Genomic DNA, 57,671 nt, shown 5'->3' on the forward strand with positions numbered 1-57,671 from the left:
CTGTTGCTGTTGCTGTTGCTGTTGCTGTTGCTGTTGCTGTTGCTGTTGCTGTTGCTGTTGCTGTTGCTGTTGCTGTTGCTGTTGCTGTTGCTGTTGCTGTTGCTGTTGCTGTTGCTGTTGCTGTTGCCCAAACATTTCAGGCGCTGGCGATTGTGATGTCAACTGCTCAGCTTGTGCAAGTACGTCATCCATTTGCTGATTTACTTGCTGCTCTAATTGTTCTTGAGATGGTTGTTCCTGTGAATGTTGTTCCTGAGATTGCGCTGGTGCAGTCTGTACCTGTGGCGCGGGAACTTCTGTTGCAGGAGCAAGCGGTGCTGGTTTTTCTACTACAGGTTGAACAGGCTCAGGTTGTGGCTGCGTTACCTGTTTATTATCGAGTGCTTCTTTTTGTTTTTTTAATTGTTCTTTAAGAGAAACACGCGCGCTTGGCGTTGCTTGTTGAGCTTGTGGCTGTGTTTGCGCTGATTGGTTTTGCTGCGCCGGTGCTTGTGCCTGCATTTGTGCAGGTTCAAACGCCAGTAACTTTAACATCACCATTTCAAAGCCAAGTTGCTCGGTTGGCGCAAGCATTAAATCTTTTTTACCGTTTAGCAGCAGCTGATAGTACACCTGTATTTCTCGGGTATCTGCTTCATTTGCCAGTTCACTAATAAAATCAGTATATTGGTCGCTCAGTTGCGCAGCACTTGGCACCAACTTAGACACGAGTATTAAATGACATAGCTTAATTAAGTCATCGAGTACTGCACCATAGTTGCCATTTTGTAAGCCCAATTTTGCGCTTAGCTCTAATAAGCTATCTCCACGGCTGGCCATGGCCGCAATCAATAAACTTTGTGCCCAAGTAATATCCATTAAACCAAGCATTTGTTTGGTTGCTTGATGGCTAATATTACCGTTAGTTTGAGCGATGGCTTGGTCAGTTAAACTCAGTGCATCGCGCATACTGCCTTTGGCACTTTGTGCCAATTGCTTAAGCGCTTCTGGTTCAAAACCCAGTTGCTCTTGCTGCAAAATATGCGTTAGTTGTGTTTCGATTTCATTTTCCGACAATGCGGCCAAATTAAATTGCAAACAACGCGATAAAATAGTGACGGGTAATTTTTGCGGATCGGTCGTAGCTAGTAAAAACTTAACGTGCTCTGGTGGCTCTTCTAGTGTTTTTAACAGTGCATTAAAACTGTGTTTAGAGAGCATGTGCACTTCATCGATGAGGTACACTTTATAACGGCCACGCGTGGGCGCGTATTGCACGTTATCGAGAATTTCGCGCGTATCTTCTACTTTGGTACGCGACGCTGCATCGATTTCAATTAGGTCGATAAAACGGCCCTGCTCGATATCAACACAGGCATTACAGCTGCCACAAGGCTGACTTGTAATGCCTGATTCGCAGTTTAAGCTTTTTGCAAAAATTCTGGCAATAGTGGTTTTACCTACACCACGTGTACCGGTAAATAAGTAAGCATGGTGCAAACGGTTTTGATCAAGCGCGTTTACTAATGCTTGTTTAACGTGTTGCTGTCCAACTAACTGATGAAAGTTTTGTGGACGCCACTTTCTTGCCAGAACTTGATAGCTCATTTACTCGCCTTCAAACTCAACTAATTTAAGTATGTTTAAACCAAGGCCGTCTAGGCGCGCTTCACCGCCAAGTTCTGGCAATGAAATAACAAATGCTGCGTCGGTTGCGTTACCACCGAGTTTCTCAACCAATTTAACGGTTGCTTCAATAGTGCCGCCAGTTGCTAATAAGTCGTCTACTAGCAATACTTTATCGCCCGCTTTAATTGCGTCTTTATGAATTTCAAGGGTATCTTCACCGTATTCAAGTTGATACGACTGCGATACCGTTTCGCGTGGCAGTTTGCCTGGCTTACGCACCGGGACAAATGGAATGCCTAATTCTAGTGCAAGCGGTGCACCAAAAATAAAGCCGCGAGATTCAGTACCAATAATTACATCAAATTCTTGGTTTTTGTATTTTTCTACCAGTGCTTTTTGCACGGTTTGGAACGCTTTAGGCTCAGCTAATAAACTAGTAATATCGCGGAACATAATGCCTGGTTTTGGATAATCTGGCACAGTCGCAATGCTGTTTTTTACTAGTTCTAGGTCTGAAACTGACAAAGTCATGGTTTTCCCCAATATTTTAATTACAGGTCATTATACAAAGTTTGAAACAAAAAACCTCCGCTTCGCATAATTAATCGAGTCCTTTCGATTATCTATTGCACAACAGGGTATTGCAGAAACAACAAAGGCCGATAAATCGGCCTAAAATCACAAAATATGTGGAAGGTATGGTATTAAGCGCTTAGTAGCGTCGCCCAACCTAGAATTGCATTTAAACAACCAATGCCTGCAAATACAACTAGGAAACCAATAAAGTATTTTGCATTGAACGGGTCTTTAAAATCACCTTTGTGCGCCATCATTACCTCTACATCTTAAGCACGAAAAATCGCCGCATATAATAGTAGAAGTTGATCTAGATCAAAAGTGTTATTTTGTGACCAATACTGCTTTTTGCGCTAAATAGTTAAGTGTAGTGATTAAACCTGTTTCTAGCGTAGCTGGATCAAACTGGGGTAACAGTTGCTGCATTGTGTCGCGTACTGCACTAAATTTAATGGCTGGCGTTGACTCAATTAACTGTACTAAGTGCGCGGTTATCGCATTAATGGCAACAAACTGAATATCATCATCACCGTCGCGATAAATAACCAAATGATTACCTTCTTCAAGTGTCGATAGCTCGGAATTCTCGCTTGATGCGAATTGCACAGGGTAAGCATAACTTACACGCCACGCAAGCGATGAAAAATAAAGTGGTTGCGTTTGGATATCGGATACAGCCTTTTCATTTGGATCTTGATCTGCGATTGAAAGTGCCAATTCAACCCATTCGTAGTGCGCAAGTTCCAACATGTACTCTGGGTCGGCCGCTGTGCGCGTATATTCATTAGATATAAAGGCCAAAAACTCTTCAGAAATTTGCAAAAAGTAAGGTGATTTACAATCATGTTGGCTAAAAAACTTACGTACTAATACCAGCCAATCTTGTTCGCTATAAAGCGACTGAAGTACCGGAAACGCAGAACTGACAAAGCCTTCAATATTGTTAAAGAAAAGCTCTCGGTAAATTGCTAAGCGACGATCTTCAATATCGGGGAACTGGTGATTTTCAGGATCGCGAATATGCTGCATAAAGGCATTTTGGGTAGCTTGAAAACTCATTAAGCTGTTTCTCGCTTAATATTCTCTGCCTGAATTGCGGCAATAGTATCAACTTCACCTAATAATTCGGGCATCGCTGGAATGTTAAAATCACGCTCTAACAAGGTCGGGAATACGCCATGAATTTGATACGCCTCGCGTAGCAATTGCCAAACAGGGTCTATTACATCTGCGCCATGGGTATCAACAATTAAATCATCCGCTTCATTATAATGCCCGGCGATATGGCCGTAGCTAATGCGTTTGGTAGGAAGCCCTTTTAAAAATTCGCTGGCACTGTAACCATGATTTACGGCATTAACATAAATATTATTTACATCGAGTAATAACTCGCAGTTGGCTTCTTCTAAAACCAAGTTAGTGAAGTCTAATTCAGACATTTGCTGCCCGGGCGCTGCGTAATACGATACGTTTTCCATCGCGATAGGCATTTCAAGAATATCTTGCACCGTGCGAATGCGCTCTGCGACATAGCAGGCTGCCTCTTCACTAAATGGAATTGGCATCAGATCATACATATGCCCTGTACCCGAGCAATAACTTAAGTGTTCGCTGTAGGCTTTAATATTATGTTGTTTAAAGAAGACTTTAAGATCTTTAACAAAATCAATATCAAGTGGTTCAGGTGAACCGATTGAAAGGGATAACCCGTGGCACACAAAATTATGTTGTTCGGTTAATTGCTTAAACTTTTTGCCTAATGCGCCACCTAAGATCAACCAATTTTCAGGCGCAACTTCTAAAAAATCGATTTGTTTTGGGTAGTCTTCGATTAATGGATCAAGCATTTCACGTCGTAGACCAAGCCCTACCATTCCAAAATTGTGTTTATTCACCGCCCCTCCAAACATATTTATTCTTTAATTAACTAAAAGGCCAGCTAAGCTGGCCTTTTGACTAGTTAGCCTGAAATAGGGTTAACTAATTACTTGTGACCGCCACACTTGCCTTCGCCACACTTACCTTCTTTTTTAGCTTTTTTGTCGCCGCCACATTTGCCTTCGCCGCACTTACCTTCTTTTTTAGCTTTTTTGTCGCCGCCGCATTTACCTTCGCCGCACTTGCCTTCTTTTTTAGCTTTGTGGTCGCCACCGCATTTACCTTCGCCGCACTTGCCTTCTTTTTTAGCTTTTTTGTCGCCGCCGCATTTACCCTCGCCACACTTGCCTTCTTTTTTAGCTTTGTGGTCGCCGCCGCATTTGCCTTCGCCGCACTTACCTTCTTTTTTAGCTTTTTTGTCGCCGCCGCATTTACCTTCGCCACACTTGCCTTCTTTTTCAGCTTTTTTGTCGCCGCCGCATTTTCCTTCACCACATTTGCCTTCGCCAGCATCAAGCATATAGCCAGATTGCATTGCGGTAACTTGGAAAGGGTTAGCGTTTGCCGCTGTAGAAACTAGGCTTGATGCACCGATTACTGCTGCACCTACTGTTAAAGCTACTGAATTTTTATTAAGTGTTTTCATAGTTGTCTCGTTTTACGTTTACTTGATTGTTTAAAATGACCTAGCTTTTAAAAATATTCTTTCAAATAAATTTAAATTTTTTTGATCAATTCGTTTTGTAAATCTCATTATGGTACAGCTAACCCATTGAGCAATATCAGTTTAGCCTTGTAGTAAAAAAAATAATAGTGTTTCGCTCATAAGCTCGTTAAAATCGCCGCCGAGATAGCTATTACACGGGTTACAATGAAACTGATTTTGGCACCGATGGAAGGTGTTGTTGACTTCCATATGCGACAATTACTCACCGATATTGGTGGATTTGACCTGTGTGTTACTGAATTTATCCGTGTTGTTGATGCATTATTACCTGCTCGTGTGTTTCATCGATACTGCCCTGAGTTAAACAATCAGGGAAAAACCCAATCTGGAACCCCTGTGCGCATTCAATTACTGGGACAACACGCAAATGTGCTTGCAGAAAATGCACAGCGTGCAGTTGAACTTGGTTCTCACGGTGTTGATTTGAATTTTGGCTGTCCTGCAAAAACCGTCAATAAAAGTAAAGGCGGCGCAGTACTACTCAAAGAACCAGAGCAAATTTATCAAATTGTAAAAGCTGTGCGAGATGCGGTGCCTGTGGATGATGAGGTATCAGCTAAGGTTCGCCTTGGTTTTGATGACTGCTCTCAAAGCCAAGAAATTTTTGATGCTGTTTGCAGTGCCGGCGCCTCAAGTATAGCTATTCATGCAAGAACAAAACGTGACGGCTACCGCCCTCCTGCGTATTGGGAAAAAATAAAACCACTCAAAACCACCTCTGATATCAATGTGGTTGCCAACGGTGAGGTGTGGAATTTTGACCATTATAGATTGTGCCAACAACGCAGTGGCTGTGATGATGTGATGCTAGGTCGTGGTGCGTTAGCAAAGCCCGATTTAGCAGCTGAAATTGTCAGCAAGCGCAATGGCGAACATTACACTGCATTATCGTGGCAGCAAATACTACACCATATAATTGACTCATCAATGCATTGTGATGGCGGTAACAGTGAACGTTACTTCGCCAGTCGCACAAAACAGTGGCTTGGCTATTTAAAACTGCAATACACCGATGCAAACCTCTTTTTTGAAGAAATAAAACGACTTAAATCGAGTCAAGAAGTGCTCGATAAAATTTTACAGGCGAGTAACAAAGTTACTACTTGTTGATTCATATCATATCGCGCGTGTATCAAGTCCCTATAATTCAATATTGCACCCTTAGGTGCTAGGAATAAAAAGGGGAATGAGAATGACCGTGTCACTTGAGTTATTCAAACGTAGGCTTGAAGTAGAATTGGAAGCGTTACGCAAAGAGGTAATTGAACATTATGGACAAGTTCAGCCCGCAATTGTTAATGACTTACATGCTATTAACTATAGCGATTGGCCAGACTTTCTGGAACAGCACTTTCTATTAAATCATGAACCTAAACTGAGTCGTTTAATTCAGTTGGAAGCGGCAATTGCGCAATTTGAAATTGGCCAATATGGCTATTGTGCAGACTGTGAAGAACCTATTGAATTAGAGTTACTCGATAACGACCCAGCAACACAACGCTGTAAAGCATGTTCCCATTAGGCATTAGCCTAATGGGATATTTACCATCGCAAGCGCTGGCTCTTGTAATATTTTTGCTAATACACGATTGGCGCGTTCTTCATCAATCTCTAACTGCTTGGTTAGCACTGTAAGTGCATGCTCACTACTCCATGCCTGCGCATGAATACCGAAATCAACTTCTGCAATTACCGCTTGTTCTTTACCAAACGGCACAGCTGCAAATTCCGCGCGGCGATCACTGTATTTTGTACGCCAGTCTAAACCTGAGTTATTAGCGCATTTTGCGCTTGTAAAACAAATCAAAAATTGTGGTTCACTGTCTACACTTTGCTTAATAATTAACAGACGATTTAACACATCCGCAGGTTTTTGAGCCGCATCGGTAAAGTAATTTAAACGTGCTTGATACCAATCTTTACCATTAGGTAAGGCCCCAACGCCTGGGCTTCTACGTGGTGAGTAATCTTTTAAATAACTCTCAAATTCAGCTAATACGGCTTTTGCTGCTGGGAATGGTTCTAGCTGTTGTTCCGCGTTAGCTAGTTGGCGTAACAGCGCGTTTAGCTCAAAGCGACTGAGACGAACTTTGTCTTGATAGGCATTGCTCATTTTTTGCTGACTAAAGGCAATAAAGTCTGCGACGTCGGCATCTTCAACATGAGACGCGCTCTGTAAATAATTTAATACCGGATTGGCATTGTACGGCCAAGGAAAGAAACGTTCGGTAAAGCGCTGCTCTATCGCCAGCAACTGGGCTTCTGGGTGAGGTTTTTCGGATGCTCGCAATAATTGTTTAAATAGACTATCTCTTTGCGTTAAATAACGGTCGCTCATAGGCCACAAAACATCGTTAGGTTCGCTCTGTGACGGGTAAAGCAACGTATTAAGCTGCTTTAAAGACGTTACTAACTCGGGCTCTGAACGGCTGTTTGAGGCATCATCGCAGCCAAATAATAAAAAAGCGAAACAAATTGGTAGTAATAATTGCGTAAATTTAATCAATTTAATCTAACCTTAAAAGAGATGGTAATCTGGAGAGCGCTTATGATTTTTTCTTTTCAAAACGCCTCATTTCGCGATACGGAAACTGGATTATACAACCAAGCATACTTTATGGAAATTTTTAACCGCGAATGGCATAGGTTAATACGTGATAACGATAGTTTGTCTATTCTATTATTTAATCCACATATCAGAACCACTTCTGAGACTGAAAAAGCAAAACTAATTCAAGTCGGTAATATTCTGACCGAGCAAACTCTACGCAGCACCGATATTACGTGTCGCTTTAACGAGCATTGCTTTGCAATGGGGTTATTTGGACTCGATACCGAAGGTACTAAAGTGATTGTTTCCCGCATTCAAAACGCGTTATTAGAGCAAGAGAAGTTGGGCTTATTGCACTGTAACTTAAGCATTGGCGCCGTGAACGTGAAGCCAGAGCTTACTATTGAACCTGGTGCAATTTTTGAAAAGACAATTACCGCTCTTCATTATGCAGAGCAAAGTGGTATTAATGCGTATCAACTAGAAACATATACCATTCACTAGCATTTGAAACGGCTTCATGAATGGAAAATCGGCGCTGTTTTGTAGTGAGTAGATTTAGCGCTGCGTGCCGTGTTGTAGCGAACAAGTGGCATATTGATGTCGATATTCGACAAAAACCACTACAGCAGGTGCATTTTATGTGACGAGTATGTGAATTAATCCGATTGCGAGATTCGACATTTAATTGCCGAAAATAGACGATAAATTTTAGGCATTAAAAAAGCCCCAATTGGGGCTTTTTGTGCGCGTTCAGCTATTAAATTTTAACGCCCTTACGGATCGCTTTGTCTTTAATATACTGAGACCAGCTCTTAGCAAATTTTTTCGTTTGCGGATAATCTATCGCTTTACGAACATTTTGATAAGCCAGCTTATACTTTTCTTGCTGAAGGTATGCTTCTGCAAGGTCTAAGTGGATCTGACCTTTCTTTTTATTGCCAAGCTCAAGTGCTTTGCTAAGGTTTTTAACCGCTAGTGCATAGTCTTCGCTCGTTACGAACATTGAGCCTGCTTTACGATATAACTCAGAGTCATTATCGAAATCAGCTGCTTCAATGTAGAACTTAGCTGCTTTGTTATAATGCTTAGCATTATGGAAATATGCACCTAGTGTCGAAACCGTAGATTTGTCTTTCTTAACTTTCTTTGCTTTTACCGCTTTTTCAAGTGTAACACCTGCTTGGTAAGGCATTTCGTTAAGTGAATACAAACTTGCTAGGAATTTAAAATGGTTTGCTGTTTCTAGCGCACCATTACGCTCTGCAACCTTCGCAGCTGCCAGACCTTTTTTATAGTCTTCTTGCTGCATGTAGAACGATGCTAAACGTGTCCAAAGTTTATATTCATTTGGCCAAATCTTAACTTGCTCTTCACTTGTCTTAACCGCGTTATTGAACTGCTTAAGCTCAACATAAGCACCAACTTTTAGGTCGTAAGCACTTTTTATTGGCTCTTTTTTAGATAGCTCAATTGCACGGTCTGCCGGAGCAATGATATTCTTATACTCTTTGGTTTCGTAGTAAATTGATGCAATCGCTAAATACACTTTTGCGTCTTCTTCACCCGTAAAATCCATCCAAGCGTAGTAAGAATCACGAGCATCTTTATACTGTTTTTCTTGACGCTGTAAGTCTGCAATAAGCTTCATTACAGTTGCTTGGTCTTTAAAGTTAAGAACATCTGGCTTAGCTGCCGCTTTAGCAAGACGAATTGCGTCGTCAAACTTTTCAAGCTGGTAGCTCATTTGCGCCATGTAGTAGTTAACTTGTGCTCTATCAAACTCATCTGAAGGCTCAATTTCCTTCATCATTTGAAGCGCACCAGCTACATCGCCCTCGATTCCCTTTTCCTGGTCGCCGTTGTATACATCAAATGCTTTTACAACTTTTTTACCAGTACGTTCACCCATCACCTTGGTTTTGCGTTTCTTGCGTTCTTCAATCTTCGCAGGATCTGCTTTCGCCAAAGTTGGTGCAGAATAAACTGCACCACCAAGTGAAATTAATAAGGCAAGCGCGGTCACTTTAGATAAAGTTTTCATACTGCCTCCTAACCTTGGTCAAGTTTGAAATCAAGTTGAACTTCAATGCCTGCTTGACGTTGTGGTTTACCATCAACAATCTTAGGCTTGTATTTCCATTTACGTAAAGCACGTTTTGCTTCACGGTCGAAAATACGTTTCGGTTCAGCGTTAATTACTTCAATATCAGTTACACCACCTACTTCATCGATTGTAAAGCGAAGTTGTACCCAACCTTCTTTACCATCACGCGCAGCTTGTGGCGGATATTTAGGCTCAATTCGAACGATTGGTGTAGCATCACCATCTCGGCCAAATGCGCCTGGGCCATCTAGACCACCTGCCGTACCACCAACATCAATTGATGGCATATTAAACTGTAATCCTGAGTTGTTATTACTCGAATTATCAGGTTGTGGCGGCTGCGGTTTAGGCGGCTGCTTAGGTGGCGGCGGAGGCGGAGGCGGTACACGCTTCCTCTCCTGCACCTTTGATTCAGGCGGATTCGTCATAATTTCGACTACAATCTGCTCTTGGTCATTAGCGGCGCGTTTATCGCCGCCAGAAATCAAGAACGCCATGAAATAAAATAAGCCGAAAGTAACTGCCCCACCTGCAATCAGTGAAAACAGAAAACGAATCATTACTTTTCTCCAGCGATTGAAATCTTCAGGTAGTCACCAGTAGCCTTGATCTGGTCCATAACTTTCATAACCACACCGTGCTTCGCTTCTTTATCCGCTTGGATAATCACGACTTCAGTAGGTTGTTCAGCTAATAGACGCTCGATGTTCGCAGATACACGTTCTACATCTACTTGGCGCTTATCCATCCAAACTTCACCGTTACCACGAATTGCAATAAAGATATTTGCATTTTTCTTCTTGGTAGCTTGTGCTGCTTTTGGTTTGTTAACTTCAATACCGGCTTCTTTAACGAATGACGTTGTTACGATAAAGAAGATAAGCATGATGAAAACGATGTCTAGCATCGGTGTCATATCTACCGCTGCGTCATCTTCTTCACGAATACGTTTATTACGTGCCATATTCAAATCTCTCTCTAGTGATGCGGCAAGCTATCGATAAGTTTATTCTTAGCCATCTTCGCTTTCGCTTCTAGACGTGTGCTAAAGAATACACCTGATAGTGCTGCAACCATTCCAGCCATTGTTGGGATCGTCGCCATTGAAATACCTGATGCCATTAAGCGTGCGTTACCAGTACCTTGGGTAGCCATGGTTTCGAAAACCGCGATCATACCCGTTACAGTACCTAATAAGCCGATAAGTGGACATACAGCTACTAATGTTTTGATCAACAACATACGCTCATCTAATTTCTCAGACGCTTCAGAAATCCATGCTTCACGGATTCTGTGTGCATACCAAGACGTAGTGTCCTGGCGGGCGTCCCAGTTAGCGATGATTCCCTTTTTCATTTTAGGAAACACGCTGGTCAGGAACCAATAGCGCTCAATCATTAATACCCACATAAGAAAGAGTGCTATTGCGACCACATATAGTACCTGGCCGCCTGTAGCCACAAAATCCCTGACAGATTCCCAGATCTCCATCAGGACTAGCATTAGGCTTTCTCCTTCTCCGCGTGAGCAGCAATAATACCAGCGCTTTGCTCATCTAGGATGTGTAGTACAGACTTAGAACGGCTTGCAACGATAGCGTGAACTAGGATTAGCGGTAGTGCCGCAATTAGACCTAGAGCAGTAGTTACTAGTGCCATTGAGATTGAACCAGCCATGATCTTCGGATCACCTGTACCGAATAACGTGATTTGCTGGAATGTTTCGATCATACCTACAACAGTACCTAATAGACCCATTAGAGGTGCGATAGCTGCGAAGATCTTGATGATGTTAACACCAGCTTCGATGCGTGGCGTTTCACGTAGAATCGCTTCATCAAGCTTAAGCTCAAGGTTTTCAACATCTTCTGACTTGTTGTCTTGGTAAACTTTAAGAATACGACCAAGCGGGTTGTTTTCGTTTGGTGTGTTAAGATTCTTAAGCTGTGAACGGATCTTACCAGTAGTTAGTGTAAGGTCAGCAAGACGAATAATCGCGATGATGAAACCAATAACTAGTAGTACTGCGATTAGGTAACCAACTGTACCACCTTGGTGGAAACGCTCTTCGTGAGTCGCTTTCTGCGTGTTTAGACGTAGAATTGAACCACGGGTGATATCTGTATAGAAACCAGTGTAAGAACCAGCTGGAGTAGCACGTAGCGCTTCAGCAGAAGACAATACGTAACCATCAGGCTGACGGCCTAGCGGCTGGATTTGCTTAGTTTCTGGGTGGTAAATTAAGTAACCTTGATCAGAGATAAGGTTGAAGTTACCAATACGTGTAACTTTTGCGTTAACTTCTGAACCGTCTAACTGAGCAACTGTAGTTTCGAAAGATGATACTTTCGCAGACTCAGTCATTTCAGTTTGAAGACCAATCCAAAGCTCTTCTAGTTCGCGAGTAGTTGGTAGTTCTTTAGCAGCAGCTAGAGAACGAAGAACTTCTTCACGTCCTGGCTTTTCAGCAGAAACTAGTGACGCTTCGATTGAACCGATTGTTTCAGATGCAGCACGACGTACAACACCGAACATTTCACCAAGCGTACCTTTCGCAGTTTCTAGTTCTGCTTCTTTAGACGCTAGTGTCGCTTCGTTTTGTGCGTATTGCTTCTTAAGACGATCACCGCGAGCTTCTTCAGCCGCTAGTTCACGTTGAGCTTTCTTTAATAACGCTTGCTTGTCAGCACGAGCTGATAAGAACTCTTGCTCACGTTGCTTGTTAATTTTGCCAGACGAGATACGGTCTTGCTTAACTTGCTCAAGGATTTTATCTAGAGCAGCTGTATCTGCGTGTGCATTTAGCGCAGCACCTGCAGAAACAGAAAGAACAGTAGCAACTGCTAAACCTTTAAATAGTTTCTTCATCGTGATTACTCCGCGCCAAAGATTGGAAGGCTAACAATATCGTAAGCTTTTTGCTTACGCGCCATACGAATAAGATCAGTAATAGGGCTGATGTATTCGTCACCTAGCTTGTCCCACTGCTTCGTAGAGTTGTTCCAAACCCAAGCATTCTTAAGGTCTAGAGACTGAGCTACGTAAGCGATACGACCAACACGACCGAAGTCTACAGTGATATCACGACCATCTAGGTTGATAGCACCTTGAGTAGCAGTTACAACAGTGCTGTAATCTTTCTCTGTAAGGTAAGCTTCAAGAACCTGACGGTACTTTTCAGAAGTCGTTACTGATGAGTTAGTCATTAACTCACGTAACTTTTCAACACGGTCTAAACGCTTTTCAGTGTCAAAAGGAACGTCCGCTTTGATGAATTGCTCAAGCGTATCGATCATGCGATACATCAAAGGCACAACGTTACGTTTAGTTGTATCGATTTCTTTGATTTGTTTATTTAATGATTCGATACCAGCATTTTGGTCTGCAACCAAACGTGCTAGGTGATCATTATAAACTTTTAGGATCTCAGTTTGGTTAATCGTAGTGTCATACTCCGCTTTCAGTTCAACTGTTTGCTCGAATACGTTATCGATTTTGTTCTGAGACTTTTGTGCAGCCTTAATAGTCTGACCTTCAACATTGTGAATGTCTTTCAAAGGATCTGCCATCACATTGCTGCTTGTAAGTGCAACCGCGCCAACCAACGCTGAAGCTACAAGACTTTTTCTGATTTTAACAGACATAGTTCCCAACCAATTAAGTAATGTTACTTTTTTAGAATTTAAACTGATTAAAACTCAATCATGAATGGTGCACATAAAAAATGCACCAACTCACCAATAATGCTAAATGCATAGAAGAGTGTCAACAGCCAAACTTAGTAAAATACTGCTCTAAGATAAACAAATGCTTTAATGCAACAATTTAATAAACAAACTGTTTACATTCGAGCTTTTGTTAATCGCGCTATACCGTCCAAGAAAGAGAGTTTATAGCCATATCAGATTGGCTTTAGTAAAAAATTATTAACAATTAACGCAATTAATTTTTTTTTCAAAAAAAACGTCTAGGTAGAAAGTTATTGAAAGGTTTTTAGGCTGAATTGATAAAGATATTCTGTTTTTAAATGACTAAATATGCATTTGGGTACGCATAAGTATATAAAGAAGCATAAAAGTCATGCTTCTTTATATAAGCTTACTTTAATAGACTCGACAAAACGATTATAAATTCATTCAATATGACTGTGTTCGAAGACGACAAACCAAGCTAGTATTTCGCCAGACTCATTCAGAACTTCACTTTGTTCGGTAGCGGTCAATCCATTTAACTTCGCGTATTCAATAAGTGAAGATAATTTATCTGATGTTAAAGCCGCATCTACCAACTCAGACAAACGATTCTCTAATGTTTCGATCTGTGTCTTAAGATATTCGATAAATTGCTTTTTAACATGACGTTCTGAAATGACGCCAATTTTCATAAACTGAGATACATATTCAGGTAAGCTCGTATCCTTTACAGCCATTTCATCATATTCAAATAATTCTTTTAATAAGTAATTTAATTGATGTCGGTGATGCTCAGCATCTCCATTTAGTTTTAATAGCCTAAGTGATTCTTTGCTCGTTATATCAAAAGAGCATTCAACGAGGTTAATGAAATGTCCCATACAGGCTCTAAACGCCTCTGACCTCACTAACGTAAGCGTTCTTTCATTTCGCTGAATTATTACAGAATTAGAATGATGCATCATTAAGCCGATCTTACCATTAGCACTTAGACGCTTTTTAGATGCAATTATCGACTCACTTATATCAGAATATTCGATACCGAATTGAGAAATAATTAGCTCATAATTGTCATCCAATTTGTCTACATCTTCAGCTTTAAATAACTCTCTAAATAAAATATTGTTTTTAAACTTGTGTGCTATATCAATCGCATGGTTATTAATTTTAGCAAAATCAATCGCTGTTATACTGCCACTTATCTTATTAACGGATGCAAAATCATCCACTAAAATCGCTAACCCGCCATTTCCTGTTGCAATATCAAGGCATTTAAATCCGTCATTTAGAGTTGAAAATAAAGGGAACCATTGATCTTTTAACACCCCCGTATAAGTTTTTTTATAACTTTCACCAAATGACGTTAAATGACCTTGCTTCCAATATTCGCTCCAATGTGAAGTCATCAAAAAAACTCCTTTATAATTTATATATATTAGCTAAATCAATTCCATACAAATAAAAAAAGCCTGCAATTGCAGGCTTTAATACATCTTAAATCTTATTAGAATTTGTAGCGGAAACCTACAAAGTATAAACGACCAACGATGCTATATAAGTTTGAATCGTAACCTAAGTCACTATCTAAAACAGGATCTTCATCTGTTACATTATTAACACCAGCAGTAATGTCTAAATTCCAAGGTGTTGCATATGTATAGTTTAAGTCAACGATATTGTAATCGTCTAACTCGCCAACTGCAGTGAAGATGGTACCTGTTTCGTCTGTTTCAGTTTCTTCAGCCTGAGATGCAATATGGTTAAGATTCACATTAAGAGTGTGATCTTCGAATAACCATGTAGCACCTAGTGAGATACGACGCTCAGGAAGACCATTACGACCGATCTTGTTAACCTTAGGTAAACCAATGATATCTGGCTCTTCATAAGACAGAACTTCTGACCAAGCAAAGTTAGTCTTAATTTCACCTGCACCACCTAAATCGAATAATGCATTTGCTTTGAAATCAAAACCATCTGTCGAGAAACCAGGAATATTTGCCATAGGTGCCGTAACAAGAAGTGAACGCGCCGTTGGGTTACCACCACGATCTACAGCTGCACCTTCATAACCTGGCGCGTTATCATTTGGATCTTCTGGATCACCTAGTAAGCCAATGTTTTCTAAATCAAATACGTCTTGAGTTGATAAAGAAGAAACTTGGTTAGTGATGTCAATATTGTAGTAATCGAATGAAACGTCAACATTGTCCGTTACATTATATACAATACCAAAGTTAACACTTTCAGACTCTTCAGGTTTAAGGTTTTCAGTACCAATAAAGTAAGTCGTGTGCTGTTGCGAACGACAGTCTGAACGGTTAGTTCCTGCTGCTGAACAAAGTACCACGTCTTTCGCACTACTTGCCGATTCTTGAGGTGCTTTATATAAGTCTTCAAGTGTTGGAGCGCGGAAACCTTGACCCCATGATGCGCGTACAACAAGAGATTCAAACGGTTGGTAACGAAGTGAAGCCTTAGGCACAAACGATGAACCAACATCGCTAAAGTCATCATAACGACCTGCGAAGTTAAATTCTAAGCTATCAAGTACTGGTACTACTAATTCAGCAAATACTGCGTACTCTTCACGGTCACCTGATGCAGAACCACCTGCTGTACCAATGATGTTCTTAGCCTCATTTTGTGCTTCCGCTTGGTCATAATATGTTGTTTCTTTGTAGTTTGCGCCAACATAAAGAGCTACTGAACCAGCACCCAAGTCAGCTAGTTCATTGAACGTCATACCACCACTGATTTCGCGAAGTGTACTACCTGAGCGACGGTTACTGTTAGCAGCTAAGTCAGCAAGTTGCGCTGTATACTTCGACTGATCTGGGTCACGAGGATCCCAACCATCACGAATTGCTTGCTCAACGCTTGGGCGGTGAACGTAACCTTGGCCCCACTCGTTCATGTCATAACGGTTATAGTGAGCATCTACGTGCCAATCAAATAGATCTGTAAGACCTTCTAAAGAAGCGGCCCAATCTTGCATGTTACTTACTTGCCAAGTATCACGTGATGCGCCAACATTGTTGAAACGGTAGTAACCACGGTCACCTTCGTTAACTGCTGTTAGACCATTTTCAGCTGGCATGTCCATAGGGAATGTGAACCAACCTGCTGCAGGAGCGTAACGACCAAAGCTTTCGTTACGAGCATGTAGAGAACGGAAGTTAAAAGTTGTGTTATCACTTACTTCATAGTCGTAATCTACGAATACTGAATCACGTTTCGTTGAAGCAGCATCTGCTGATACCGCTGTATAATCGAAATGACAGCCGTCGTCTGCTGGATAATCTGGCGCATCATTGTGATAACTGAATAAGTCACCGTATTGTGAACAGTCTTGGCCACTAATCATCGGGTTGAATTCAAACGTAGTCATATCTAAGATATTACGGCCGTACCAGCTTAAACCAGTAGTACCACCGTAAGTGCCTGAACCATCGTCCGTAGAAGACGTAAACCAACGGTCGCGTGCGAAAATGATATCGCGTTCGTCGTGTTCATAGCTGAAAACAATGCTTGATTTGTCATTTGAAAGACCAGTGATGATTGAGAATGAAGACTCATCACCACCACCGTCACGGCTTGGGCTACCAGCTCGAGCTTGAACTTGAACACCTTCAAAGTCGTCACGAAGAATGATGTTTACAACACCTGCAATAGCATCTGAACCATAAACCGCAGACGCACCATCACTCATAACTTCGATTCTTTCAACCGCAGCGAAAGGAATTGTATTTAAGTCAGCTGCACCACCACCCATTACAGGTGAACCTGGCATTTTCTTACCGTTGATAAGTACCAATGTACGGCTTGAGCCTAAACCACGTAAATTTACAGTAGCTTGGCTTTGTGCAGTATTACCAGATGAAGGTTGGATTGAACCAAAAGAGTTAAACGTAGATCTGTTTAACACGTCAGAAACGCTTAATTGACCTGAATTGTCTAAAGACGCTCTGTCAATTACAACTACAGGGTTCGCACCTTCCATATCAGTACGCTTGATACGAGAACCTGTTACTTCGATACGTTCAACAGCTTCAGCTGCTTGTTCTTCAGCGGCATTAGCGTTTGCTGCAAACACAGCAGTGCTAGCACCACCGAAAGCGATCGCTAAACGAACCGCCTTCGCTAGTTTATTATTTAACATTTAGATTTCTCCCTGGACCACATTTGTGGATTTACTTTTATTCACAATCTAACAAATTGTTGATTGATTTTTTTGAGTCGAAACTCATTTATCCGAGGGCAATAATAATCATAAGGGCAAACACCGGTCAACATGTGTTTATAAAGTTTTAACATTTAAGACTTAGATGTTTCAGTTAGATCACATTTATACACACTTAGAAACACACCGCTTTTAGGTACACGAAAAATATAAAACTCTGATTTAAAACAAAAAAAACCCTGAAGCCTCGTAAGCTTTAATTGTAATCAAAAAATTACATTTTTTTTGAACTTTTTAGAAAAGGCTTTGTTGCTCATTAACTAACTGCTCAAAATTTAACATTAACGCCTTTTCAAGCGCCTCTACAATTGGCTTTAGTTGCTTATCTAAGTAATGTTGATAATCGATTCGATTTACGTCTGACACATCGCCTTCGGCTAAGTAAACGGGGCCGTCAAGTGTTACAAGATAATTCACCCAGTCGCCTCGTTTGATGAAAAAATCGGGGTGTTTTAGCTGGTAATCTAACACTGCTCTAACATGAGGTGGGATATTACGGCGATACATTTCAAGCTCTTGCCCCAAGCGCTTGCGATATACAAGTTTGTGATCAAAAGCGCCAGATTTAAGGGCACTAACCTGTTGTGTGATGTATTCATCGACAGCTTGATTGCTAAATAGTCTTTGGTACAACTCGGTCTGAAACTCTTTCGCTAGGCGAGTCCAATCGCCACGTGCCGCTTCAAGACCTTTAAATATTAGCTCTCCAGCTTGGTTAATACCGGCATAACGCTTCTTCGACCCGGTTGTTTCACCGCGCAATGTCGGCATAAAGAACGGCTGATAATGAGTTTCAAACTCAATTTCTAGTGCACTGTCTAAACCTTTTTCGCTCAATTCAGCCTGCCAGTATCTATTTATTTTGTTAACTAATTGCTTACCTATGTCGTTACATGTTGCTTTACAGGCTTCTCCGTCTATCGAGACAAAGGTTGAATCCGTATCACCATAGATCACTTGGTAACCAGCTTGTTCTATTAACTGCTTGGTTTTTTTCATAATTTCATGACCACGCATGGTAATCGAACTTGACAACCGCGGGTCATAAAACCGGCATCCAGTAGAACCCAATACGCCATAAAAACTGTTCATAATAATTTTTATGGCGTAAGACATAGTTTCATCTTTGGCTTTTTTTGCCGCTTCTCTTGCTTGCCATAGCTGACTGATAAGCGAAGGAATAAAATGTTCAGTGCGTGAAAACTGAGCGCCGTTAAATCCCTCGATCGCATCATCTTCCATTAACCCTTCAACTAACCCCATGGGATCAATCTTAAAAGTGCGAATAATTGATGGGTAAAGACTTTTATAATCGAGGACCAAGACATTCTGATAAAGCCCTGGAAGTGAGTCCATTACATAGCCACCTGGGCTTTCAAATTGTACTGGGGAGTCACCTAAATTAGGGGCGATATACCCAGCACGATGTAAATGCGGCAAATATAAATTGGTAAACGCCGCAACGGAACCACCTAGGCGGTTTAAATCAAGCCCTGTGAGTTTGGACCTTGCAATTGCAAAATCGATTAGCGATTTGTTCTGAAAAATATCCCATACCAGCTTACAGTCTTGCAGATTGTATTTGGCTAACGCTAGTTTTTCGTGTTTAAACTGGCGTTCGATTTCTGCAAGCGTATCGCCGCCTTGGATCAGCTTTTCTTCACCGAGTAATTCGTAGCTTACTTGCCCTAAACGAAAGCTAGAAAAATGGTAGCTTGCGTTTTTCAGCATATCGATACCATCGAGTACCATACGGCCGGGTAAATTAAGTTTATTGATTTTTGATTGCGTCACTCGAAGCTGACTTGCAAACCGTCCAAGCGACAACGTTACACCCAGTGCTTCTGCTCGCTTAGCTAACATCGAAAAGTCAAAATCAATAACATTCCAACCTATAAACACATCTGGGTCTAATTCTTGTGTAATGGCAACGAAGCGTTTGAGTAAGGCGGTTTCATCAGCAACCCACTCCAACCACTCATGACTTTCACCTTGCCCTATCATTACCACTTTTTGGTAATTCGCATTATAAAAGCCTATCGAATAGAGCACCCCTAACCCACTGCACTCTATATCGAGTGAGACACAAGTCAATTCGTGCGCGGCTAAACTCGCTTGTTCACTTTTAGCAAGTTTTGCTTGATACAAACAATGCACACCCTGGCTAAACTTATATTGCCCTTTTGCCCATGCTTGCCCTTGAATAAAACGCTCCATTAAATAGCGCTCGGCGTGGCGAATATCCTGTTCATACAGGATCACACCGGCTTCATTTGCTGTTTCTTTTGCAGCAAAAAAAGCTTTCAAGCTAGTGAAATAAAATCCGCTAACGTTACTTTGATTAAAATGTTTTAGCGGCAGCGACTTTTGCTCAAAAGCAATCCCCTCTCGATTAAGCGCATCGGCAAACCATTTGGCATCTTCTGATAAACAAAATACCACTGCCTGTTCGCCTGTAACTTCCACGCGTACAGGGCCTTCTTTAGACTTTAACCAAAACACTAAAATCAGCTTACCGTCACGGTCAAACTGTTGCTTGGTTAAAATTAACCCAGAAAAAGTACGCTCAATTACCATTATAACTATTATTAAACTTGATTATCGCGACAGTCTAACAAAAGAAAAAATGCCTGTATTGCATTGTTATTAATTACAAGCACCTTTAAAATCGCGAAAACGCCTTTTCTCGGACCTAACATGCTGGCTGACTCCCTAAAAAAAACTATCCGCACTATTCATACTAATATTGCAGCCAAATTACCTGATTACCGTTCACGTCCGAGTCAAAATTACTTAGTGGCAGAAATCGCTAAAACCTTAGCGGGAAACTACCACCGTACAGAGCGCATTGCAGTAATAGAAGCAGGCACAGGTACAGGCAAATCGTTAGCATATTGTATTGGTGCGATTCCCTACGCAAAGCAGCACAAAAAAAACCTGATCATTTCAACCGCCACAGTTGCGTTACAAGAGCAACTAATCAATAAAGAACTGCCATTTTTTGCAAAGAACTCAGGGATTGAAATTAGCTTTGAGCTCGCAAAGGGACGTCAGCGTTATGTTTGCGCTGAGCGTTTATACAACGCGCTCGTTGATGATCCATCACAGCTTAATTTTTTAGCGACCACCGATGCGCCACTGAATGAAAAAGAGCAAGATAGTTTAAAACAACTGCAAGCCGCCTATAAGAAAGGCACATGGCAAGGCGATAGAGATACTTGGCCGAAAGTCATCTCCGACAATGTATGGCGTTTAATTCAAAGTGATAAACACTCATGCCAACGTCAATTAGCTAGCCATGCACACTGTCCGTTTCATAGTGCTCGCGATCGTTTAGCCAAAGCTGATGTGATCATTGTAAACCACTCTTTATTGCTTGCTGATCTAGAACTCGGTGGTGGGGTTATTTTACCTGAACCGGCAGACAGTATTTACGTAATCGATGAAGCACATCATTTACCACAAGTGGCACGCGACTTTTCATCCGCATCAAGTACTTTAGTAGCTACTTTAGAGTGGTTAGATAAGCTAGCTAAATTTAACCAAAAAATGGCTAATGCGATTAGCTCAACACGGGCAACGGGTCTCAACTTTAAACTTGCAGACGCGATCAACGACAGTGCAAAAGACTTAAAAAATGTGAAAACGTTTTTTGCCGATAATTACTTTGAATTTAACGAAGATAATGTGCACCGTTTTGAGCAAGGGCAATTACCAAAAGGTATCAGCAATTGGGTGAAAGATTTAAAGCAATCATCAAACAACATGCTTAAATTTCTTACCAAAATGCACGACGCGCTTACCTTAGATTTGTCTGATGGCGACGTGAGTAAAAAAGTCGCCGAGCCACTGCTATCTGAAAGCGGGCATTACTTAACGCGCCTAGATGGCTTCGCTAAGTTATGGGGAAACTTATCTATTGAACAATCAAATCCTCCCCATGCACGCTGGCTTAAGCAACTTGAATACAAAAATCACGTTGATTATCTGTTGGCTGACTGCCCTATTCAAGTCGGCTATTATTTACACGATAAGCTATGGCAAGAATGTGCGGGAGCCGTACTTTGCTCCGCAACCTTATCGGCACTTGGTTCATTTGACCATTATGCCTTTGAAGCGGGCTTAAAGCCTATCGAAGGGGTTAAGTACATCAAAGCGCAATCGCCTTTTGATTATAAAGAAAATGCTGTGCTGACTATTCCTAACATCAGCAAAGAGCCAAATCATAAAGAATTCAGCGACGAGTTAATTAAAACCCTGCCCAATTACATTAAAAAAGATCAGGCAAACTTAGTGTTATTTGCCTCTTATTGGCAAATGAACCAAGTGGCAGAGGGTCTTAGAAAAAAAGGTTTCAGTTTATTACTGCAAGGAGAGGCCTCTCGCGATGCGTTACTTACGCTTCATCGCGACAAAGTTAAAAATGGAAAAGGGTCAATTTTGTTTGGCACCCAAAGTTTTTCAGAAGGGTTAGACCTACCAGGTGATTTACTTACAAACTTGATCATCACCAAAATCCCATTTGCAGTGCCCACCTCGCCGATAGAGCAAGCACAAAGTGAATATATCGAAACGAAAGGTGGTAATCCATTTTTGTCTATCACCGTACCCGAAGCGGCAAAGAAATTAGTGCAAAGCTGTGGTAGACTGCTTCGTAAAGAATCTGATCGTGGTGAAATAACCATTTTAGACAGACGCTTAGTTACCAAGCGCTACGGTAAAGCCATGTTGGATTCGCTACCCCCGTTCAAACGAAAAATCGAGTATTAATGATAGAACTAGCTTTAGAGCCAACAACTTGGCTTGTGCTTTGCTCCGCAGCATTGGCCGCAGGGTTTATAGACGCTGTTGCGGGTGGTGGCGGAATGTTAACCGTGCCTGCCCTTTTAACCGCTGGCCTGCCACCGCATTTAGCACTCGGCACCAACAAGTTAGCCGCTAGTTTTGGGTCATTTACAGCAAGTTTTACGTATTACAAAAAAAAGCTTTTTAACCCACGTTTTTGGCTGGTATCAGCCTGTGCAACTGCCCTAGGTGCAATCTTTGGTACATTAATTGTTGATTTTCTTACCCAAGAGTTTCTTAACTTATTGCTACCTGTGGTGATTATTGTGGTGGCAATATATAGCTTATTTAATAAAAGCCAATTTGCAGAAAATATGCAGCTGCCAAGTCAAAACTCACAGCTAAAAGTAAAGCAAAGTTGGCAAGGGCTTATTCTTGGCTTTTACGATGGTGTTGCAGGGCCTGGTGCGGGCACATTTTGGACCGCTTCAAACAGCTTTTTGTATAAAATGGGTATATTGCTTAATTGCGGTTTAGCACGCTCGATGAACTTCATTAGTAATGTGGTATCGCTAGCTACCTTTATTGCCCTTGGCCATGTGCATTTTATGTTAGGTTTAACCATGGGCGCGTTTATCATGCTCGGTGCATGGATAGGCGCACATTCGGCGATTAAATTCGGCAGCAAGTTAATTAAACCTGTGTTCAATACCGTTGTCATTGTGTTAGCCATAAAATTGATTTTAGATGTCTATGCTTAAAACAAGTGCACAAGTCGAAACGCTTAAAAACCAAGTTGAACGCTTAAAAGTTAGCTGCCAACAGTTTGACCAGCAAAATTTATTTAAAAATGAACGCTTTGTAAAAAACCAACACGGTTTATTTGAACACCACCTATTTCGCACTAAAAGCGTAAAGTTAAGTGATTACTTAAATGAAGTATTTGATAATATCGACGCACTTCCCTCAAGCGAACGAAGACATGCCCAGCGTTTTGCCCTTGAGTCAATTTCACAGCAAATTGACGCTATTATCACTGCCTTAAAAGCCACCAGCGTTTGGCAAAAAGAACAACAATTTAAGCCAGTTACTCGCTATAAAAAAGTAGTTAAAAAAATCATTCAATCATCGCAAGAGTTGTATCGTGAACTATCTCAAAACCATGAGTTTGAGCGTCGCTTACAAGAAATGATTGAACTTAGGCAAAACGAGAAAATAAACTCCAGTGCTGAGCGCGCCAAAGAGTTAAATAACGAAATCCTTGTGCTACATGGTAGGTTGGGCCGTTGCCGTAAGGCCATCACGGCCGTCGAGGAAAAAATTCAACTAGCGGAGAAATCAAACCGATAATGACCATACCGATTTTCTATCACCCTAGTTACTCATCTTTATCACTGCCCGAAAATCATCGCTTTCCGATTGAAAAATACCAATTGCTCTACCAGTTTATTGAGCAAGAATTGGCTGAGCAATTTCGCTTTATCACGCCAAAAAAAGCAAGTGTAGATGATATTAGCAAAGTACACTGCCCTATTTTTGTACAGCAGTTTGTAGCAGGCGCCCTTGAGCCAAAAGCGATACGTAAAATGGGATTTCCGTGGTCGCCACAACTTGTTGAACGCACGCTTTATTCAATTGGCGCATCAATTCAAGGAGCAAAGCTCGCGCTTGAAACACAAATCGCAAGTCAAATAAGCGGCGGGTATCACCATAGCTTCCCTAGCTTTGGTAGTGGCTTTTGCATTTTTAATGATTTGGTAATTGCCGCACGCCATTTACTTGATAACAACCTAGTAAGCAAAGTTGTTATTCTCGATCTTGATGTACACCAAGGTGATGGTTCAGCGGTATGCGCACAAGCGATGGACGATATCGTCACAATTTCATTGCACTGTGAGCAAAACTTCCCAACCAAAAAGCAACATTCAGATTACGATTTTACGCTCAATAAACACGCTAATGACCAAGAATACCAAACGATGTTACAGCAATGCTTGCTTACATTGCTTGTAGAGCAACCTGATATCGTGCTCTACAATGCCGGAGCCGATATTTATAGCGGCGACGAGCTCGGCTATTTCAACGTCAGTTTAGCGGGCGTAAAACAACGCGAACAAAGCGTGATCTCGTTTTGTATATCTCATGATCTCCCTCTTTTTACGGCGTCAGGTGGCGGTTACCAGCGAAATGTTGGCAACCTAGTAAATGTTCATAAACAACTTTATTTAAGCATGACAAATGGATAGACGATTCCTAAGATATAAGCAATACTAAGAACAGTCACATTAAGTAATCTTAAGGAATAGCATGAAATTACATGACGATATTCATAATTATTACGAAAAATTATTAATCGACGAAATTGAAAAGCAAAAAATTGAAGCTAAGTATGACAACGACACATTGGCTGATTTTTGTTGTACTGCATTGAATCAATTGCCATCACGATACATTCGCTTTGAAGTGGATATGGCGTTTTATTCATCTCAAAGTGAACGCTTAGAAATGGAACAGCGCGTAAGAGACGCGATTGAGTTTGCAACCGCTGCCGTTGCAAAACGCGGTAACAGTGATGACTGAAAGCAATACCCTAGCAAACGCGCCTAAACACGTTCAATTAGCGGTAGATTTAATAATGCTGCTAGAACAACATGAACTTGATGCTAAAACCGTACTGCAAGCGCTTGAAATTGTACAAAAAGACTTTAAGCAAAAATGCCAAGAGCAAGCGACTTAACCCCTATTTTGGTTAACTAGTGCGGAGCTAAAAACTCAGCAGTTACAAAGCGTGTGACGTCTTGATGAAAATCACTATGATAATATTTAAGATGAGCACGCAATAACGCCCCATCTTGATTTAATGCATCAATTTGCTTATTCACTTTTTCAATAAACTGCCTTGTTTCCGGGTTATTTACACACATTAAACGACCTAAAACATAAGGTTCAATGCCCGCCACCGTGTAACTTACCGTTGATTCTTGCCACTGCCTCGCACTCATTTCAAGTGGATAAAAAAGCGCGTATTCACCGCGTTTTTCACTAAACATATCCAGTATACCTTGCACATGAGATGCACCGCGTCGCACAATCTTGTTTTGCTCAGGCAATTTGGTAATTTGCTGATCTAATTTATCGCCGTATGAAATCTGGTCTGACACAATTAAGCGTCGTTGTGGATACTGCACAAACAATTCAGCCAAACTAATCGGCTCGTTAATACCTTGCGATGATAAATCTGAGAACTGATAGAGCCGTCTGCCCAAAAACAAATTAATGGGTTTACTAAAGATAAATTGCTGAGCGCGCTGATGCGTTTTGATTTTATTCGTAATGCAAATCGATTGGTCTTTTGCCATAAACTTTAACGAACGCTTAAGTGGCACAAACTCAAAATGTAATTTATGACCTTGCTGTGTTAAGGCTAAGATATTTGTTTCAGACGATAAGCTGCGCATGTCACTTTGTTTAAAGCTTGCTAAATCATGTGCATTATCAGTGTGCAATATTATTTTTGCTGTGGCTGGTAAACACCAACAAATAAAAACAAAAATGCTAAATTTAATGAACGGGAGTTTCAAAGGTAACCTGCTGGGGAAGTAATATTTAACGTGCTTATTGCTGTTTATCTAAACCAGTCATAAAAATTTAACAAAATTTTATAAAAGAAGCCATTGATTAGAGACACGCTGCATAATTTGGGGACAAACAACAGATTTTAGTTATTGTAACCTAGGTCAGTTTATATTTTGTTTAGCTTATGCTTTTGATACAAATAACAGCCTAAGTTATAAATCACCTTGATAACAGGAAATTAAAGGTGATTTAACACCTTCAGTGACTACCTATTTATTTTACATGAGGTAAAAATACGTTTACCACTAAGCCCGTTTTGCCACCTGAACGATTATGCAAACTGAGCTGACCATGATGAGCTTCGGCAATTTCACGACACAGCGCCAAACCTAAACCGCTGCCACTGGCTTTCGTTGAGTAAAATGGGATCAATGCACTTGCCATAACTGCTTCGCTCATGCCAGGGCCCGCATCAATCACGCTGATAACGGTGCCACTTTGTTTATTTTCAATACTAACCGCAATTTCTTGCGGCTTCGAACCGGATTCATGAGCGTTTTTAAGTAGGTTAATCAACAATTGTTCAAGTTGAATATGATCAGCAAAACACAGGTGCTTGGGTACTTCCCCATCTAGTTTGAAGGCATATTGCTGCTGCACATTACTCAGCATACTTTGCCAATCAAGCAACTCCAATTTTGGCAACGGTAGCTTGGCAAACTTACCATACCCCTGGACAAACTCATTGAGGTGACTGATCCGCTCCTGCAATGTTGAGAACACGCGTCCTAATCGCGGCTCATCCACATTTTGCGATAACAATTTGCCACTGTGCAACATCGATGACATTGGCCCTAGCGAGTTATTTAATTCATGGCTAATAATACGTATCACTTTCTTCCATACCGCGACTTCCTGACGACTTAATTCGCGCGTAAGCTGTTTAAAAATATACAATCTGTGTTGGTGATTGTTTAATAGAAATTGCCCTGTAGACAGATGCCATGTTTCACTTTCATCTTTTTCGTGCTGTAAATGGAACAAACCATCTCTGCCCGCTTCCATTGCTTGTTTTATTTGTTCATTGGCGGCGTTGTAGAGTTCTTCACGCTGTAAGCCTTCAAGTTTGTGTTCACTATTAAATAATCGATTAGCACTGTGGTTACTAAACACCACATAATCATTGCTATCAATCAGTACCAAGGCTTGAGGAGAAGATTGCAGTACTTTGTCCAACATTAATTCTCGCTGATAAATCCACTGCTTTTCTTGGCGTAAATGGTCTGCTGTTTGATTGTAAATGTGGCAAAGGCGGCCTAATTCATCTGGCGCATCGTATGCTAACAGGCTAGAAAATTCGCCATCTTTGAAATTTAACAATCCGGTTTCAAGGGCTTGAATCCCTGAGCTGACCGATTGCGTGAGTAAGCCGCTAATAAACCATGCCGCGCACAGAGTAATTAATATAACCACGACACTTTGTTTCAGCGAGACATCCAGTACCAGTAATAACGGGATCAGCACCAGAATAAGGCTTATTACAACCGCCAACTGCAATTTGGTTTGGGTACGATAGTGAGCAAAAACAGATTTCATAATATGTTATCAATACTCAATATCAAACTTTTGCAAACGACGATAAAGCGCTTGGCGAGATAAGCCAAAATGGCGAGCCACCTTTGCAATAACACCGTGATATTCGCGCATCGCCGCTTCGATTTCTATTTTATTTGGCTCGTGATTAAGCGCCGTTTTTACCTCGTTCGTTGCTGTCGCCAAGCCAAAATCCGTTAATGCTAATTGACCGCTTGGCTTTAGTACTGCAGCGCGTTTACAGGCATTTTCAAGCTCGCGTACATTGCCTGGCCAAGGGTAATTTACCAGCGCTTGTTCAGTCGCCAATCCACATTCTCGGTTTGGTAAAAAGTGTTTAACGAGCGGCATAATATCGTCTTTTCGCTCAGCCAACGGCGGCAGGCGTAACTCAATGACATTGAGGCGATAATAGAGATCTTCTCTAAAACGCCCTGCTTTAATATCGTGCTGTAAATCAGCATTGGTTGCCGAAATAACCCGTACTTTAACCTGCTTTGTTTGCACTGAACCCAAACGTTCAAACTCGCCGGTTTGCAGCACGCGTAATAGCTTCATTTGACCTGAAGGTGGTAAATTACCAATTTCATCTAAAAATAAAGTACCGCCATCGGCTGCCTCAAAGCGTCCAATACGCTGTTTATTAGCGCCAGTGTAGGCACCCGCTTCCGCGCCAAATAGTTCGGCTTCAATTAACTCGCCGGGTAATGCGCCTGCATTCACTTTAATAAATGGCTGATGGGCTAAATTTGAGTTAAGTTGAATAATTTCAGCGATGCGCTCTTTACCACTGCCATTGGGGCCTGTGATCAACACAGATACATCTGACTTAGCTAATTGCAGTGCCATGTCTACCACTCGTTCCATCGCGGTGCTTGCATAGATCAGCCCTGCTAAATTCGCTTGTTGATGTGGTAAGTGACGTTCATCGTGCTGCCGCGATAAGACTGCATTATCTTGCTGCGCTTTGCCTAACGCGACTAAATTTGCAATGGTGGTAAGTAACTTGTTGTCATCCCATGGTTTGGCAATGTAATCAGCAGCGCCTGCTTTAACTAACTCAATTGCGGTTTCAAGTTCAGTCCAGGCTGTAATGAGAATGATCGGTAGGTTGGCATTTAATTGGCGTAGCGTATAGAAAAGGCTAATTCCCTCTTCTCCAGAGGTGGTATCAGCGGCAAAGTTCATGTCTTGAATCGCCAACGCGATACGTTGATAACGTACCGTTTGCTCTGCCTCAAACGGCGTTTTGGCCGTTACAACATCATAGCCATGAATTTCCAAAAGCAGTGATAATGCATCAAGAACGGCTGGGTTATCATCAATGATTAGAATTTTATCCATTTGTTTTTCTTTTATTTATTCGTGCTACACCGACGGTTCTGAGTGTAGCACGAAGACATTGCAAATGGTTAAATCGTTCGTGTCGCAATACTTGGCGCAATATTGGCCGCGCGCTTAGCTGGGCCGATTACTGCAAGTAAGCTCATCACAAATACGCCTAACGCGGTGATTGCTACATACTCATACGATAGCGCTGGTACCGAGTATTGGGTCATTAATTGTTGGCCTAATACGACTGCACCACACACACCTAACACTAAGCCAGCCAAACAAATAATGCTATTTTCAACAACAAAAAACTTAACAATTGCGGATTTCCGCGCGCCCAGGGCACGTCGTATACCAATTTGCTTTGTGCGCTTGTTAATATTAAACAAGGTTAAACCAAAGATACCTAGCGCGGTCACTAATACCAGTACACTGATTAGAATCACCAACATACGCATCATTAATAAATCTTCCGCTACATAATTCGCTTTTTTCTTATCTAACCCTTTTAAGTCTTGAATAACGCGTTTGCCGTAGCTTTGATGCATAACGCTTTCAATTTGCTTCATGACTTCAGCACGTTGACCCGGTTCAGTGCGTACCAAAAATTGCTGTAACTTATGAGGGTATAGCAATGGCAAAATTACTGATTTATCTTTGCGTTCTTCTAGCTTTAACCATGGGCCTTTCATCATGCCGATAATGCCAACCACTTTTAGCGGTTGGTCGCCCATATAAATGATTTTACCTAGCCCGTCGCCATCGGGGAAAAGCTCATCCATCAATGCTTTTGTCGCTAATGCTACATTCGGGTGTTTGCTAAAATCTCGATTTATAACGACTTCGTCTTGGGTAAAATTGCGCCCTGCGATAAGCTCTACACCCAATGTATCTAACCCATGCTCATCGGTCTCGAAATAACTGGCGGTATCTGTTTTCGCTTTATCAGGCGCAGGCTTTAAACGAAATGTCGTTGAAGAACCGCCACCAGTTAAAGGTACGGCGTTAATATGTACGGCATTTACAACACCTGGCATTTGACGCAACGTCGCTTCATCAAGTTCAACCTGCTGGATTAAATCCACATCGGTACCAAACATCATCACATTAAATTTAAACATATTGTCTTCTTGGTAGCCGGTGGGTTGATTTAAATATTCGATACGGTCGTTAATAATAAACGCGGCATTACTGACGATTGCAGTGGTAATTGCAATTTGAATAAGCAATAACACGGCTCCCACTTTGGAGCGTAATAGCGCATTAAAAATAGGCTTAATTTCTAACATAATACAGTCCTTATTGGGTTTTCAAATACGTAGATGGATTAGTTTTGCACACCAGCCACGCGGGATATAATGCCGCTATTATGCACGCAGCAATCGCGATAACCGGCGCGGTTAGCAACATAATAAGGTCCATATTGGCAAGGCTGTCGTAATAACTATAACTTTGGCGAATTCCCAAAAGGCCAAGTTGTGCAATTAAAATCCCTACTACGCCGCCAAATAAACCAAGCATCGCCACCTCAACAATATGCTGATAAAACACCTGACGTTTGCTTGCTCCTAGCGCGCGCCTAACACCAACTTCAGGTGCACGACGTAAAAACTTAGCGAGCAGTAGCCCTAAAATATTGGCAATACACACCGCCAAAAACATAAAGCTCAGTGCGACCATTATTTTGTTGTCTTCGTTCACAACTTCCCAGTAAGCAATCCACTCATTTACATCTCTTAGTTTGTACTGGGCATCTTTACGGTTAAAGCGCCCTTGAGTTTGCTGCTGTGCAATATAGTTTGCCAAATATTCACTGTACGCTTGCTTTTCAGCAGCGTTATTAAGCTGCACCCAAAACTGTAACCATACCTTTTCTGAATTTAATTTATCTGAGAACGTTTTTACAACTTCGTACTTCCAACCATTGGTATTACCCCAGGTATTAATTTCATTCGCTTTGATTAACGAAAACGGAATAAAGATTTGTTCGGGGTCGTTAAATGAACCATTATTTAAATCATAATATTTAACGTGTAACTGCCAATCTTTAATCACACCGACAACGCGCATACTGAGATCATCAAGATAAAGTGTTTGGCCGACACTGTTGTCGCTGCCAAATAGCTTTTTACTCAAGCTTTGAGATATCACCACCACAGGTGCAGCACTTTCTTCTTGCTCAATACTCCATACACCGCCATGAATAAACGATAAATTAAACATTTCAAATGCATCACGCGAAAAAACGCGGGTAGTTTCAAAAAACGGTTTAACCTTATCTGAGTTTAAGTGTACCGAAAACCCCGTTTTCATCATGGCTGCGCGTTTGTACGGTAAATCTGCATTGAGCAGATTAGTTGTATCTTTATAGGTCAACTGATAAGGCAAATCATCTGATGAGAACCATGTTTCAACCTCATCCATAGTTTGCAATTGAACAGCAAACAACTTTTTACTTTTATTTGGAATTGGGTCCATCGACATCATGTGATACACAGATAGACTCGTCATAGTGACACCTATGCCAATAGCAATTGCCAGCACCATTAAAAAGCTGACAAGCGGCGTTCGCTTAAAGCTCCGCCAGCTTAAATCAATATAATGACTCAACATGGTTATGCTCCTACAGCCACATTAGGGTTACCTTGATACAAGGTAAAATCGGCAAGCTGACCGTCAACAACTTGAATATTGCGTGGTGCTCGACGTGCAAGCTCTGCATCATGAGTAACCATAATAATGGTTGCGCCATCACGATTAATTTGCTCAAGTAATTCCATTACTTGGCGTGCCATTAAACTGTCTAAGTTACCTGTTGGTTCATCAGCAAGTAAAAAACGAGGCTCACCGGCAAGGGCACGCGCGATTGCGACCCGCTGTTGTTGTCCACCAGAAAGTTGCTGCGGTAAATGCTTGGCGCGACTTGCAAGCCCCACTTGCTCTAAACATTGTTCAATACGGCGTTTTCGCTCTGCTGCTTTAATACCACGGTAGCGCAACGGCACTTCGATGTTTTCATATAAATTAAGGTCTGGAATTAAATTAAATCCTTGGAAAATAAACCCAATTTTTTGATTGCGCAGATCTGCACGTTGATTGTCATTTAACTTACCGACATCAATACCATCTAACAAATACTCGCCGCTGGTAAATGGCTCTAGCATGCCGGCGATATTTAAAAAAGTCGTTTTGCCTGAACCCGATGGCCCTGTAACGGCAATAAATTCCCCTTCTTCAACACTTAAATTAAAATCACGAAGTGCATGAGTTTGTACCATTTCTGTTTGATACACCTTGCTTATATTATTCATTTTTAACATTTTTTTGCCTTCTTTCCTGTTGATTAGCGTAGCAATAGCGCATCCGCGTTTTTGAATGTGTCGTAGTTTGAGATAATTATTTCGTCGCCAACGTCTAACCCAGCTAACACCTCTACATGATTAATACTGGTAACGCCCGTGGTAATTTCGATTTTTTGTGCAAGGTCGCCGTTAATCTTATATGCAACATAGCCCCCTGCATTTAAAAACCCACCGCGTCTTACCATTAAAATATCACTTCGGTTTTCAAGTAAAATGCGCCCTGACAATCGCTGATTTTGACGAATATTACTGATATCGCTGGTTTCAAAACGCACTCGAGTGGTCACTTCACGGTTATTCACTTCTGGCGAAATTGCCGAGAGTTGCCCTGTGATTTGCTCTGAACCAATTTTTAATTCAACCGTCATGCCTATGCCTAAGTCATTCGCGTAGCTTTCTGGCACTTGCAGCTCAGCTTCAAAGGCCGATAAATCGACCAGCGTTAACAAGGCTTGATTTTTTACCACCATCGCCTTTGGCTGTACCAATAAATTACCAACAATGCCCGATACACTTGCTTTTATTGCTAAATTTCCCACTTTACGCTGCAACTCATCAACCACCAGCTGCTGCCTTGCTACTTGGCTTTTTGATGATTGAAGTTCGAATGACAAGGTATCTTTTGCCAACTCAACTTCTTGTTGTGCATGCTTATAAGTAAGCTTGGCTTTTGCTAAATCATCAACCGCTTTTTCTAAATCGATTTGGCTGATCAAACGCTTTTCAATTGAAAGTTGAGCACGGCGATTTTCGCGCTCTGCTGCATTCAGCTCTACTTGGGCTAAATCAAGTGTTTTAGTAAGTGCTAAGGCGTGACGTCTGGCCGCCAGTTCACTTCGTGCAAGTTCGCCTTTGAGCCTAGCCAATTCTGACTCTTGTTGTTTTAAGCTATTGTTAAGTTCCGGGCTTTCAACCTCAGCAATCACTTGGCCTTTTTCAACTGTGTCGCCTGCTTTTACATTCAATGAGACAAAGCCTTGTTCAGGGCTATACGCTTTTGGTGCATTCGCCGCTACAATTTTACCGGTTGCAGCAACATCACGAACAAGGTTACCAAGCTCTACTTTTGCTAACTGCAGCTGCGCTTTATTTATCGACATACTGGCGTTATCGCTGTTAAACATGGCAAACCCCGTCCATGTAACAACAGATAGCATTAACGTAATCGCTAAAGCCGGTTTTAATCGTTTTGGCTTTTGTTTGATTACTTGATCTTGGCCACTGGTATCTTTAATCATATTTTTCCCTAAAATCGTGTGTGTTGTTCAAATACGCTGATAAACAATGAAGCCAATAACATAAACGCTGGCACAATAAAGAAAGCGGACATTACTACCATTGTTCTATTCCTAAACGATAAACTGATTAACTTAATACCAGTTGCATGCCAAATTTTAATTTACAACAATTTCAGTAAGTTAACTTTTAATATGCAAAAATCAGATTGTCCGCGGACAGAAAAAGTGTCCGCTGCGGACACTTTTAAAGTGTCATCAATTAACCGAATAAAAACTAATAGTTAGATGGAACAGAAGGAAACAAGCAAAAACAAAAAATAAGAAAGAGAAAAAAGACGTATTCGACGCACAACAATCAAAACAAGTGTATTGCGTTGCTATGTATTAAGTAAATACAAGGTGTAACGATTTAACAATGACGGTTAAGTAAAGGGGAAAAATAAGAAAATATAACTAACAATCAATGAGAAAGTAAAAACTTAAAAGAAAAACACTGGGAAGTAAATGTAGTTTGTAGTGTAAATTTGCATAAAGCTACCTGGTTACTTCAATAAATAAGCGATGTTATTAAAGTAAAACTTAGCATAAAAGTGAAGTCTAAATTTGCATAAAATTACGCTTTTTGGTGATCTTTCCACAGTCCCTTTAGTGTCATTTCCAGATAGTGCCATTTCCAAACGTACTTATTTAATTTTGTTAATCCAAGGATTATGAGTGCCTTGTAACTTATAAATAGCGTAATTCCTCCAAAGCTCTTCACTATCTACAGGATATTGTATATGCCACCGTAACATAAGATTTTCCATTCCCCTTAATGGCAATCCATATTCTGAGTTCATATAAAGCATTGAGCGTGCTAATCAACCTTTAACCGAATCTTGAGGCTCAACAAAAATCTTTTCCTTGCTTACTCCATATATACGCTCAAAGTCCGGACAACCTTTGTCAGCATATCTATTTTCGGAAATTTCATCAGGGATATCATTATACGGATAATTGCTTCTAGAGGAATTTACCCCCCCCATGAGTAGGCCATAAATTGTGTAGGTCTGCTTCTGCGCGTTTATAGGAGAGAGTCTCGCAAGTGTCTCTATTATCACAGTCATGATAATCCGCGATCCAATCAGCGGAATATACGTGCTCTAGGGTCATCTTTTTTGACTTGCCCTTGTAATTTACATAATTCCCTTTAATGTCATAAGGAATAGAGCAATATAACCCTTCACCACCAAAGATATATAGTTTATCCCAAAACCAATGATCTCTAGCTGTATCGTAATCTGGAATCACCATTTGTTCAGCATTTACCGAGAATGTTAAAACACATAATGGAATAATTAGGGTCTTCACTTTTAAAACATCCTTATTATTTTTATAAGTTGATTATTTAAACAAATTCTAACTTTTATAGATTAATATTATTAGCTATAAGTGTCTCTAACTTATTTTGTATAATCGATGTATGCTCATAAACCTGCTTCAGTTTAGTGCCAATAGCGGCCCTTTATTAACTAATTAGTTATAAGCTCTATCGCATATTCCAATGCTGAATCTCTACTTTTTTCAATATCCAGAAGATTCGGAAACTCGAAGCTTTCTTCTACAGGTATTCCTGTAAACTCATAGTTGTTTCCCCTTTCATCCATGTATTTTTCATTGGATATTGTAATCCCCCAGCCGTTGGGTAGAGCCTTTGTTAACGCATCACTCAATGCACCACGACTATTTTCACCAATAATTGTCACATGGTTTCTTGCTTTTAGTGCCATTAAAAAGAATTCGGCTGCGCTAGGAGTTTGTTCACTTGAAATCACAACAATTTTTCCAACAAAAGGTTTGTCTATTTCAGGAAAAACGAATATATCTTTCTTATCACTCATACCAGTCGACAATTTGAAACTTTTACTACCGACTCGGACTTGTTGATCAATTAGATATGCCATAATTTTTAAAGCTACCAAATCACTACCACCAGAACTATCTCTAAGATCTATAATCAGACCTTTGGAATTAACAAAATGTGGGGTTACTTTTTCCATTACCTTCTTAGTGCCATGCTCATCAAAACTGTCAATTCTAAAGTACGTACCTCCACCTTTTAGTTTTGCGAACAAAAAATTATCCGCTAGCTTTTGAGTTGGACTATCAACTGCAAAGTATGACTCAATGTTTTTGAGCCAACGTTTATATACATATTGGTAAACTTGAGATATTTCTGTAAATTCAGTATTGCCAGCTAGAAAGTCTCGCAACCTTTTTTCAGACTTCGATTCTCTTGGCGTGTAGTAGGCAACTCTTTCTAAAAATTGATTAAAAAGTATCGCATGACCATCCCTGATAGTCTTTAGAAAATCATCAATAACTGATTGTAATTGCTCTGGAGTGGTTTCCGAATTTACTCTTTTAAGCCAATGTGATTTCAAGAGTTTCCAATCTATGTCTTTATAGTCAGAGAATGCATAATGATAAGAAAAATTACTAAGCAATATATCCAAAGTGTGATAAGCATTAAAAACATAGCCATCACTTTGAAATGTTTTTTGTTCTTTAGAAATACAAGCTTTGGGTATAGTTTCTAGTTTAGTAACTATTAATGGAAACAGTTTATCAAAGTCTAATAGGCCCTTTTTTTTATCAATGGATATCCCATCTCTTCTAGCTTCTTCCGTTAAAAAATGATTTCGTAGGCAATAATCATTTGTAATGTCATAGATAATCGGTGTGTTGGAATCACTCAAATCAAACACATATCCATATCCCTTTGACTTCCATATGTCTTTCGATAAAGAACAAAAACTAATTGTAATGGTGCTAATTAAAAATACAGCTTTAAATATTCGTCCTGTGAATTTAATCATTCAACTTCCTGTAAGTAGAGATAAGGGCTAACACGTATAACAGAAAGCCTTTTGACACACAATGCGGTGAATCTTAACGTCCGTTATTCGCTCATTACTGCCGGATACATAATGAAATTCAGAGGGTTACTTCCGCTTTGTGCCAAACTCGGCCGTTGGTAACGCTTGCCGTAAACGGCATAAAATAGCAGGCTAAAATTAGCGACGAAGGAGCATAAGCCTGCAGTTTTATGTCCTTTAGTTTAACGGCCTTGTTAGCTACCTATTGCACTAACTGTTGCACTATAAGTTTGGAAACATGCCCATGATAAAAGAGAAATAGCTACAAGCATTGTTAGTATGTAACCTAAAAACTCTGTGATAAATAATTTAATCGAATAATATTTATGTTCAATTCCTTCACTACTAGATACGTAATAGTCAATTTGGTCATGAACTAAATTTCTGTTCAAAATTTGGGAGTATTTACTACTATTGCATTCATAAAGCTCCTGTTTACTTGCTAAGTCATCTTCTTTATCAATCAAATGTTTAAATGATAAACGAAGTTCGTTAATTTCCATTGCCTGCCTTCTAAATTTATCAGCCTTTAAAGAGAAATTACTTTTCTGAACAACAACAGCAATAACCATTGCAAATATTGATATAGAAGTGATAGAAAAACCTAGGAAGCGATTATATTCAACGATAAAACTATTGTTTGCGTACAACTGAGTTAAAAGAGAAATTACAATAAGGCTGAAAGCTAATATAGTGAGCGACCATAGTGATAAAGTATTATGCCTTTCAAGTCTTCTATTTGCTTGAAAGCAACTCTCTTTCGTTATCCCTGATCTTCTATATAAATTTTCCAGTTGTGATTTCACAAATAACTCCTATATATCCTTGTGATACAAATCTTGGTATGGGTAGCTAACGCCCCAAGCAGGGGCAATTTTTAAGCTGGCTAAAATTAGGAGCGAAGCGACGGGTGCCAGCTTAAAATTGTCCCGTTGACTTGGCTTGTTAGATTTTGTTTGCTTCATAATCGGAAATCAACTCTTCTATCGGTTTACGCTGAAGAAGTCGTTGTTGCCAACTGAAATAAGTTGTTTCTGTAATAAGGGCATCAAAATTTTTAGGAGCGCTTACAATCTTTAATGTTCTGAAACCTTTACTTTTGTGTTTACTTGGAATGTTATTTTTTAAACAATGAATCAAGTGATGAAATTCATCTTTACTGTACACATAACTGTAAACTCCCATTGGTGGTACAGTGATTTTACGGTGAAACCCAATTTCAAAGTAACCAGTATCATGACTACGTACAGAGATACCTTGTAAAAAGTTCCCTTTATAAACATTCCACTCTTTATCTGACGTGCAATACTTTCTTTTTACATTTATTTGCCAGCAAACGAAAAAGATAATACCGAATATAAATAAGTTAACCATGCACCTAGGCTCGAATAAAAATCTAACATGTTTATAGCGAGCTAATCGCGCGTTTTTCTACCAAAGCGTCGCTCGTTTTTCTGAATGACTCATTTGTAGCAAACTTCTTAACTAATTGCCATTACTACTAAAATACAGTAGTTCTAGCTTTTGTTTTAGGACAAAAACGAGCGATTGGGTCGTTTTCCTGACTATGCAAGCAATATACTTTGACAAAATAGAAAAGCAATGTTGAATGACCGTTGTTCGCTCATTGCTGTCGGATACATAATTAAATTCAGAGGGTTACTTCCGCTTTGTGCCAGAAGCGGACAGACATAACGCCGCCATCAACTGCGTAGCGAACTGTCACTTTTTGTGCGTTTTGTGCACAAAAAGTGATAGTTTGCGGAGTCAGATTGCACGGCCTTGTTATGACTTAATTTGCGCTGAGTTGACTAAATATTCACGCAGGCCACGTATCATCGAATTAACTATATTCCAGTGCCCCAACAAATCAAAGTCTCTTGAGTGTTCAATCGGCAACATAGAAAGAGACCACTTTCTAAGAGCTCCGGTGCCATGAGCTTCTGGTGTCCGATACTGATTATCAAGTTGCTCTATATATGTAAATAGAACATCTAAAAAATTTGCGGGGTAGAAAGTACCTTCTTCCACTTGCTGTTTGGATAAACCATATATTTCTGATTGCTGCAGAGTATGCACTAGAGCTTCTTGCACTTCGATTGGAAAATCAGTCCACTCACTAGCTATTTTTTTAAAATTCTTTTTTCTACTTTTCGCTTTGCAATATTTTTGATAATTTTCAAAGTCCTTGATGAGAACAAGGATTCCCATATATTTATCCCAAAATGCTCTAGATCTAAATGTAAATGAGTTCAGGGCATCTAAGATATCTACTTTTCCTTGAAATTTATTGTAGTCATCAAGAACACTACCACCTTCAAGCTTTCCAGGTGCGAAATTTTGGTTCCAGCCCCCCCCAGATTTAGTTACATCCTTTGCCATAAATAAGTAGGTCATTTCTAAATCTATCAGAGCACTAAACACTCTACCTCTTTCACTAGTATTTTCGAGCTTCTTATAAACAGTGCAAAAATAATCTTTTTCTAACCCAGAACCAGCATTACTCTTTTTCCAGTAGGTATTTAATTTTAGATTTAGCTTCTTTGCGTCTTGTTTTGAGTTAATCTGAAATGTTTCCATACAATCTCTCGAAAGTCATAACAGTGTATTAGCGTGCATTTCGGGTTAAACCGAGAGTGAAAATGTAAAAAACACAAATGCATGCTAACTTTTTATTAATAAAGTCATAAAGTTAACAGGTAAATTTTTTAATGTCTAAGTGAAATTCATCTGTAGAAAACGAGCATTGAGATATTCGAGCCTTAGATGGCACGATATGTAAAATTTAAATTTTAATACAATCAGATACTTATTATTTGTACCTACTTATTCGAGCCAAAATAGAGATTACATAACGCGCCATTTTTATATGTTTTCAGATAAATTTACTTATCACTGTTTTTATGGACGGTTTTAAAGCATGATTCTTTGAACCTAATCAATGACCGTTATTCGCTCATTGCTGTCGGATACATAATGAAATTCAGAGGGTTACTTCCACTTTGTGCCACAAGCTGTCATTCGTAACGCCTTGCACAGCCGCCGGCAAAATTGGCGCTTGTTTTGCCGCGTTTATGGCAAAAAAAGTGACACTTTTGACGGTCGGTTGCTACCACTTGTTAGGCTTTTCTACATTATCTTCGCTGAACATGTTCTACATCATTAGAGCTAAAATCTTTAAGGATAAGTTCAACTACTTCATCACCGTGAGATATGACTTCTTCACTGTATGACTCAACATAATATGTTGCTACTATTCCCATAATTTCTACAAGCTCTTGTTCAGAAGTACCCTCATTGACATATAGATATTTATTTTCCAGTGCAATTTTTTGCGTGTAAGGGCCGCCTTCTTCTTTGTCAATGGTATCCAATGACCTTGGTAAGAACCATCTCATTTCTTCAGTTGATACCTCTCCATTCTGATCTAATAAACAGATATCAGCTCCTGATGGAATAGAAAGCTTCCCAGCCTGATTTAAAGCTTCAAGTCTTTCTTCCTGTTCGGGGCTATTTGGCTTGATTAATAGCTCAGCCGTAAGCGGAGTCTCCTCACTACTTGAAACACTTCTGGCAACAATATTTAAGTGAATATCCTTTATTCGGTTTTCCCAATCCTGTTCAATCGGCTTTCTCAATATCTTTAGCCCAATACCATAATGCTCAGCAAAATCTTTGGCACCACTTTGATAGCCAGTCTTCGTCACCATCAAGCCATTTGAATTTCCTATATCATGTAGTACAGCGAAAAAGTTCCTTACTTTCTCTAGAGTCAAAGATGAGGCATAATTTTTACACTCTATGAGCACTTTATGTTCCACGCCGGCTTGCTTAAATTTCCACAAAACATCAATTTGATGCTCTACGCCGGATTTACCTTTTAATGAAACATTATGCTCGACATCAATATTATTAACGCCTTCTTTTGCAAGTATGGCCTGATATATTGACTGGGTTAATTGTTCGTACTGAATTGATTGTGAATATAGTTCAGCGTCCATGTTACTCCCTTTTTCGGTCTATGATTTATGTGAGCCTAACGCCCGCATTTGCGGCTGTTTTGTAGCGCAGCGGAAAAACAGTTCGACAACATGCGCTTGTTAGGTGTTTTCCAGCACATACTCTGCGGCATTAATATTGTCCAATGTGTTCTCAACGAGCTTCTTATATAAATCAAAATGTATGGAAGCATACTCTAGTTTATGAATTTCATTTATATAAAAATATTGTTCAAGATTACCTTTGTAAAGCGTAAGCCTCTCCTGGGCTCTGTCTTTCTCAGAACTTGCCACCTCAATCAACTCATCAATAGACAAAGGGAGATTGATAAATATTCGCCCATCATAACGCCATGCATTTTTTGTAGTCTCATACTCCCACATTGTTAAATACCCTGAATCTCTGTAGATTTTGGATATTTGCTGGTCATGCACGGGATTCTCAATCACATATTGTGTAATTTGTTCAAGAGTTTGAATGTCTTTTTTAGTCAGCTTTCTAACTTTTGAAAGAATCTCATTAGTTATATATGACTGTTTCTCAATCGGGTTTTCACTGTTCGCAAAATTGATCTCTTCATCCGTTGCCTTTCTCGCCTTCCCTAGAACCTCTTGGGTACTTTGAGATTCGAGAATTTCCTGAGGCGTACAAAAAGAAGCATTATCTACTAACTCAATACCAGCATATTCGTATGCTTGTGCTACTAGCCTAGAGCAAAACTGCCTATTCTCATTTTCCTTTTTACTTGCTTTCAGTTTTGCATTGACTGCACTTCTTACAGAGTATTTTGTACCTATCTTTGACCTCGCGAAAACACAAGCTTGGTTTATTGTTTCTTGATTACATTTTACCCTTATAACAGTCACGTTTTCAGATGCATCAAACAGAAGCCTTTGCAGATTACCTGAATGAACACCGTCAGAATCAGAATGTATATAGCTACCAGAGCCTACATAAAGAATTGCATGTGAGAAATTACTTCCAGTCGATTTTCTTACAACTTTGCTAGTTGCTGAATTTTCATTTGTAAGAAGAATATCGCCCTTCTCTAGTTCGCTAATAGGAATTATGTACAACGGCTCGCTCCATACTTGATAAAACACCTAACGCCTCAATATGGGGCGTAAAAAGCTTGGCTAAAATTAGCGAAGAATGAGCGCCAGCCAAGCTTTAGACGTCCCACACATAATTGACTTGTTAGGTATCGCTAGCAAAAATTTCTGTTCTTATTTTTTGCCACTCTTCCCACACATTTTCTGAGTCAATATCCGCATAGCCTCAATTTTCCGCAGTTGCTACTGCAACACCCTCAGGAACTAGAACGTATGAAGAAGAATCTTTTATCTTTAGAACCTCCGCTTCTGTCAACTCTGCTTCTTTTAACTCTTCTGCACGAATGAGGAGAGCAACTAAAGGCGGGATGTAATCTTTAATTTCTTTCATTAAATGCTTCCATATTACAGTTGTCCCTTTAGATTCCTAACAATTTAATAGTGCGCAAATCGCGCATATTTCTACCACGCAACGGCTCATTTTTCTGATTACTACTTTCTATCAAATTAGCTAACTTTTTGCTAGCTAAGAAAATTTTTTAAGCTGGCAAAGTGCTCTGAGGACAAAAATGCGCAAATTGCTCATTTTCCTGAATAGAGGGGAACGTTGTAAAACTTGGATATAATAACAGTATCAAAAGAAAATATTTAATGTCCGTAATTCGCTCATTACTGTCGGATACATAATTAAATTCAGAGGGTTACTTCCGCTTTGTGCCATTAGCTGACAGTAGTAACGCTTTGCTCACCGGTAAATTTCGAGCACAACGAATAAATTATGCGCGTGCAGTAATGTGTTATATTTTACTCGTTGTCTAAGGTTGACCAACGGTCTCTGCCATTTCTAATGCTCTGTTATTAGATAGTGCTCCCCTAGGCAAGCCCAGTCCAACAAACGTATTATCATCTTGAAAGACTAGCTTTCTTTGCAATAAAGTTGAAATGGCTTTTCTTACTTGCGACGATGTATATCTCCCTTCGAATGTATCTATTAGATAATTCAATCCTCGAATTTTTGTTTCTAACTCTTTATAAATATTTGAAGCTATAGCGTCTAGACTAAACTTCCGCACAGATTCATTTCGTGTATCCAAAAACTCAAAACATCCGTTTTCATTTATTTCATAGATAAGAAAGCTATTATTTTTTCCGTAAAATTTTGAGTTCCATTGTTGCATAAGACTAATGATTAATTGATAACTCTCTCGGAGTTTAGGCGTGACATCATATTGTTGCTCAAAATAGTAACAGTAATCTGAAATGGAAAATTTAGTTGAGTCTATAAAGCCCTTAGAGAATATTAAATTGTAGAATCTATGCGGAACTTCCGACTTTGATACACCACAAACTAATCCCTTTTGAAGAGGAGCAAACCTAGTAGTAAGAACTTCGACTACAGTAGCGGGAGGTTGTAAATGGAATAAGCTTGGGATTTGATCAATCATTGTCTCGTAAGACTCCTCATCGTCAAATGGGAAACCGAACAAGAAATTGTAGTGTACAATTATTCCGGATTGAAGGCCTAGCTTCATGGTGAATATGTTCTGAGCAGCAGTGACTCCTTTCTTCATTCTTTTTAATATTTTCGTGGAGAAAGTCTCAATTCCCGGTTGTATTTCTGCAAAACCTGCCTTTTTTAGCTTATCCATTTTTTCAGAATTAATGTTGGATTTTAGCTCGCAGGTAAAATTAATACCTTTCTTGCCTGATAACTCTGGCAGCAAATCATCGTAGTATTGATGGGGTAAAATATAATCAATAAATCTAACTGTTGATATTGAGTGTTTATCAGTATTCGAAGCAACCTCAAAAAGAACCTTGTTTCGCGACTTGTATGTATAAGTAAGATCTTCCTTATCAATACCACAAAATACACAATGACTCTTTACACCCCACCAGCACCCCCTCGATGTTTCATAAGGAACAACTCGCCAATCAACTTTAATCTTTTCTTCAGAATCTAACTTTAACAATATATCTTCATAATCATCGAAGTCCGGAGCAGGTGAGTTTTCAATTGGATAATCATCTACATGTTGAGGTTCTCTACAAGAAACATCCAAATGTCTCACAATGCTTCTTTTTTTATTATGGGCATACTTTGCCAATCGAACAATCTCATTTTCACCTGGTCCAGTTACTACACTATCAACAAAGTTAAATGCATCTAATATGTTCTTACCAATCGGACCTTTTAATGCGTAACCTCCAAATGCTATGGAAATACTTGGGTTTATTTCATTAATTAGCTTAGATAAAGCTAAAGACGGAATTGTTTGATCAAATAAGCAGCTAAATGCAACAAGATCTGGATTAAACTCCAATATACTTTCAGCGCATTCCATTAAGTACTTAGGTATGATTTTATTTCTGATTTGTAAGATGTAATTAAAAACATCTTGCTTACATGCAAACCTTTCATCATTGACCCAATCATTATTATGGCTCCACAATGAATTAACTATATCTTCTAAAATTTCTTCTTGGTGACTAGTGAAGCTATTATCTAAAACACCAGAAAATATAAAGTCATTTAGGGCAAATACGTCAGCAACTCTCGTATAAGATTCAAATTTTAGATACTTTAAAAGCTTAAGATTACAGTACTCAACTTTTACATTGATTCTCTCGCGTTTTAATGATGCTGACAATATAGATGGTCCAAGAGCAGGCTCTTGGACCATGGCCCACGGCATAACTACAACACTAACTCTTTCATTCATAGTTAGATCACAAGCGTTCAAGCCCAGAATAATCTAGCACCCTAGGTCCTGCTGTACGATCTACGTTCTTAGCTAAAATAACCCCTATTGCTACTGCAATTATAACGCTGGCTGTACCTATACCAGCATATGGTCCGTAAGGGTCAATTTGAATCGGCGGGTCATTAGGGTTTTGCCTCGGAAATGGAATTCTAGGACCGTCATCAGGTCCTAAAATAATCCCCGGCTCAAAACTAAGACTTCTTCCGTCTAAATGCTCTTTAGTAAGTCGTAGCGTTTCCTCATCAAACATGGACTTAACATCAATATCGCTTAAAAATTGAATTGATTCCTCACTCAATTCAACACCTAACTTCTGTGAAAGTGGAGCAGGTGCACTGACTAGTTGGGAGACATACTTCCCATCGTTAACAACTTTAGAGAAATATTGTGACAACTCATCTACAACACTAGGACTTTCTGTTGTTATCGCATTTTTAAGAACGGACGATACTCTCTCACTTACATCCTGAGATATTTCAATTTTCTCCTTGTTAAGCACTTCTCTTGCTTCTTTTGATGCCTCTTCCAGGCTTATATCTCTTAGTAAAATCTCTCTAAGAGTTAAGGCTGAATTTATATCTATACCCCTTTGCATGTAGAGTTCCTCTATTGATTTGCGTTGAAAATTCTTTGCCCTTTAAAAATAAAACAGCTTATTAGTGTGAATTCCCGACAAGTCCAAATCAATTCCGTGAACCATGTATCCGCATACACTAATTTTATTTGTTATATTTAGTAAACTAGCAGCATCAAATGTTAAAAACAATGCTTCTGAAATTGGAGAAAGATAGAATTGAGATAACCGAGAATTACTTTGGCTCGCTATATAAAAAATTGCCTATGTAACTCACTAATATTTATATAGTTTAATTTTCAATTTCGTAGTAAACGAGAATGTTCTAGACTTACACTGCTAGCAATCTTCTTCAACTTTATGAAAATACGCTTGTGATTAAGTTTATATACAGTTTTGAAAAATAACTTTGTAGTTGTTAATGATTTGAAAAAATCAATTTAACGTCCGTAGTTGGCTCATTACTAGCTCTCAGGTATTGTATTGATTCTAGTTTAGTGCACTCTTTTCAACCCATTATTTTAAAGTACTCTTCTTTCCATTCTTCAAAACCAGAACGTGATAGCTGGCTAAAGTTTGGATCAATAAACTGTCTCTTCAAGTCACTGAATAAGTCATAATGTGGGGCTAAATTAATATCAATACAATATGTCTGTAAAAAAGGCCTTCTATCTACAATATCACTACTTAGCTCTTCCTCGCACAGAGTGTTGTATTGCTCCGAAGTAAGATCAATTAATGTACCATCAACTTCCAGCCAACAATGCCCAATCATTTCATTCTCATCCCTTCCAGATATATAACCTACAACTAATTCAATAGACGTATATTTTGTATTTTTAAATATGTGTAAAGCCATAAGATAGCAGCTGTTATAACAATCCATGACAGGGAAATCTTCTGAGATAAACATCAGAGATTTAAAAGGGTCTCTTGCACTGTCCCTTAGCTTTAAATAGAAATCATTGACCAGCTTGTATAGAGTTAATTTCATGTTACACATAGAAAATAGAGTATTAGATAATCATCTATAAATCTGGAGAATATATCAATACATTGGAACAAAAAACCCCATTAAATTCTGGGGCTTTTGAATTGTTCTCTGCCTTTTCGGCAGTAGTATGTCACACGATGTGGTTGTTAACTTCCTGGCCTAATTTCAGCTACCTATGCGGCAGGTCACAGTAATTTCCTGAAACGGATGCTTTGTTTGCTATTTCCAGCTGCCTATGCGGCAGGTCACTATTAAAATTAGCTTAAAACTTCATAAGTTCCATACGATTGTCCTAACTTTTAACGAATAACCTTTGTTTTATCGCCAGTTCGTAACTAATTGATATACAAAACTACTAAAGCAATTGAGATTTAATAGGTTAACAACGGTACACTGCCTTTGTATTCTTTGTTTGTTGCAAAGCCATAACTGTTATACATGTTTTGTATTGAGTCTGCTTGCTCTAACCTTAGATGCAGTACAAAGTCGTTTTGATTACTTTTGCTGGCAATGGGAATTTTATGAAATGTGCTAATCTCTGTATCGCTCGGCACGTACTGTGGAATGTACTCCTCACCGCGTGCTTCGGCTCTGCGTTTCGCGCGTTCCATTCGACGGCGCTTTTCGCCTATAAATAACTTTCCTAAGCTTTGGTCGCGGATAATCTGTACTTCAGGGGTATCCACTGGTACTGGCTTTAAAGCTGACATTTCAAACAGCTTGTCATGGGTCATCATTTCAAAGTAGTTTTGCTGACTTAGGTTTTTAAGTGCGGCTTTATCCTCACTTACAAAAGCTATCTGATTGCCTAGGTGTTTGTCGGTCCATTTGGGGAAGCTTACACCAATGTGGTTGTAGCTTCGTTTGTTCATAAAACCGTGCAATATACCAATGCAGCGGCCTGCCAATAAGGTTACATCACAATTTTCTGGTAGGTAAGTAATGGTGAAATAAACTCGACTCATTCTTTGGTCCTTTGGAATAACCCGCCTTTGATTAGAACTGCTGCGATGTAGTGAATATGAAAGACTTGCTCTTGGTTTTTTAGGCCATTTTGCTCCATTTCTTTTACATATAGCGCCACTTTTTTTAGCAATGAATAAAAATCTAAACTGTTGCTTGGTGCGCGCCTGGCAATCACGTTTTTGTAATCTGCGCCGTATTCGTGAATTCTTAACCGCTTACTTGCGTCTTCATCGTACCAGTCGTCAATCATTTGAATAGCAGCCCCCACCTTTTGAGAATGAAAGCAGGCTGCGTCTTTACCCGCTACTTGGGTGTAAGCGTAGGTTCTTGCTACGTCATCGTTTTCCGCAAATGACTGGCTTGGATAAATCTCTTGCCCAAAGTAGGTGTCGAGCTTGGCGGTTACTTCTAAAAAGCAAAAGCTATATGGGTCTTCTAGCCCTGTTTGGATCACTTCTGTGAGTGTATGCAACGCATCTTCAGCCTCGCGCCATTTGCCATTCCAGTGTAAACGGTTTGCTTTGGTAATACTTATAGGGTCAAACCCTTCGCCAACTATCTCTAAATCTACATTGGGTGATGTTTTGTTTCGCCATAACCACTCACACATGAGAATGTTTTTGGCATAGCGCTTTGCCAACTCCCCAAAGCCGCCATGCAACTTGTAGGTGTTCATAAAACGTGTGAGCCAATAACTTACTTTTGGCTCACCACATACGTTAGGCTCTAGGCTATTTGCTTCGACTCTGAGTGAAAACCGGCAATAGAGTTGCTGTACCGTAGGTGGTACATAGCAAAGCTCTATGGTGTGCGGGTTACCAAAGGCCAAGTCTTGTGGTGCTAGCTCTTTGGGGATTGCTTCATTTTTGTAGGCTTCGGCGAAGCCTGACTTCTGGCCACGAATTTTTTGTCGTTCAATTTGTAGTGGCTCAAAGTCACTTTCGGGCGTTTTATAAAAGAACACCGCCTTACCTGACGAAAGTGAGCGGGTGTATGAGAGCTGGCGCGGAAGTTTCATTAGTCGTACTCAAACTTAGCTTTTTTCATAAGCATAGATGCTTTTTTACAATGCATGGCCCAAAACCCATGATTAAAAAAATGCCGAGCGCCAGATAGCCGAACCGTGACCGCATCTACACATTCAAGCAACCCAATAACAGGTTCAACATAGCAATGTAACTTCGTAATTGAGCCTTGCCTTGACTGTGGTTCTTCAAGGGCTAAGTAACCCAATGCCGCTGGTCGCATAGTGGGCCGCAGCGCTAACTGCTCAGCCAATTCTTCAAAACTGCTCACTTCAACCAATGTGGGATATAACCACGAACCACCTTTAGGCAGCGAGCGGATACGCTCATACAATGCCAGTGGCTTTGCATAAACTTGGCACCAATCAACTTGATCATATAACGATGGCGGATGAAGCGTACCACCCGCATAGCGTGATGGAAATGCTGCTTTTAGTATGTTTTCAGACAAGTCATTAGCAACGGCTTGATTGTTGGTTTGCACCCTAAACACCAAATCAAAACATATATCGCACTTAGGTATTTGCATAATTGCCGAACGCAGCGGCACACGCGTTTGACCGTCTTTTTTGAGCTTGTTGGGCTCTGGCAACTGCTTGTTATTGTGCAGTTGGTACGAGCGAATATACACAGCCACACCAATCACATGTACGCCACTGCCTAACAGATTTTGCAGCTTGCGTTGAAATTGATGCCCCAAACCTTCAAGCGCGGTGATTGACGGTATACCCAGTAGGTAAGGGTTCGGCATTGCCTCGGCGTTATAGACTCGCAAATTCTGACAATGCACGTACTGAATATGCTCCGCCTCAAGCTCGTCCTCTTGGTTATTTTGATTCGATAGCACATAACTAAGTTGCGCTTTTAAGATAGGCATTATTTCTGGGTGATAAGCATAACGCTTTAAGTATTTAAACCCACTCATTTGTCTGTTTAACTCTTGACTTAGAACAAGCTCTAACTGCTTGTATTCTTGCATGGCTAAAAGCTTTACTGGCTCTGGACCTGAATCATTTATCGCTCCACTTTGCGCTAGTTTGATAAGCTTTTCTAACCAGCCATAAAGTGCTGTTCGTAACGCCTTAGTTGCCACAATACGTGCCAAGCGCTTTTGCCTAAGCGTATTAAATGGCTTAGACTTTGACAGCACCAGCAAAGCCTCACTCACTGTTTTGCTATTTAATGCCGCCACATTAAAAAGCCGTTGCTCGTCTTGGCTGTAGTAGTCGTTAACGGTTGTCGCACTGTAAGTTTTGGCGAAATACTTAAGCACGTTCACTCTGCCGCCCAGTGCGCTTGGCAATTCACCCACATTTGCAGGGCGATTGTGCTCAATGATCCCGCGTTTAAGCAAACCGCTGCGCGTTGCCATTTGCAGCGCAGATAAAACGGCATGACTCGCAACGGGCGATACACTCAAATAATCTTGCTCTATTGGAATAAGTAACTGAGGGGTGTAATTACTAATTTGCTCGGGCAATTCTTCACTAGGGAGCTGCGCCGCTATTTGCTCACACACTGCAATCACATCTCTTTTTAATAACCCTAGATCTCTAAACTGTGCTACCCAAAAAACCTCTTGCTTTGCAAGCATCTGTGCCAAACACACATATTCACCACGCCAAACAAAGCCTGTTAAAAACAACTTAGCATGATTAATTCTAGCGCTGTCGTGCGACCAGCCAAATTGCGCTGGGTAACTGGCACTGCTGACTACCCTATGCCCATCATCAACTACTTGCGCCAATAGCCTTTGGTGGCTGACTCGAATATCAGGGTATTTTAAATTATGGGTGTGATACCACTTCACTTCATCGATACAGGTCTTAAGGTGTTGCTCATCACACAACGCGGCTTTGGCGGCACCCACACTCGTTAAGTCTTTGATGTCTTTTCGCTTGTAGGTGAGGTTAATTAAAATCACCAATGCTTGAGGTTCACTCCCTGTAATATCAACATGTTCAGTGTAAGGTGCAAATGCGGCTCGTAGCGCTTGGGTAAGCTCTTTGCTTGAGGTATTTTGAAGTAGTGTGTGCAGTTCCATTGATCACCATGGTGGTACAAATTGTTGTTGGTTATTAGGCATGTTTGGTGCAAAAGACTGTTGTAGTTCAATAACCTGCCTGAGATAAAACACATTATCGCTCGGCTTTAAAAAGGTATTCTTTTTAGGTGGTTGAGCCGCTGCTAAAAAGCCCTCTTCGTATAACCTAAATACTTGCTCGGCACTTGTGCCAATAATGACTGCGGCATCGAGCATAGAGAGTAGTAGATCACCTAAGTTTGGGTGCTTTTTCTTAGGGTTTTGCTCTACTAGCTTGGTTAAAAACGTAATGACGGCTAACTGCACCGTGTTGTAGCCTTGTGAGCCAGCGCTGGCCAATTTGCTGTCTTTAAGCAAGCTACCAAATACATCATTAAATGGTGTGTGGTTAAACGGCCTAAGCTGCTTTACTTTCGCAAGTTCAGCAGTGTTACTTAGTTCATCCTCAAATCCGCTGGGCCAGTTAGAAAAGTAGCTTACAAACAGCTCGCTAAACTCATCGTCATCATAGCTGATAGCTCGCCACTGGCTAAACCAAGCCAGAAGCCCGACAAGTTTTGCAACGGCATTTGTTGCAAGGGCATTTGCCAATTTTAAATCTGCTTGATTTGCCTTTGGCCCTTGCTTGATTGCAGCACCACACTCACACTCTAAAAACGCCTCAGACACTCTATAATCAATTTCAGCATCACATTGCCTACATTCTCTAGTTAATTGTTGATTATGCTTATGACAGGCTTTATAGGCTCTTAAATACCAAAGGTAAGGTATATGCGCATCTTGCTTTAAACATTCAGTGCAAACAGGAATCCCTGACTTTCGAAGCAAATGGCGAGGCACCAATAACCCACCACGAGAAACCGCCGTGAGAGCACCAAACTGTGTATTACTGCGAAGCCAACACAAGTTAAGCTGCTCAGACGCTTCAACCCCTGCTAACTGCGCAACCAACCGCAGCGCTCGAACTCGAAAATTACTCGACTGAGATGCCTTATACACATCAACCGATTGCAACTCGTTTGGAAAAGCTCCCTCAAGCTCATGATCTTGCGCTAACAGCCAATCCCACAAAATATCAGCCATATCAGCAAAACCAAGGTAACCATTGTCTTGTGACAAACGAAGCAAGTAGCTTTCAATGGTTTCATCAGGGTAAGGAGCTGTTTGAGAAAGGAATTGCATTTAAAACCCAAACTAAGGAAAACTTAGTTTAGGTTTAGTTCGTATTTATTACTTCGTCAAATTCATTTGGGTTTAATATGAACGCTTTGCTTTTGGAAAAAATAAACAAGCTTTGATATTTCAAAACTAGAACGAAATCAAAACCATCTCCCCAGTATAAGCTAAGCTTATCTTCGGTAAATTTCAGGGCTTTTTCGTAGCTTAGGCATGGGCTTGAATGATTATGATAAGCTAGCAAACAGTTTGAAGGGTATTGAGTATAATGTGACTTGAGTTTTTTATGCTTCTTCAAAATGGTGTCGTAAACAGATTGGGCAAACTCACGCTCAACACTGTCTCCCATCCAAGGAGCACCGGTCAGCTGATTCCTCGAAGCAACTTCCTTTAATTCTTGCTTCGTTCTCTGCGGTTGTTTCCACTTAAAAAGTGAAGGATCTACCACGTTTGCTTGCGGCAAAGTCAAAGCCTTATCGTGATCTGGATGGATTATTTCAGTTAATTCAACTCCATAATTAGCTCCAGCCATCTCAACGTGAAAATCCGGTTTTTCTCTTTTTGTCACATTGAGCGGTAATTGCACCTTGTTAAAGCAAAAAAGTAGATTCAATGATTCACGAAAAACCCATTGCTCACATTGCTCTGAAGTTCTACCTTTTCCTCGTGGCAAAACTTTTACCTTTAGCTTCTCAAGTATCTCTTGCAACTCAATTTGAGTGTTAGCTGTGAAGTTCATAACGATAAATCTGACTCACCAGAGTTATCTTTCGCTATTTGAATAATTTGATTTCTCGCATCTTCACTCATATTACTCCACCCACGTATTAGTTCGGCTAGTTTATCTTCTTCACAATAAAAATAAGCCACAGGCACGCCCAACTCATCTGCAATACGTTTCATCGTAGTAAAGTCTGGTGCATGCTTACCTTTTTCGTACTGGTTCATTCTTGCGCTGGCCGTGTTGGGCTCCATACCTAAAGCGATGCCTAATTGCTGTTGCGTGTAACCAGCAGCTTTGCGGGCTTCTTTTAGGCGTAAGGGCGTTGGTGATTCCATGAGTACCTTAGCTACTAACTTCAATAGCTAAGATTCTCTTAGTATAGCGTCCACTTTGGTACTAAGGAATACTTAGTTAAGTAAGATGTATTTTTTTAAGTATATTTTTAAGCCAACTGTAATAAAGAGCACAAGGAATGAAGAATTGCTCATTTTTGCACACAACAAACTAGGTAAACTAGTCTCTATTAATGACGTTCCGAATGGCAAGTTATGTCAATGCACATGTCCTGGCTGTGATGATGAACTCGTAGCAAGAAATAGAGGAAAGATAAAAGCCCACTCCTTTGCGCACACCTCAAAGCCTGAGGAAAGCTCTTGCTTAATGACGGCTCTACATAGATTCGCTCAAGAATATTTAGCCGCTCAAGAGCAAATATTACTTCCTTCAGTTAAATATAAGCACATGGGGAAAACCAAAGTACGGCCCCCAAAACTCGTCAAAATATTACAAGGTTCGGTAGAGTCGCCCTTGGATAAATACAAAATGGATGTTGAACTTGAAACATCAGTGGGAAAAATATTCATTGAAGTTAAAGTCACTGCTAACTGTAGCGACGAGAAAGTAAGCTATATAAAAAGCAACAAATTAGCGACGTTAGAAATCGACCTATCTCAATTTCTTGAGCAGTCCATAGAAGCTGTTATTGATGCGCTTCGCAATGTAGAGCCTTATTCGACTTGGATTTATAGCTGGTGTGATGAAGCCCTCAAAAATGAGATTGAAAAAGAGATCGAAGCCGAACGGGTCGCTGCTCAGCAAGCATTAGAACGGGAAATTAAGCGTAAAAAGACAACTGCCAAAAGAGCAATAAATAATCTAATTAGAAGTGGTACTATCGGTCTACCCGCAAAAGAGCTTCCATTTACAACGTTGATTGAGGCCAAGAAGTACCAATTGCAAGCGAAAGTACTCAATGCAGGCTCTTGGAGGTTTAATAACTTCCAAGTTATGATTGATACTGAAGATTATATTTTAGCAACTTGCCAAATGCTCAGCAAAAAAGGTAAAGAAGCTAATAAGCTATTTATATTTTTCCCGTATAGTGCTGAAGCGTTACGTGACTTTAAACCCATCCCTAATTCGGCGGTTTTATGCCGATTGTTTAGGAAGGGAAGCTATCCTTATAAGTGGCTATCATTCCCTGAACCAAGCCCACACAAACTAAAAAAGGCCCAAGACAAAGCTGAGCAGGCAAAAAGAGAATCCCTTGAATATTTCGAAAATTACTCATTATAAGAGAAGAGCAAGCCTTCAACTTAACAGTCTACCCTTAAAGTATAATCAAAACCTGACCATCACGAATGTACCAAAAGTGGACATTCAGCTATACGCGTTTATGCCCCAAAACGAGTTAACGTAAATGCTCTAAGGGCGACTTTGAGCGAGAAACAGACGCACTAGAACATTTTTGGACAAGAGGAAGCTGGCTAACCAGCTTTTCATCATTTCTCCAACCTTAATAAATGCCGAAAGATTGATTCGTAACGTCCGCTAACCTGAGAAGCGGAACTTAACATCCCGAGAAGCTTCGCCTTGTTTTCAGGCTTTAAGGTTCCTTCGATATACTTGACGTATAACCCGTGGATCGCTTCATGGTGTTTATTTTGGACTTGTAAGCCTATGTCATTAATTGCGACGCCAGTTACTAGCTTGGTCTTTTCGGGAGGACTAGAGAACTCTTTATGATACTGATAACCGTAACCGTGTATTAGCTTCTTAACCTCCCAAATAAAAGCCCCAGGGACAACCTTTCCAGAAAACGTTAAGTCGTCAACATAGACCGTAAAGGTTATCTGATTAGTAGCGGACAACTCGCCTATTTTTTCAAACATCGGCAAAGACGAAAAGAACGCTAAGATCTGACTTAAAGGACTCCCCGTCGGGATATGACCATTAACACAAGCTAGATTTGTAAGTATTTTTGATACGTCAGGCGAACAGAATAAACAGGTTCTGAAAAACTGATAGACGGCTTCTCGTTTCGTCGACGGGTAATATTTCTTAATATCTAGTTTGACCAGCGCGGAGCCTTTTACGTGGGCCTTGGCGTTCGTTATATGAGATTTTTTCTTGATCCCTGAGTGGAGGTATTCAGGAGTTTCTATTCGCTGTAAGAGCTTAAATAGCCTCTTGTGGACTTGCTCTAAAATTGACTTCGGGACTTGGACTTCTCGGTCTTTTCCGTTCTTTTGGATAGTGAATATTCGGAAGTTATTTTCGTCTTCGGATAAGTTCAGTAAGACTTTAAGATCCATACCGAGTAACTCGGCTAGCTTCCTTTTTGCCTGTAATTTATATAAGGGCGATTGATCTATCGGATAACGTTTCCGCGTTCTCAGTTCTCATTCCTCCAACGATATAGTTATCTAGAGGTCCCGAGCCATCACCCTCGACGAGCCACTCCAAAAAGTTACTTATCGGGTCCTCAACCCATCTATAAAATCTATAGAGAGCCAAGAGTTTAGTTAGCCATTTACATGGCTTGACTAGATGTTTAACGACTTTACGTCGCCGCATTCGGGTCTGTTCTTCTTTACTTGGGTTGTCTGTATCAGACATAACGTTATCCTCATAGTTACCGGGGCGATTGCCACCGTCTCACGCGTAACTTAAGGACGGGAGAAAAGAACAGTTTTTACCCTCTAGATTCCAAGACCGTTCGTTTCTCACCGAACGGCCTGCACGTCATTCATTGGTACATGTCATAACGAGTAATACGACGACACGACGAACGGATGAGCGCGCAAAGTGTTAGGGTTTTATCCCCACGGAAACTAACGCTTCCCAATAGTGTGAGATTATTCCCGTTTTCCAAGTAGTAATATTATGGGGGCGTTTATCTATTAATCAACACTAGGGAGTTAAATTTCTCTAACTTATTTTGGGACATAAGTGAATTGCAGATTTCACTCAATTAGCAGTTAAAAAATTAGAAAAGGTATTACATTACCCCCAAATGGGGCGACCAAATTCATTATACTACTACACTTGGTGGGATAACATACTCCTGAACACCGGCAGCCGACAACAACGAATAAAAATCTGCGATCTTGGTTCTTTGCCCTCTTTGCTGGCAATAGGAAAAAATAGCCCTTTGTTTAGCGCGAGACAGCGCCACAAAAAATGTCGATAGACCTTCGGAATCGCCGGGTCGATACGACCACCAAGCATTGTCATCGATCCCCATAAAAATAGTTGTATCGAATTCTAGCCCTTTACTTTTGTGGATAGTCATAAGCGGAATATGGTTAGTGCCTTCAAACTCATCCAGCAAGCCTGTCCAAGAATTTTGAGTATCAACGCAGTTTGTAAAAAACTCTTCAAGTGCTGCCAGGTTTATTTCAAGTAGATCTCCAGTCGCGTAACGAGAAAATGTTTTCCGAAGATCATTCAAATCAATAAAGGCAATAATTCGTTCAAAAACGAGGCGAGAACTGTCTGGTCTAAACGATTGCCGCATCAAGTCCTTGAGCTCAAAAATAAATAATGCTAGTTGACGTTCAACCTGTCTCAGTGCTTTTTCATCTTCTTTGGTTGTATTACGAAGCAGCTGTACATCTGCTGATAATTGATTCCAAGCATGCGCATTTCGATGCCCAAGCCCCAGTTTTAGCAGGGTAGAAAACAAAATGGTCAGTTCTTCGGCAAGTAAATCTTGTAATGTAGTTTGTCCTATTTTCACATTCTCATTTCGTAAGCTCAGTCCATGTTGAGCGAGATAATGAGATAGCTGTTGTTCATAATCCTCTGGTTTTTGGCGTACCAGAATAGAGTAGTTTCTTGGGTTCAGTGATCTACCTTGCATGTCATTGGCTATCCAATGAGCCAAATGAGCCGCCTCCTGATTTACGTTGTAACTACAACAAATCCAAGCGGCATCACCAGAAATTAAATTATTATTGCTTGTCTGAACCTCTCTCACTTCATGGTCAATAGCTCGTGCAATAACATGTTGTATCCTGACCAATTCAGACGAAGAGCGGTGATTTAGAAGCAGAGAATATCTCTGTGCCGAAAAGTCAGCCTCAAATTGATGAAACGCATCACTTTTAGCACCGGCCCAAGCCATTATTCTTTGCTTATAATCTCCTACGACTGTTACTTCAACCTCACTTGACTTAAAAACAGAAGATAGAAAATCATATTGAGCAAAAGTGGTATCTTGGAACTCATCCACAAAAACAATAGGGTATGATGCTCTAATAGATCTGCGAACATGATCATTAGTGCGAACAATACATTCAGCAAGTCGGTTTAGCGCCAGAAATGACATTCTGGAAATACCGTCAGCGTAATTTATCTGCTGGCTTAACCAAAAATCTAAAAACTCCTCCTCCAACCATAACAATCCGGAGTCTCCTATCCGCACACTCCCGATAAACTGATTCATGTTTTGGAGTCTTTGCATAATGTTATAGATACCCACCGCATTGCCAAAATTATTTCTGAAACTACTAATAAGCGACTTCTCTTGGCGAAAAGTTGGAAAGGATATTTCATATCGCTTTGATGGACGATGACGCTCAGGCAAGGCCATGCGAAATCGATCTACTAAATTCTTAGTGAAAGCGTCAAAAGTCATCGAGACAAATCGATTACTAAGTTCTTCTGGGCAACGCTCTTTCACTCTATCTGCGAGATTTTTTGCGGCATCAGTCTTAAATGAAATGGCCAGAATTTTTTGGTTTGGTGGGCATAGGCCAGTCTCAAGCAAATATGCAGCCTTTTGCGCTAAAAACTCTGTCTTTCCTGCACCTGGACCAGCGATAACGCTTGTAGACTCTCGTCGACTTAGTGCTTGCCAAGCATTTGGCTCAAGCTCGTCGATCCCTTTGGGCTGCCAGTGATCGGGTTGAATAAACTTCACCCTGCCCCCTAGCTTTGAAGAGCTACGTGAATCGACTGAACCAAAGCTCGCAGTTCTTCTGGCGCGTACTGGGCCAACTGATCTGACGGAATAGTCCCAAGCACTCGGATGTGTGTGCTAGGTTTACCTCTTCCTAAGAACAGATACCTGTACCAACGTAAGTCAAGTACGTCACCTGTGTAGAATTCTGGGTTTCCTTCATCTCCCATAACCGCACTACTGGGGTCACCTCGCATCGATGGTCCATTAGAGCTTTCATCTGGGGCAACTCGATATTGATCGGGAAATGCTTTCAGCATCGAATAATCAATGTCTAATGGGATTGAAAAATAAACACCGTAGCGCCTGAGAGCGTTAACCCAAGATCTAATGTTGGTCCAATCAGGAGCAGGACAAGTATCGAATGCAGCAAGATTATGTTGGTATCCTAATGGGTTGAGGTATTGCCCAAATATCTCACCTGGGGCGACTCCATACTCTATCAACTTGGCGACTGCGTTCTTGATCCTTCCCCAGCCACCGCCATGTCGCCCCCAATCCAGATCGAGTAATGTAATAAAAGGGATCTGTAAATCTGTTAGCAAACGCCACATGTGATTCACGTGACGTCCCCCTAACGGAACCATGGCGACAAAAGACTTGTCAATTGGTACACCCATTGCTTCTGATATTGCGGGAAGAATTACCTCCTCGGAAGCCCCCTCACCAAGAACCACTACCTTAGCGAAATACAACTCTGGATAGGCTCTCACCGCCTGCTGGATGTACTTTGCTGCTTCATTCTCTTCATCGGGTAAAGTCAGTTGACGAACGACGGTGGTGTTTGATTCTGTTGCTAGCCTGAAGTGCCTTACTTGCTTTGGTTGGATTCTGGCCAGGATGCTAGGCGAATGGCTGGATAGCACGGCCTGTGCTCTTAAGCCATGCGCCAGGCTACTGATCTGACTTATGATTCGAGATA

At 40.5% G+C, this 57,671-nt stretch carries 53 protein-coding genes (1 of these 53 running past the window's edge); 10 read left to right on the plus strand and 43 right to left on the minus strand.

The features are described from left to right. From dnaX to ACHSBP_RS09445, 6 genes are all read right to left on the minus strand, one after another. The coding region (dnaX, locus tag ACHSBP_RS09420) for a DNA polymerase III subunit gamma/tau (protein WP_395388690.1) at nt 1-1,587 on the minus strand (1,587 nt) is incomplete at its 3' end. Continuing rightward, nucleotides 1,588-2,139: an adenine phosphoribosyltransferase gene (apt, locus tag ACHSBP_RS09425; RefSeq protein WP_010559764.1), complete on the minus strand. Its 552-nt coding sequence runs from the start codon at nt 2,137-2,139 to the stop codon at nt 1,588-1,590. 173 nt (nt 2,140-2,312) lie between these two features. After that, entirely contained in the window at nt 2,313-2,441 is a 129-nt protein-coding gene (locus ACHSBP_RS09430; RefSeq protein ID WP_021033034.1) for a hypothetical protein, read from the minus strand. Nucleotides 2,442-2,508: 67 nt separating this feature from the next. Then, a complete protein-coding gene (locus ACHSBP_RS09435; protein WP_395388691.1) occupies nt 2,509-3,243 on the minus strand; it encodes a DUF2063 domain-containing protein in 735 nt (244 codons plus the stop codon). Continuing rightward, entirely contained in the window at nt 3,243-4,058 is an 816-nt protein-coding gene (locus ACHSBP_RS09440) for a DUF692 domain-containing protein (protein WP_395388776.1), read from the minus strand. Before ACHSBP_RS09440 ends, ACHSBP_RS09435 begins: the two co-directional genes overlap by 1 nt. 110 nt (nt 4,059-4,168) lie before the next feature. Further along, the gene (locus tag ACHSBP_RS09445) at nt 4,169-4,708 is read right to left on the minus strand and encodes a hypothetical protein (RefSeq protein ID WP_100913691.1); all 540 of its coding nucleotides are present in this window, start codon (nt 4,706-4,708) and stop codon (nt 4,169-4,171) included. Nucleotides 4,709-4,933: 225 nt separating this feature from the next. Between ACHSBP_RS09445 and ACHSBP_RS09450 the strand changes: the two genes are divergently transcribed. Together ACHSBP_RS09450 and ACHSBP_RS09455 are read left to right on the plus strand one after the other, a co-directional pair. Next, a complete protein-coding gene (locus ACHSBP_RS09450) occupies nt 4,934-5,899 on the plus strand; it encodes a tRNA-dihydrouridine synthase (protein ID WP_138630482.1) in 966 nt (321 codons plus the stop codon). Between the two features lie 82 nt (nt 5,900-5,981). Beyond that, nucleotides 5,982-6,311 carry a TraR/DksA C4-type zinc finger protein gene (locus ACHSBP_RS09455; RefSeq protein WP_010559758.1) on the plus strand — a complete coding sequence of 110 codons (330 nt, stop codon included), beginning with the start codon at nt 5,982-5,984 and terminating at the stop codon, nt 6,309-6,311. 3 nt (nt 6,312-6,314) lie between these two features. Here ACHSBP_RS09455 and ACHSBP_RS09460 read toward each other — a convergent pair whose 3' ends face one another. Next, the gene (locus ACHSBP_RS09460) at nt 6,315-7,295 is read right to left on the minus strand and encodes a hypothetical protein (RefSeq protein WP_395388692.1); all 981 of its coding nucleotides are present in this window, start codon (nt 7,293-7,295) and stop codon (nt 6,315-6,317) included. Nucleotides 7,296-7,337: 42 nt separating this feature from the next. Between ACHSBP_RS09460 and ACHSBP_RS09465 the strand changes: the two genes are divergently transcribed. After that, nucleotides 7,338-7,844: a diguanylate cyclase gene (locus ACHSBP_RS09465; protein ID WP_010559756.1), complete on the plus strand. Its 507-nt coding sequence runs from the start codon at nt 7,338-7,340 to the stop codon at nt 7,842-7,844. Between the two features lie 256 nt (nt 7,845-8,100). Here ACHSBP_RS09465 and ACHSBP_RS09470 read toward each other — a convergent pair whose 3' ends face one another. From ACHSBP_RS09470 to ACHSBP_RS09510, 9 genes are all read right to left on the minus strand, one after another. Then, a complete protein-coding gene (locus ACHSBP_RS09470; protein WP_010559755.1) occupies nt 8,101-9,384 on the minus strand; it encodes a lipopolysaccharide assembly protein LapB in 1,284 nt (427 codons plus the stop codon). An 8-nt stretch (nt 9,385-9,392) separates the two neighbouring features. Then, entirely contained in the window at nt 9,393-10,007 is a 615-nt protein-coding gene (locus ACHSBP_RS09475) for an energy transducer TonB (RefSeq protein WP_010559754.1), read from the minus strand. Next, on the minus strand, nt 10,007-10,411 hold the full coding sequence (locus ACHSBP_RS09480; protein WP_010559753.1) for a biopolymer transporter ExbD: 405 nt from the start codon (nt 10,409-10,411) through the stop codon (nt 10,007-10,009). Before ACHSBP_RS09480 ends, ACHSBP_RS09475 begins: the two co-directional genes overlap by 1 nt. Before the next feature lie 14 nt (nt 10,412-10,425). Then, a complete protein-coding gene (locus ACHSBP_RS09485) occupies nt 10,426-10,950 on the minus strand; it encodes a MotA/TolQ/ExbB proton channel family protein (RefSeq protein WP_010559752.1) in 525 nt (174 codons plus the stop codon). Further along, a complete protein-coding gene (locus tag ACHSBP_RS09490; RefSeq protein ID WP_010559751.1) occupies nt 10,950-12,314 on the minus strand; it encodes a MotA/TolQ/ExbB proton channel family protein in 1,365 nt (454 codons plus the stop codon). Before ACHSBP_RS09490 ends, ACHSBP_RS09485 begins: the two co-directional genes overlap by 1 nt. A gap of 5 nt (nt 12,315-12,319) precedes the next feature. Beyond that, a complete protein-coding gene (locus tag ACHSBP_RS09495) occupies nt 12,320-13,090 on the minus strand; it encodes a DUF3450 domain-containing protein (RefSeq protein ID WP_010559750.1) in 771 nt (256 codons plus the stop codon). 488 nt (nt 13,091-13,578) lie between these two features. Continuing rightward, nucleotides 13,579-14,544 (minus strand): hypothetical protein, encoded by a 966-nt coding sequence (locus tag ACHSBP_RS09500; RefSeq protein WP_395388694.1) that lies wholly within the window; start codon nt 14,542-14,544, stop codon nt 13,579-13,581. Nucleotides 14,545-14,642: 98 nt separating this feature from the next. Beyond that, entirely contained in the window at nt 14,643-17,300 is a 2,658-nt protein-coding gene (locus ACHSBP_RS09505) for a TonB-dependent siderophore receptor (RefSeq protein ID WP_010559748.1), read from the minus strand. Nucleotides 17,301-17,615: 315 nt separating this feature from the next. After that, nucleotides 17,616-19,958, minus strand: coding sequence for a DNA polymerase II (locus ACHSBP_RS09510; protein WP_395388695.1), 2,343 nt, complete (start codon nt 19,956-19,958; stop codon nt 17,616-17,618). Between the two features lie 120 nt (nt 19,959-20,078). On the opposite strand from ACHSBP_RS09510, the gene dinG reads away from it, so the two are divergent. The 6 genes from dinG (at nt 20,079) to ACHSBP_RS09540 (ending at nt 24,903) form a co-directional block, all read left to right on the plus strand. Further along, nucleotides 20,079-22,151, plus strand: coding sequence for an ATP-dependent DNA helicase DinG (gene dinG, locus ACHSBP_RS09515; RefSeq protein WP_395388697.1), 2,073 nt, complete (start codon nt 20,079-20,081; stop codon nt 22,149-22,151). Then, nucleotides 22,151-22,927 carry a TSUP family transporter gene (locus tag ACHSBP_RS09520; RefSeq protein ID WP_105171707.1) on the plus strand — a complete coding sequence of 259 codons (777 nt, stop codon included), beginning with the start codon at nt 22,151-22,153 and terminating at the stop codon, nt 22,925-22,927. The genes dinG and ACHSBP_RS09520 overlap by 1 nt, the downstream gene beginning before the upstream one ends. Beyond that, the gene (locus tag ACHSBP_RS09525; RefSeq protein WP_395388698.1) at nt 22,920-23,516 is read left to right on the plus strand and encodes a primosomal replication protein; all 597 of its coding nucleotides are present in this window, start codon (nt 22,920-22,922) and stop codon (nt 23,514-23,516) included. The genes ACHSBP_RS09520 and ACHSBP_RS09525 overlap by 8 nt, the downstream gene beginning before the upstream one ends. Before the next feature lie 5 nt (nt 23,517-23,521). Then, entirely contained in the window at nt 23,522-24,412 is an 891-nt protein-coding gene (locus ACHSBP_RS09530) for a histone deacetylase (protein WP_395388777.1), read from the plus strand. A gap of 61 nt (nt 24,413-24,473) precedes the next feature. Continuing rightward, entirely contained in the window at nt 24,474-24,746 is a 273-nt protein-coding gene (locus ACHSBP_RS09535) for a late competence development ComFB family protein (protein ID WP_010559742.1), read from the plus strand. Beyond that, on the plus strand, nt 24,739-24,903 hold the full coding sequence (locus ACHSBP_RS09540; protein ID WP_100913703.1) for a YbaM family protein: 165 nt from the start codon (nt 24,739-24,741) through the stop codon (nt 24,901-24,903). The genes ACHSBP_RS09535 and ACHSBP_RS09540 overlap by 8 nt, the downstream gene beginning before the upstream one ends. Before the next feature lie 16 nt (nt 24,904-24,919). Here ACHSBP_RS09540 and ACHSBP_RS09545 read toward each other — a convergent pair whose 3' ends face one another. From ACHSBP_RS09545 to ACHSBP_RS09660, 24 genes are all read right to left on the minus strand, one after another. Further along, nucleotides 24,920-25,672 carry a hypothetical protein gene (locus ACHSBP_RS09545; protein WP_395388700.1) on the minus strand — a complete coding sequence of 251 codons (753 nt, stop codon included), beginning with the start codon at nt 25,670-25,672 and terminating at the stop codon, nt 24,920-24,922. Nucleotides 25,673-26,015: 343 nt separating this feature from the next. Further along, complete coding sequence (locus tag ACHSBP_RS09550) at nt 26,016-27,338, minus strand: sensor histidine kinase (RefSeq protein WP_395388702.1); 1,323 nt, start codon at nt 27,336-27,338, stop codon at nt 26,016-26,018. Nucleotides 27,339-27,347: 9 nt separating this feature from the next. Continuing rightward, entirely contained in the window at nt 27,348-28,679 is a 1,332-nt protein-coding gene (locus ACHSBP_RS09555; protein ID WP_395388704.1) for a sigma-54-dependent transcriptional regulator, read from the minus strand. Nucleotides 28,680-28,747: 68 nt separating this feature from the next. Continuing rightward, on the minus strand, nt 28,748-29,956 hold the full coding sequence (locus tag ACHSBP_RS09560) for an ABC transporter permease (RefSeq protein WP_395388705.1): 1,209 nt from the start codon (nt 29,954-29,956) through the stop codon (nt 28,748-28,750). 10 nt (nt 29,957-29,966) lie between these two features. Beyond that, on the minus strand, nt 29,967-31,280 hold the full coding sequence (locus ACHSBP_RS09565; RefSeq protein ID WP_010559736.1) for an ABC transporter permease: 1,314 nt from the start codon (nt 31,278-31,280) through the stop codon (nt 29,967-29,969). A 2-nt stretch (nt 31,281-31,282) separates the two neighbouring features. Next, nucleotides 31,283-31,987: an ABC transporter ATP-binding protein gene (locus ACHSBP_RS09570; protein ID WP_010559735.1), complete on the minus strand. Its 705-nt coding sequence runs from the start codon at nt 31,985-31,987 to the stop codon at nt 31,283-31,285. 23 nt (nt 31,988-32,010) lie between these two features. Continuing rightward, nucleotides 32,011-33,267 (minus strand): efflux RND transporter periplasmic adaptor subunit, encoded by a 1,257-nt coding sequence (locus ACHSBP_RS09575; protein WP_395388707.1) that lies wholly within the window; start codon nt 33,265-33,267, stop codon nt 32,011-32,013. Nucleotides 33,268-33,950: 683 nt separating this feature from the next. After that, the gene (locus ACHSBP_RS09580; protein ID WP_395388708.1) at nt 33,951-34,115 is read right to left on the minus strand and encodes an endonuclease; all 165 of its coding nucleotides are present in this window, start codon (nt 34,113-34,115) and stop codon (nt 33,951-33,953) included. Nucleotides 34,116-34,778: 663 nt separating this feature from the next. After that, complete coding sequence (locus ACHSBP_RS09585; protein WP_395388709.1) at nt 34,779-36,125, minus strand: S41 family peptidase; 1,347 nt, start codon at nt 36,123-36,125, stop codon at nt 34,779-34,781. Between the two features lie 254 nt (nt 36,126-36,379). Then, entirely contained in the window at nt 36,380-36,991 is a 612-nt protein-coding gene (locus ACHSBP_RS09590; RefSeq protein WP_395388710.1) for an SLATT domain-containing protein, read from the minus strand. A 139-nt stretch (nt 36,992-37,130) separates the two neighbouring features. Continuing rightward, a complete protein-coding gene (locus ACHSBP_RS09595; protein ID WP_395388711.1) occupies nt 37,131-37,559 on the minus strand; it encodes a hypothetical protein in 429 nt (142 codons plus the stop codon). Between the two features lie 411 nt (nt 37,560-37,970). After that, complete coding sequence (locus tag ACHSBP_RS09600; RefSeq protein WP_395388712.1) at nt 37,971-38,765, minus strand: hypothetical protein; 795 nt, start codon at nt 38,763-38,765, stop codon at nt 37,971-37,973. Between the two features lie 554 nt (nt 38,766-39,319). Continuing rightward, a complete protein-coding gene (locus ACHSBP_RS09605; protein WP_395388713.1) occupies nt 39,320-40,186 on the minus strand; it encodes a restriction endonuclease in 867 nt (288 codons plus the stop codon). A 99-nt stretch (nt 40,187-40,285) separates the two neighbouring features. Further along, nucleotides 40,286-41,287: a YiiX/YebB-like N1pC/P60 family cysteine hydrolase gene (locus tag ACHSBP_RS09610; RefSeq protein ID WP_395388714.1), complete on the minus strand. Its 1,002-nt coding sequence runs from the start codon at nt 41,285-41,287 to the stop codon at nt 40,286-40,288. Nucleotides 41,288-41,462: 175 nt separating this feature from the next. Next, the gene (locus ACHSBP_RS09615; RefSeq protein ID WP_395388716.1) at nt 41,463-41,627 is read right to left on the minus strand and encodes a hypothetical protein; all 165 of its coding nucleotides are present in this window, start codon (nt 41,625-41,627) and stop codon (nt 41,463-41,465) included. 424 nt (nt 41,628-42,051) lie between these two features. After that, nucleotides 42,052-43,959, minus strand: a complete 1,908-nt coding sequence (locus tag ACHSBP_RS09620) for a RiPP maturation radical SAM C-methyltransferase (RefSeq protein ID WP_395388717.1) — start codon at nt 43,957-43,959, stop codon at nt 42,052-42,054. 7 nt (nt 43,960-43,966) lie between these two features. Beyond that, on the minus strand, nt 43,967-44,596 hold the full coding sequence (locus ACHSBP_RS09625; RefSeq protein WP_395388718.1) for a hypothetical protein: 630 nt from the start codon (nt 44,594-44,596) through the stop codon (nt 43,967-43,969). Nucleotides 44,597-45,083: 487 nt separating this feature from the next. Next, on the minus strand, nt 45,084-45,569 hold the full coding sequence (locus ACHSBP_RS09630; RefSeq protein WP_395388719.1) for a hypothetical protein: 486 nt from the start codon (nt 45,567-45,569) through the stop codon (nt 45,084-45,086). Between the two features lie 371 nt (nt 45,570-45,940). Beyond that, nucleotides 45,941-46,534: a type I-F CRISPR-associated endoribonuclease Cas6/Csy4 gene (gene cas6f, locus ACHSBP_RS09635; protein ID WP_395388720.1), complete on the minus strand. Its 594-nt coding sequence runs from the start codon at nt 46,532-46,534 to the stop codon at nt 45,941-45,943. Next, on the minus strand, nt 46,531-47,553 hold the full coding sequence (gene csy3, locus ACHSBP_RS09640) for a type I-F CRISPR-associated protein Csy3 (protein WP_395388722.1): 1,023 nt from the start codon (nt 47,551-47,553) through the stop codon (nt 46,531-46,533). The genes cas6f and csy3 overlap by 4 nt, the downstream gene beginning before the upstream one ends. Further along, nucleotides 47,553-49,604, minus strand: a complete 2,052-nt coding sequence (locus ACHSBP_RS09645) for a type I-F CRISPR-associated protein Csy2 (protein ID WP_395388723.1) — start codon at nt 49,602-49,604, stop codon at nt 47,553-47,555. The genes csy3 and ACHSBP_RS09645 overlap by 1 nt, the downstream gene beginning before the upstream one ends. A gap of 3 nt (nt 49,605-49,607) precedes the next feature. Beyond that, complete coding sequence (locus ACHSBP_RS09650) at nt 49,608-50,786, minus strand: TniQ family protein (protein WP_395388724.1); 1,179 nt, start codon at nt 50,784-50,786, stop codon at nt 49,608-49,610. Nucleotides 50,787-50,820: 34 nt separating this feature from the next. Continuing rightward, entirely contained in the window at nt 50,821-51,519 is a 699-nt protein-coding gene (locus ACHSBP_RS09655) for a hypothetical protein (protein ID WP_395388726.1), read from the minus strand. Next, a complete protein-coding gene (locus tag ACHSBP_RS09660; protein ID WP_395388727.1) occupies nt 51,516-51,839 on the minus strand; it encodes a helix-turn-helix domain-containing protein in 324 nt (107 codons plus the stop codon). The genes ACHSBP_RS09655 and ACHSBP_RS09660 overlap by 4 nt, the downstream gene beginning before the upstream one ends. Before the next feature lie 145 nt (nt 51,840-51,984). On the opposite strand from ACHSBP_RS09660, the gene ACHSBP_RS09665 reads away from it, so the two are divergent. Then, entirely contained in the window at nt 51,985-53,079 is a 1,095-nt protein-coding gene (locus ACHSBP_RS09665) for a hypothetical protein (protein ID WP_395388728.1), read from the plus strand. A 206-nt stretch (nt 53,080-53,285) separates the two neighbouring features. Here ACHSBP_RS09665 and ACHSBP_RS09670 read toward each other — a convergent pair whose 3' ends face one another. The 3 genes from ACHSBP_RS09670 to ACHSBP_RS09680 form a co-directional block, all read right to left on the minus strand. Further along, nucleotides 53,286-54,098, minus strand: a complete 813-nt coding sequence (locus ACHSBP_RS09670; protein WP_261626875.1) for a reverse transcriptase family protein — start codon at nt 54,096-54,098, stop codon at nt 53,286-53,288. A gap of 719 nt (nt 54,099-54,817) precedes the next feature. Further along, on the minus strand, nt 54,818-56,710 hold the full coding sequence (locus tag ACHSBP_RS09675; protein ID WP_395388729.1) for a UvrD-helicase domain-containing protein: 1,893 nt from the start codon (nt 56,708-56,710) through the stop codon (nt 54,818-54,820). 8 nt (nt 56,711-56,718) lie between these two features. After that, a protein-coding gene (locus ACHSBP_RS09680) for an ATP-dependent nuclease (RefSeq protein WP_395388730.1) crosses the window boundary here: on the minus strand, nt 56,719-57,671 show its final stretch. Its footprint extends 1,000 nt past the window's final position; 953 of the gene's 1,953 nt are visible here — the last part of the coding sequence; its start codon lies beyond the right edge, outside the window — the gene reads right to left on this strand; its stop codon occupies nt 56,719-56,721.

It is taken from the genome of Pseudoalteromonas sp. XMcav1-K (assembly GCF_044005875.1).
Taxonomy (GTDB): Bacteria; Pseudomonadota; Gammaproteobacteria; order Enterobacterales; family Alteromonadaceae; genus Pseudoalteromonas; species Pseudoalteromonas spongiae.

Coding starts and splice junctions, on each gene's coding strand:
- apt (WP_010559764.1), bottom strand. CDS start 2,139: ATGACTTTGTCAGTTTCAGACCTAGAACTAGTAAAAAACAGCATTGCG.
- ACHSBP_RS09430 (WP_021033034.1), bottom strand. CDS start 2,441: ATGATGGCGCACAAAGGTGATTTTAAAGACCCGTTCAATGCAAAATAC.
- ACHSBP_RS09435 (WP_395388691.1), bottom strand. CDS start 3,243: ATGAGTTTTCAAGCTACCCAAAATGCCTTTATGCAGCATATTCGCGAT.
- ACHSBP_RS09440 (WP_395388776.1), bottom strand. CDS start 4,058: ATGGTAGGGCTTGGTCTACGACGTGAAATGCTTGATCCATTAATCGAA.
- ACHSBP_RS09445 (WP_100913691.1), bottom strand. CDS start 4,708: ATGAAAACACTTAATAAAAATTCAGTAGCTTTAACAGTAGGTGCAGCA.
- ACHSBP_RS09450 (WP_138630482.1), top strand. CDS start 4,934: ATGAAACTGATTTTGGCACCGATGGAAGGTGTTGTTGACTTCCATATG.
- ACHSBP_RS09455 (WP_010559758.1), top strand. CDS start 5,982: ATGACCGTGTCACTTGAGTTATTCAAACGTAGGCTTGAAGTAGAATTG.
- ACHSBP_RS09465 (WP_010559756.1), top strand. CDS start 7,338: ATGATTTTTTCTTTTCAAAACGCCTCATTTCGCGATACGGAAACTGGA.
- ACHSBP_RS09470 (WP_010559755.1), bottom strand. CDS start 9,384: ATGAAAACTTTATCTAAAGTGACCGCGCTTGCCTTATTAATTTCACTT.
- ACHSBP_RS09475 (WP_010559754.1), bottom strand. CDS start 10,007: ATGATTCGTTTTCTGTTTTCACTGATTGCAGGTGGGGCAGTTACTTTC.
- ACHSBP_RS09480 (WP_010559753.1), bottom strand. CDS start 10,411: ATGGCACGTAATAAACGTATTCGTGAAGAAGATGACGCAGCGGTAGAT.
- ACHSBP_RS09485 (WP_010559752.1), bottom strand. CDS start 10,950: ATGCTAGTCCTGATGGAGATCTGGGAATCTGTCAGGGATTTTGTGGCT.
- ACHSBP_RS09490 (WP_010559751.1), bottom strand. CDS start 12,314: ATGAAGAAACTATTTAAAGGTTTAGCAGTTGCTACTGTTCTTTCTGTT.
- ACHSBP_RS09495 (WP_010559750.1), bottom strand. CDS start 13,090: ATGTCTGTTAAAATCAGAAAAAGTCTTGTAGCTTCAGCGTTGGTTGGC.
- ACHSBP_RS09500 (WP_395388694.1), bottom strand. CDS start 14,544: ATGACTTCACATTGGAGCGAATATTGGAAGCAAGGTCATTTAACGTCA.
- ACHSBP_RS09505 (WP_010559748.1), bottom strand. CDS start 17,300: ATGTTAAATAATAAACTAGCGAAGGCGGTTCGTTTAGCGATCGCTTTC.
- ACHSBP_RS09510 (WP_395388695.1), bottom strand. CDS start 19,958: ATGGTAATTGAGCGTACTTTTTCTGGGTTAATTTTAACCAAGCAACAG.
- dinG (WP_395388697.1), top strand. CDS start 20,079: ATGCTGGCTGACTCCCTAAAAAAAACTATCCGCACTATTCATACTAAT.
- ACHSBP_RS09520 (WP_105171707.1), top strand. CDS start 22,151: ATGATAGAACTAGCTTTAGAGCCAACAACTTGGCTTGTGCTTTGCTCC.
- ACHSBP_RS09525 (WP_395388698.1), top strand. CDS start 22,920: ATGCTTAAAACAAGTGCACAAGTCGAAACGCTTAAAAACCAAGTTGAA.
- ACHSBP_RS09535 (WP_010559742.1), top strand. CDS start 24,474: ATGAAATTACATGACGATATTCATAATTATTACGAAAAATTATTAATC.
- ACHSBP_RS09540 (WP_100913703.1), top strand. CDS start 24,739: ATGACTGAAAGCAATACCCTAGCAAACGCGCCTAAACACGTTCAATTA.
- ACHSBP_RS09550 (WP_395388702.1), bottom strand. CDS start 27,338: ATGAAATCTGTTTTTGCTCACTATCGTACCCAAACCAAATTGCAGTTG.
- ACHSBP_RS09555 (WP_395388704.1), bottom strand. CDS start 28,679: ATGGATAAAATTCTAATCATTGATGATAACCCAGCCGTTCTTGATGCA.
- ACHSBP_RS09560 (WP_395388705.1), bottom strand. CDS start 29,956: ATGTTAGAAATTAAGCCTATTTTTAATGCGCTATTACGCTCCAAAGTG.
- ACHSBP_RS09565 (WP_010559736.1), bottom strand. CDS start 31,280: ATGTTGAGTCATTATATTGATTTAAGCTGGCGGAGCTTTAAGCGAACG.
- ACHSBP_RS09570 (WP_010559735.1), bottom strand. CDS start 31,987: ATGTTAAAAATGAATAATATAAGCAAGGTGTATCAAACAGAAATGGTA.
- ACHSBP_RS09575 (WP_395388707.1), bottom strand. CDS start 33,267: ATGATTAAAGATACCAGTGGCCAAGATCAAGTAATCAAACAAAAGCCA.
- ACHSBP_RS09580 (WP_395388708.1), bottom strand. CDS start 34,115: ATGCTTTATATGAACTCAGAATATGGATTGCCATTAAGGGGAATGGAA.
- ACHSBP_RS09585 (WP_395388709.1), bottom strand. CDS start 36,125: ATGATTAAATTCACAGGACGAATATTTAAAGCTGTATTTTTAATTAGC.
- ACHSBP_RS09595 (WP_395388711.1), bottom strand. CDS start 37,559: ATGGTTAACTTATTTATATTCGGTATTATCTTTTTCGTTTGCTGGCAA.
- ACHSBP_RS09600 (WP_395388712.1), bottom strand. CDS start 38,765: ATGGAAACATTTCAGATTAACTCAAAACAAGACGCAAAGAAGCTAAAT.
- ACHSBP_RS09605 (WP_395388713.1), bottom strand. CDS start 40,186: ATGGACGCTGAACTATATTCACAATCAATTCAGTACGAACAATTAACC.
- ACHSBP_RS09615 (WP_395388716.1), bottom strand. CDS start 41,627: ATGAAAGAAATTAAAGATTACATCCCGCCTTTAGTTGCTCTCCTCATT.
- ACHSBP_RS09620 (WP_395388717.1), bottom strand. CDS start 43,959: ATGAATGAAAGAGTTAGTGTTGTAGTTATGCCGTGGGCCATGGTCCAA.
- ACHSBP_RS09625 (WP_395388718.1), bottom strand. CDS start 44,596: ATGCAAAGGGGTATAGATATAAATTCAGCCTTAACTCTTAGAGAGATT.
- ACHSBP_RS09630 (WP_395388719.1), bottom strand. CDS start 45,569: ATGAAATTAACTCTATACAAGCTGGTCAATGATTTCTATTTAAAGCTA.
- cas6f (WP_395388720.1), bottom strand. CDS start 46,534: ATGAGTCGAGTTTATTTCACCATTACTTACCTACCAGAAAATTGTGAT.
- csy3 (WP_395388722.1), bottom strand. CDS start 47,553: ATGAAACTTCCGCGCCAGCTCTCATACACCCGCTCACTTTCGTCAGGT.
- ACHSBP_RS09645 (WP_395388723.1), bottom strand. CDS start 49,604: ATGGAACTGCACACACTACTTCAAAATACCTCAAGCAAAGAGCTTACC.
- ACHSBP_RS09650 (WP_395388724.1), bottom strand. CDS start 50,786: ATGCAATTCCTTTCTCAAACAGCTCCTTACCCTGATGAAACCATTGAA.
- ACHSBP_RS09655 (WP_395388726.1), bottom strand. CDS start 51,519: ATGAACTTCACAGCTAACACTCAAATTGAGTTGCAAGAGATACTTGAG.
- ACHSBP_RS09660 (WP_395388727.1), bottom strand. CDS start 51,839: ATGGAATCACCAACGCCCTTACGCCTAAAAGAAGCCCGCAAAGCTGCT.
- ACHSBP_RS09670 (WP_261626875.1), bottom strand. CDS start 54,098: ATGGATCTTAAAGTCTTACTGAACTTATCCGAAGACGAAAATAACTTC.